This is a genomic window from Streptomyces sp. NPDC096136 (assembly GCF_044763325.1).
In the GTDB taxonomy this organism is placed as follows: Bacteria; Actinomycetota; Actinomycetes; order Streptomycetales; family Streptomycetaceae; genus Streptomyces.
The window spans coordinates 24,494-82,164 of sequence record NZ_JBIWFZ010000028.1; the positions used below are offsets into that span (position 1 = coordinate 24,494).

The 57,671-nt window shown below is 74.8% G+C and carries 31 protein-coding genes and 1 pseudogene (1 of these 32 cut by a window edge); 22 read left to right on the forward strand and 10 right to left on the reverse strand.

The features are described 5' to 3' along the window. Positions 1-770: 770 nt before the first annotated feature. Together ACIRBY_RS35270 and ACIRBY_RS35275 are read right to left on the reverse strand one after the other, a co-directional pair. Entirely contained in the window at positions 771-3,701 is a 2,931-nt protein-coding gene (locus ACIRBY_RS35270; RefSeq protein ID WP_403908481.1) for a BTAD domain-containing putative transcriptional regulator, read from the reverse strand. A 68-nt stretch (positions 3,702-3,769) separates the two neighbouring features. Then, on the reverse strand, positions 3,770-4,534 hold the full coding sequence (locus ACIRBY_RS35275) for an SDR family NAD(P)-dependent oxidoreductase (protein ID WP_403908483.1): 765 nt from the start codon (positions 4,532-4,534) through the stop codon (positions 3,770-3,772). 366 nt (positions 4,535-4,900) lie between these two features. Here ACIRBY_RS35275 and ACIRBY_RS35280 point away from each other — a divergent pair, with 366 nt between their 5' ends. The 3 genes from ACIRBY_RS35280 to ACIRBY_RS35290 all read left to right on the forward strand — a co-directional run bounded on the left by ACIRBY_RS35280 (position 4,901) and on the right by ACIRBY_RS35290 (position 9,043). Continuing rightward, positions 4,901-7,165, forward strand: coding sequence for an MMPL family transporter (locus ACIRBY_RS35280; RefSeq protein WP_403908536.1), 2,265 nt, complete (start codon positions 4,901-4,903; stop codon positions 7,163-7,165). Positions 7,166-7,345: 180 nt separating this feature from the next. Beyond that, positions 7,346-8,236 carry an aminoglycoside phosphotransferase family protein gene (locus ACIRBY_RS35285; RefSeq protein WP_403908538.1) on the forward strand — a complete coding sequence of 297 codons (891 nt, stop codon included), beginning with the start codon at positions 7,346-7,348 and terminating at the stop codon, positions 8,234-8,236. A 48-nt stretch (positions 8,237-8,284) separates the two neighbouring features. Continuing rightward, positions 8,285-9,043: a DJ-1/PfpI family protein gene (locus tag ACIRBY_RS35290; RefSeq protein WP_403908485.1), complete on the forward strand. Its 759-nt coding sequence runs from the start codon at positions 8,285-8,287 to the stop codon at positions 9,041-9,043. Positions 9,044-9,059: 16 nt separating this feature from the next. Here ACIRBY_RS35290 and ACIRBY_RS35295 read toward each other — a convergent pair whose 3' ends face one another. The 3 genes from ACIRBY_RS35295 to ACIRBY_RS35305 form a co-directional block, all read right to left on the reverse strand. After that, positions 9,060-9,905 (reverse strand): tyrosinase family protein, encoded by an 846-nt coding sequence (locus tag ACIRBY_RS35295; protein ID WP_403908487.1) that lies wholly within the window; start codon positions 9,903-9,905, stop codon positions 9,060-9,062. Then, the gene (locus tag ACIRBY_RS35300) at positions 9,902-10,324 is read right to left on the reverse strand and encodes a tyrosinase family oxidase copper chaperone (protein ID WP_403908489.1); all 423 of its coding nucleotides are present in this window, start codon (positions 10,322-10,324) and stop codon (positions 9,902-9,904) included. Before ACIRBY_RS35300 ends, ACIRBY_RS35295 begins: the two co-directional genes overlap by 4 nt. A gap of 182 nt (positions 10,325-10,506) precedes the next feature. Continuing rightward, positions 10,507-12,348 (reverse strand): protein kinase, encoded by a 1,842-nt coding sequence (locus ACIRBY_RS35305; protein WP_403908491.1) that lies wholly within the window; start codon positions 12,346-12,348, stop codon positions 10,507-10,509. A gap of 226 nt (positions 12,349-12,574) precedes the next feature. Between ACIRBY_RS35305 and ACIRBY_RS35310 the strand changes: the two genes are divergently transcribed. Further along, a complete protein-coding gene (locus ACIRBY_RS35310; RefSeq protein ID WP_403908493.1) occupies positions 12,575-13,396 on the forward strand; it encodes an endonuclease/exonuclease/phosphatase family protein in 822 nt (273 codons plus the stop codon). A 105-nt stretch (positions 13,397-13,501) separates the two neighbouring features. Here ACIRBY_RS35310 and ACIRBY_RS35315 read toward each other — a convergent pair whose 3' ends face one another. Beyond that, the gene (locus ACIRBY_RS35315; RefSeq protein WP_403908495.1) at positions 13,502-14,848 is read right to left on the reverse strand and encodes a lysine N(6)-hydroxylase/L-ornithine N(5)-oxygenase family protein; all 1,347 of its coding nucleotides are present in this window, start codon (positions 14,846-14,848) and stop codon (positions 13,502-13,504) included. Between the two features lie 171 nt (positions 14,849-15,019). On the opposite strand from ACIRBY_RS35315, the gene ACIRBY_RS35320 reads away from it, so the two are divergent. Further along, entirely contained in the window at positions 15,020-15,712 is a 693-nt protein-coding gene (locus tag ACIRBY_RS35320) for an FMN-binding negative transcriptional regulator (protein ID WP_403908539.1), read from the forward strand. A 63-nt stretch (positions 15,713-15,775) separates the two neighbouring features. On the opposite strand, the gene ACIRBY_RS35325 is transcribed toward ACIRBY_RS35320, so the two are convergent. After that, a complete protein-coding gene (locus ACIRBY_RS35325) occupies positions 15,776-16,360 on the reverse strand; it encodes an LmbU family transcriptional regulator (RefSeq protein WP_403908497.1) in 585 nt (194 codons plus the stop codon). A gap of 366 nt (positions 16,361-16,726) precedes the next feature. On the opposite strand from ACIRBY_RS35325, the gene ACIRBY_RS35330 reads away from it, so the two are divergent. After that, the gene (locus tag ACIRBY_RS35330; RefSeq protein WP_403908499.1) at positions 16,727-17,881 is read left to right on the forward strand and encodes a serine hydrolase domain-containing protein; all 1,155 of its coding nucleotides are present in this window, start codon (positions 16,727-16,729) and stop codon (positions 17,879-17,881) included. On the opposite strand, the gene ACIRBY_RS35335 is transcribed toward ACIRBY_RS35330, so the two are convergent. Then, complete coding sequence (locus ACIRBY_RS35335; protein ID WP_403908501.1) at positions 17,878-18,897, reverse strand: BTAD domain-containing putative transcriptional regulator; 1,020 nt, start codon at positions 18,895-18,897, stop codon at positions 17,878-17,880. The two genes, ACIRBY_RS35330 and ACIRBY_RS35335, sit on opposite strands and share 4 nt — an antisense overlap. Before the next feature lie 33 nt (positions 18,898-18,930). After that, on the reverse strand, positions 18,931-19,677 hold the full coding sequence (locus ACIRBY_RS35340; RefSeq protein ID WP_403908503.1) for a thioesterase II family protein: 747 nt from the start codon (positions 19,675-19,677) through the stop codon (positions 18,931-18,933). 411 nt (positions 19,678-20,088) lie between these two features. Here ACIRBY_RS35340 and ACIRBY_RS35345 point away from each other — a divergent pair, with 411 nt between their 5' ends. The 11 genes from ACIRBY_RS35345 to ACIRBY_RS35395 all read left to right on the forward strand — a co-directional run bounded on the left by ACIRBY_RS35345 (position 20,089) and on the right by ACIRBY_RS35395 (position 47,283). Next, a complete protein-coding gene (locus ACIRBY_RS35345) occupies positions 20,089-20,304 on the forward strand; it encodes an MbtH family protein (RefSeq protein ID WP_045946089.1) in 216 nt (71 codons plus the stop codon). Between the two features lie 166 nt (positions 20,305-20,470). Further along, positions 20,471-21,187: an LmbU family transcriptional regulator gene (locus ACIRBY_RS35350; RefSeq protein ID WP_403908506.1), complete on the forward strand. Its 717-nt coding sequence runs from the start codon at positions 20,471-20,473 to the stop codon at positions 21,185-21,187. A gap of 130 nt (positions 21,188-21,317) precedes the next feature. After that, positions 21,318-22,886, forward strand: coding sequence for an amino acid adenylation domain-containing protein (locus ACIRBY_RS35355; RefSeq protein ID WP_403908508.1), 1,569 nt, complete (start codon positions 21,318-21,320; stop codon positions 22,884-22,886). Next, positions 22,886-23,104: an acyl carrier protein gene (locus ACIRBY_RS35360; protein ID WP_042812648.1), complete on the forward strand. Its 219-nt coding sequence runs from the start codon at positions 22,886-22,888 to the stop codon at positions 23,102-23,104. The genes ACIRBY_RS35355 and ACIRBY_RS35360 overlap by 1 nt, the downstream gene beginning before the upstream one ends. 11 nt (positions 23,105-23,115) lie before the next feature. Then, positions 23,116-24,309 (forward strand): NAD(P)/FAD-dependent oxidoreductase, encoded by a 1,194-nt coding sequence (locus ACIRBY_RS35365; protein ID WP_403908510.1) that lies wholly within the window; start codon positions 23,116-23,118, stop codon positions 24,307-24,309. Positions 24,310-24,353: 44 nt separating this feature from the next. Then, entirely contained in the window at positions 24,354-32,153 is a 7,800-nt protein-coding gene (locus tag ACIRBY_RS35370) for an amino acid adenylation domain-containing protein (RefSeq protein ID WP_403908512.1), read from the forward strand. Beyond that, positions 32,150-40,945 (forward strand): amino acid adenylation domain-containing protein, encoded by an 8,796-nt coding sequence (locus ACIRBY_RS35375; protein ID WP_403908514.1) that lies wholly within the window; start codon positions 32,150-32,152, stop codon positions 40,943-40,945. Before ACIRBY_RS35370 ends, ACIRBY_RS35375 begins: the two co-directional genes overlap by 4 nt. An 11-nt stretch (positions 40,946-40,956) precedes the next feature. Then, positions 40,957-44,766: an amino acid adenylation domain-containing protein gene (locus tag ACIRBY_RS35380; RefSeq protein ID WP_403908516.1), complete on the forward strand. Its 3,810-nt coding sequence runs from the start codon at positions 40,957-40,959 to the stop codon at positions 44,764-44,766. Positions 44,767-44,800: 34 nt separating this feature from the next. Further along, positions 44,801-45,496 (forward strand): thioesterase II family protein, encoded by a 696-nt coding sequence (locus ACIRBY_RS35385; protein WP_403908518.1) that lies wholly within the window; start codon positions 44,801-44,803, stop codon positions 45,494-45,496. Between the two features lie 75 nt (positions 45,497-45,571). Continuing rightward, on the forward strand, positions 45,572-46,525 hold the full coding sequence (locus ACIRBY_RS35390; protein ID WP_403908520.1) for an ATP-binding cassette domain-containing protein: 954 nt from the start codon (positions 45,572-45,574) through the stop codon (positions 46,523-46,525). Then, complete coding sequence (locus ACIRBY_RS35395) at positions 46,522-47,283, forward strand: ABC transporter permease (protein WP_403908522.1); 762 nt, start codon at positions 46,522-46,524, stop codon at positions 47,281-47,283. Before ACIRBY_RS35390 ends, ACIRBY_RS35395 begins: the two co-directional genes overlap by 4 nt. A 104-nt stretch (positions 47,284-47,387) precedes the next feature. On the opposite strand, the gene ACIRBY_RS35400 is transcribed toward ACIRBY_RS35395, so the two are convergent. Further along, positions 47,388-48,905 carry an FAD-dependent monooxygenase gene (locus ACIRBY_RS35400; RefSeq protein WP_403908524.1) on the reverse strand — a complete coding sequence of 506 codons (1,518 nt, stop codon included), beginning with the start codon at positions 48,903-48,905 and terminating at the stop codon, positions 47,388-47,390. 330 nt (positions 48,906-49,235) lie between these two features. Between ACIRBY_RS35400 and ACIRBY_RS35405 the strand changes: the two genes are divergently transcribed. From ACIRBY_RS35405 to ACIRBY_RS35425, 5 genes and pseudogenes are all read left to right on the forward strand, one after another. After that, a complete protein-coding gene (locus ACIRBY_RS35405) occupies positions 49,236-49,469 on the forward strand; it encodes a phosphopantetheine-binding protein (RefSeq protein WP_403908526.1) in 234 nt (77 codons plus the stop codon). Continuing rightward, entirely contained in the window at positions 49,466-50,716 is a 1,251-nt protein-coding gene (locus tag ACIRBY_RS35410; RefSeq protein ID WP_403908528.1) for a cytochrome P450, read from the forward strand. The genes ACIRBY_RS35405 and ACIRBY_RS35410 overlap by 4 nt, the downstream gene beginning before the upstream one ends. Continuing rightward, on the forward strand, positions 50,713-51,450 hold the full coding sequence (locus ACIRBY_RS35415) for a thioesterase II family protein (protein ID WP_403908530.1): 738 nt from the start codon (positions 50,713-50,715) through the stop codon (positions 51,448-51,450). The genes ACIRBY_RS35410 and ACIRBY_RS35415 overlap by 4 nt, the downstream gene beginning before the upstream one ends. Positions 51,451-51,513: 63 nt before the next feature. After that, complete coding sequence (locus ACIRBY_RS35420) at positions 51,514-54,603, forward strand: type I polyketide synthase (protein ID WP_403908532.1); 3,090 nt, start codon at positions 51,514-51,516, stop codon at positions 54,601-54,603. A gap of 80 nt (positions 54,604-54,683) precedes the next feature. Continuing rightward, positions 54,684-57,671: pseudogene (locus ACIRBY_RS35425) on the forward strand (SDR family NAD(P)-dependent oxidoreductase) (its annotated part continues 2,472 nt past the right edge of the window); the annotation flags it as partial.

The window sequence follows — 57,671 nt, forward strand, 5'->3', positions numbered from 1 at the left end:
CCCGCTGCGCCCGCCGCGCCGCGCCGGGCTGTGCCGCCGTGCCCGTCCCGTGCGTGGCGCCTGCCTCCGCCGGGCTGTGCCGCCGTGCCCGTCCCGTGCGTGGCGCCTGCCTCCGCCGGGCTGTGCCGCCGCGCCTCGCCCGCCCCGCTGCGCCCGCCGCGCCGCGCCGGGCTGTGCCGCCGTGCCCGTCCCGTGCGTGGCGCCTGCCTCCGCCGGGCTGTGCCGCCGTGCCCGTCCCGCGCGTCGTGTCTGCCGCCCCGCCCCTCCGTGCCGGTCGTGCCCGCGTCGCCGCCCCGCCGCGCTCGTCGTGCCGGCCCGGCCCGGTCCCGGCCCGGCTCCCTCCGGATTCCTGTACGCCGCCCATCAGCGCCCCACCCGGCCGCTCCCGCGCACCCGGACCCGTCTCGCCCGACGGGCGCGACGGCGCGGAGGTCGGCCCGGGCTCCGGGTGCACCGGGGAGGGCGGTGCAGATCGTGACCCGGCCGCTGCTCCAGCGCCTCGGGCCGGCTCCGTACGGCCTGCGCCCGCGCCCCCGTCGTCCGGCTGCCGCTCCGGCCCCCGGCGGGCGGTGCCGCCCGGCAGCCGCGGCGTGCCCCGGCCGCGGGAGAGGTGCCCCGGGGCTCGTGGGGGATCGCCCGGCCGCCGACGGGGCGCGGGGTCCGCGGGGGTCGTTCGGGGCGGCCGGCCGGGGCACGCTGGTCGGGCAGGGCTGTCCAGGCGGGGGCCGGTGGCGGCAGAATCGGGGCGGCGCCGTCCGGCCGTCCGGGCGTCAGGGCGCGTGCGCGACCAGCGTGTCGACGACCTCCCGCGGCAGGCCCAGCAGGCGCAGCGCCTCCGGGCCGGTGCCGCCGACCACGGCCGACGCCGCCGCGGCGGCCTCCGCGTAGCGGGCCCGGGCCGCCGCCCGGTCGCCGTGCGCCTGCGCGACCCGGCCCAGTCCGACGAGGGCCCGGACCCGGCTCCCCGCGCTCTTGACCCAGTGCGGGTCGATCCGCTCCAGGGCCTCCCCGTACAGGCGTCCGGCCTCCGTCGGGTCCCCGTCCCGCAGGGCCAGGTCGCCGAGCCCGCGCAGGGCCGCCGCCAGGGCCGCGGAACCCCCGGCGCGGCGGGCGAGGGCCGCCGCCCGGGCGTAGTCGGCGCCGGCCTGCGCCGGGTCCGCGTCCACGACGTGGTCGCCCCGGTTGACCAGCAGGTCGGCGCTGTCCTCCAGGGCGCCGAGCCGCTCGGTCAGCGCCAGCGCCTCGTCGGTCAGCGCCACCGCCCCCTCCCGGTCCCCGCGCGCCGCAGCCATCCCCGCGAGCACGTCCAGGACGAGCGCGCCGCCCCAGCGGTCGCCGGCCGCCCGGAACCCCTCGGCGGCCTCGGCGAAGGCCCGTTCGGCGCCCGCCGGGTCGCCCGCCCCGAGGGGCCCGAACCCGGCCACGTACGCGGCCACCGCCCGGACCCACGGATCGGGGCGGTCGCGCTGCGCCGACACCAGGGCGAACGCCTCCAGCGGATCGGCCTCCGCCGCGTTGCGCATCATCCACAGCAGCAGTACCACCGGGTACCGTCCGCCGGCCCCGCCGTCCTGCGGCCAGGCGGCGGCCAGCAGGCGACCGGCCCGCGCCCGGTGGCGCCGCCACGGCGCGAGCCCGCCGGGACCGGCCGCCGCCAGCAGCACGCACGCCGCGTACTCCTCGCCCAGCCCGGCCGGGGGAGCGTCCCCGACGGCGTCGAGCACCGCGGCGGCCTGCGCCGCGACCGACCCGGACACCCCGCGGATCCACAGGTACGCCGAGGCCGGCGCCAGGAGTTCCAGGGCCGTCTCCCAGCTGCCCTCCCCGACCGCCCGGCGCAGCGCGGCCAGGAGGTCGCCGTGGCCGGCCGCCATCCGGTCCAGCCACTCCGGCTGCCCGGCCCCCCGCAGGTGCGGATCGGCCGCGCGGGCCAGCTCCAGCACGTACCGCGCGTGCGCGGCGTTCGCGGACGCGGTCTCGCCCGCCTCCTCCAGCCGCTCGGCGCCGTACGCGCGGATCGTCTCCAGCATCCGCAGGCGCCCGCCCGCGAACTCCAGCAGGGACTTGTCCACCAGCGACTCCAGCACCTCCGACCCCAGGTCCTCGCCGTCCTCGCCGTCCGCCCGGCACACCGCCAGCGCCGCCCGGGAGGCCGCTCCCGCGGGGAACACGCTGAACCGCCGCGCGGCCCGCTGCTCCGGCCCGGACAGCAGGCCCCAGCTCCAGGCGACCACCGAGCGCAGCGTGCGGTGTCGCTCGTCGGCGCTGCGGTTGGCCCGGGCGGAGGCCACGCCGAGCCGGTCGTCGAGCCGGCCCGCCAGGTCCTCCACGTCCATCGTGCGCAGCCGGGCCGCCGCCAGCTCGATGGCCAGCGGCAGGTTGTCGAGCGCCGCGCAGATCCGCTCCACCCGCCCGGGGGCGGCCGTGAAGCCGCGCCGGACCGCCGAGGCCCGCTCGGTGAACAGGCGTACGGCCGCCCCGTCCTCCAGCGGCCGCACCTGCCACAGGTGCTCCCCGATGACGGAGAGGGGCTCCCGGCTGGTGGCCAGGATCCGCAGCCGGGGGCAGACCGCCAGCAGCCGCCCGGCCAGCGCGGCGGCTTCCTCGGCCAGGTGCTCGCAGTTGTCCAGGACCAGCAGCAGCATCCGGTCCGCCAGGGCCGTCGCCAGCCGCTCGAACGGGCCCTGCCCGCCGCCGGGCAGCAGGCCGCTGCCGCGCAGCCCGAGCGCCGCCAGCACCGCCTGCGGCAGGCCGGCGCCGTCGCGCAGCGGGGCCAGTTCCACGAAGCACACGTCGTCCGAGGCGGCTGCGGCCACTTCCACCGACAGCCGGGTCTTGCCGACCCCGCCCGGCCCCACCAGCGTCACCAGCCGCGCCACCCGCAGCATGCCGGCCACCTCGGCGACCTCGTCGGCGCGGCCCACGAAGGAGGTCAGCTGGGCGGGCGGCCCGACCTGCGCGGGGGAGGGGTCGAAGTCCAGCAGCTCCCGGTGCAGGGAGACCAGTTCGGCCGACGGGTCGCTGCCGAGCTCCTCGGCCAGCCGGCTGCGGGTCTCCTCGTACACGGCCAGCGCCTCGGCCTGCCCGCCCTCGGCGGACAGGGCCCGGATCAGCAGGGCGGCGAGGCGCTCGCGCAGCGGATGGCGGCCGGTCAGCTCCCGCAGCTCCGCCACGGCGTCCCGGTGGCCGCCGAGCCGCAGCTCGGCCTCGATCCGGTCCTCGACGGCCCCGAGCCGGAGCTCCTCCAGCCGTACGCCGGCGGCCCGCGCGGCGTCGGCCTCCGTCAGGTGCGCCAGGTCGGCCAGCGCCGGTCCGCGCCACAACTCCATTGCCCCGCGTAGGAGTTCGACCGAACGAAGGAGGTCGTCCCCGGCCAGCGCGGCGCGGCCCTCGCGGACCAGCCGCTCGAACCGGCCCGCGTCCACGTCCTCGGGGTCCACGGCGGCCCGGTAGCCGGCCCCGGCCCGCTCGATCACGGCCGGCCCCAGGGCCGCGCGCAGCCGGGACACCTGGGACTGCAGCGCGTGCGCCGACATCGCGCCGTCCGGGGCCATCTCGTCCGCCAGCCGGTCGGCCGCCACCACCTCCCGGGGGCGCACCAGCAGCAGGGTCAGCAGGGCGCGCCGGGCGGGCCCGCCCAGGGGGACCTCGGTGCCGTCGTCGCGCAGGGCCAGAGTCTCGCCGAGGATGGAGAACCGCATGGCGGTGATTATCCACGGGAGTCGATCACCGGAGCCGATCGTCCGGCGACCGCCCGGAGGGGCGGTGGTCAGCCGAGCGGGCCGAGCCAGGTGCCCCCGGAGACGTCCACGGTCTGGCCGGTCATCCACCGCCCCTGCGGCCCCGCCAGGAAGCCGACCACGTCGGCGACGTCCTCCGGCTCGCCGAGCCGCCCGAGCGCGGTGATCCCCTCCAGGGCGGCGACCACCTCCGGGACGGCCGTGTAGCCGGCGGTCATGTCGGTGCGGACGGCGCCCGGCGCCACCGTGTTCACCGTGATGCCGCGCCGGCCGAGCTCGTTGGCCAGCGAGGGGGCCATCGCCTCCAGGGCCGCCTTGGTGACGGTGTACCCGATCTGGCTCGTCACCGCGAAGCGGCTGGCCGTCGAGCCCATGTTGACGATGCGCCCGCCGTCGTTCAGCAGCGGCAGCGCGCGCTGGATCACGAAGAACGGGGTGGTGACGTTGACCGCCAGCAGCCGGGCGAACTCCTCCTCGGTGACCTGGCCGATCGAACTGCCCGATCCGATGCCCGCGTTGTTGACGAGGACGTCCAGCCCGCACCCGCCGAGCCCGGCGGTCAGCCCCTCGAACAGCGCGTCCACCGCCCCCTCCTCCCCGAAGCGGGCCCGCACCGCGAAGGCGAGGCCGCCCGCCTCCTCGATCAGCGCCACCGTCTCCAGGGCCGCTTCCTCGTTGCCGCCGTAGTGGACGGCGACCAGGGCCCCCTCGGCCGCCAGCCGCAGCGCGACCGCCCGGCCGATCCCCCGGGAGCCGCCCGTCACCAGTGCCGTCCTGCCGTTCAGCGTGCCCATGACCTGCTCCTCGTACCGGGCCGGACCTCTGTGGTCCGGCGACGGGAACCACGGTCGTCCGGCCCGCTCACCGCGCGCTCACCGACCGCTCACCGCGGCAGCTGGAGCCGTGGTGGTGTCATGGTGGCGCCTGCATGGAGCCTCCTTGTTCCAAGCGTAGTTCGGGGCTACCGCGGGAAACATCTGCCCGGTTTCGAGACTCTTTGGCGCCATGTGGTGCGGTCGTGACATCAGTTCGTGCGTCGATATGGCTCCCTGTAGCGCCATGCGTGTGCCATAGTGGTGCCACCCGACGGCCCCCGCGCCGTACGGGACCGCTCCTCCGACGCCTCCTTCCCCGCCGAACCCCACGGGAGTCTGTTCGCCATGGCCACCTTCCTCTACAAGACGGGCCGGTTCGCCTTCCGGCGGCGGGGCCTGGTGACCCTGCTGTGGCTCGCCGTCCTGGTCGCCGTCGGCCTCGCCGCCTCGACCGCCCCGCCCCCGCCCGCCGACACCTTCTCCATGCCGGGCACGGAGTCGCAGCGGGCCTTCGACGTCCTCAAGGAGAAGTTCCCGGCCGCGAGCGCGGACGGCGCCACCGCCCGCGTGGTCGTCCGCGCCCCCGCCGGCCGCACGCTCTCCGACCCGGCCGAGAAGGCCAAGGTGGAGCGCCTCGTCGCCGCCCTCGCCAAGGCGCCCGACGTGGTCTCGGCCTCGGACCCCTTCACGACCGGCGCCGTCAGCAAGGACGGCACCACGGCCTACGCCGTGGCCGCGTACAAGGTCCCCGCCCTCAAGCTGACCGACGCGGCGCACGACGGACTCGACGCCGTCCTGGAGAAGTCCCGGGCCGACGGCCTGACCGTCGAGTCCGGCGGCGACGCCGTCAAGGTCGAGGCCGCCATGGGCGGCGCCGAGGGCATCGGCATCCTCGTCTCCGCCGTGGTCCTGCTGCTCACCTTCGGCTCCCTGGTCGCCGCCGGCATGCCCCTGCTCACCGCCGTCATCGGCGTGGCCGTCGGCAGCGCGGCCGTCACCGCCCTCGGCAGCACCCTCGGCCTGTCCGCCACCACCTCCACGCTGGCCCTGATGATCGGCCTCGCGGTCGGCATCGACTACGCCCTGTTCATCATCTCCCGCTACCGCGCCGAGATCTCCGAGGGCCGCGACCGCGCCGACGCCGCCGGCCGGGCCGTCGGCACCGCCGGCTCGGCCGTCGTCTTCGCCGGCCTCACCGTCATCATCGCGCTCGCCGGCCTCGCCGTCGTCAACGTCCCGATGCTCACCAAGATGGGCCTCACCGCCGCCGGCACCGTCGCGATCGCCGTGCTCATCGCGGTCACGCTCGTCCCCGCGCTCCTCGGCTTCGCCCCCGTCAAGGTCATGCCCCGCCTGGAGCGGCGGGCCATCCAGGGCAAGCCGCTCAGCGCACGCCTCCAGCGCAGGGCCGACCGGCTCGCCGCGCGGCGCGGGCCCAACCTCGGCACCCGCTGGGCGCAGTTCGTCGTACGCCGCCCCCTGCTGGTCCTCGCGGTCGGCGTCCTCGGCCTCGGCGCCCTCGCGGTGCCCGCCGCGAGCCTCCAGCTCGGCCTGCCCGGCGAGGGCACCATGGCGCTCGACACCACCCAGCGCAAGGCCTACGACATGCTGTCCGAGTCCTTCGGGCCCGGCTTCAACGGCCCGCTGACCGTCACCGTCCAGGCCAAGGACGCGGCCGCCGCGGCCGCCGCGGTCGGCAGGGAACTCGCCCAGGTCGACGGCGTCGCCACGGTGACCCCCGCGACGCCCAACCCCGCCGGCGACACCGCCGTCCTCAACGTGGTCCCTGCCTCCGGCCCCACCGAGCACCGGACCGAGGAGCTGGTCACCACCATCCGCGCCAGGGCGGGCGGCATCGAGGCGGACACCGGCGCCGAGATCCTGGTCACCGGCCAGACCGCCCTGTTCATCGACTTCTCCCGGACCCTCGACGAGGCGATGCTGCCCTACCTGGGGCTGGTCGTCGGCCTCGCCTTCCTCCTCCTGGTCCTGATCTTCCGCTCGCTGCTCGTCCCGCTCAAGGCCGCCCTCGGCTTCCTCCTGTCGGTCTCCGCCGCCCTCGGCGCGGTCGTGGCCGTCTTCCAGTGGGGCTGGCTCGCCGGCGTCCTGGGCATCGAGCAGCCCGGCCCCGTCATGAGCACCCTCCCGATCTTCATGATCGGCGTGGTGTTCGGCCTCGCGATGGACTACGAGGTCTTCCTCGTGACCCGGATGCGGGAGGCGTACGTCCACGGAGCCCCGCCCACCGAGGCCGTCGTCACCGGGTTCCGCTACGGCGGACGGGTCGTCAGCGCCGCGGCGATCATCATGACCAGCGTCTTCTCCGGCTTCATCCTGGAGACGAACGACTTCGTGAAGATGGTCGGCTTCAGCCTCGCCGCCGCCGTCCTCTTCGACGCCTTCGTGGTCCGCATGGCCCTGGTCCCGGCCCTGTTCGCGCTCCTCGGCAACTCCGCCTGGTGGCTGCCGCGCTGGCTCGACCGGCTGCTGCCGAACATGGACGTCGAGGGCGAGAAGCTGAACCGCCGCCCGTCCGTCCCGGTCGCGCACGGCGGCCCGGCCCCGCACCCGGCCCACCTCCGCGAGGCCCAGCACGACCACTCCGCCTGAGCGGCGCCGCAGGCGACCCGCCCGTGCGCCGGGGGATCCGATCCCCCGGCGTACGGGCTCCGGCGTACGGGCCCGTACGCCGCAGAAATCCCTTCGCCCCCGCGCAGCGGCGCCGCGTAGGCTCCAGGCCGCCCGCACCCCCGCACCGACCCGAGGAGCTCCGTGGCAGCCGGCGCCAGGATGCACGAGGACGAGGCCGACACCGACGAGGCGCTCGTCGCCGCGCTGATCCGGGCCCAGTTCCCCCGGTGGGCCCGCCTCCCCGTCAGCAGAGTGGTCTCCGCCGGCACGGACAACGCCATGTACCGCCTGGGCGGCGACCTGGTGGTGCGCCTGCCCCGGATTCCGGGCGCCGCCGCCGACGTGGCCAAGGAGCACCGCTGGCTTCCGCACCTCGCGCCGCACCTGCCGCTGGACGTCCCCGAGCCGCTGGGCCGGGGCGTCGCCGGCGAGGGCTTCCCCCACCCGTGGTCGGTCTACCGCTGGCTCGACGGCGAGGACCTCTTCGACGAACCCGCCGCCGACCTGCACGGGACCGCGGTCGCGCTCGGCCGCTTCGTGGCGGCCCTGCGCGGCGTCGACGCCGCGGGAGCGCCGGTGTCCTTCCGCGGCGGACCGGTCGCCACCCGCGACGAGGGCGTCCGCGCCGCGATCCGCGACCTCGGCGCGGACGGGACGCACGACGCGGACACCGCGACCGCCCTGTGGGAGGAGACCCTCCGGCTGCCGCAGTGGGAGGGCGCCCCCGTCTGGCTCCACGGCGACCTCCTGCCGGGCAACCTGCTGGCCCGGGGCGGACGGCTGCGGGCCGTCATCGACTTCGGCGGGGTGGGCGCCGGGGACCCGGCCTGCGACACCATGGCCGCCTGGACCCTCCTGACGGCCGCGACCCGCGCCCCGTTCCGCGAGGCGGCCGGGGCGGACGACGCCACCTGGGCCCGCGGCCGCGGATGGGCGCTCTGCTTCGGCCTCACCGCCGAGCACTACTACCGCGGGACCAACCCGGTCCTCGCCGCCGTCGCCCACCGCACGGCGGCCGAGGTGCTCGCCGAATACCGCCGCACCGGCTGACGGCGGACGGCCGGGAACCCCCCGGCCCCGCCGTACGACCACCTGCCCATGAGCGACTTCAACCGACGGCACCTGCTCGCGACCACCCTGACCGGCGGCGCGGCCCTCGCGGCCGGCTGGGCCGGCGCGGCCCCCGCGGCGGCGGCCGGGAATCCCGCGCCCGCGGCGGCGCCCGGGGTCCCGGCGCCCGCCGCCAGGCCCCTGCGCGTCCACCTCGTCGCCTTCGACGGCGTCGAGGAACTCGACCTGTTCGGCCCCCTGGAGGTGTTCGCCCTCGCGGCCGCCCTGGGCCGGCCGGTGGAACCCACCCTGGTCACCACCGGCCGCCCGGGCCGCGTCCGGGCCTCCTTCGGCACCGTCGTCGACGTACCGGGCCGCTGGGACCCGTCCTCGGCCGACGCGGTCGTCGTCCTCGGTGGCGGCTACCGCAAGCGCGACGGCGCCGGCGTCTGGGCCGAGATCGGCAAGGGCACCCTCCCGCAGGCGCTGCGCCGGGCCGCACGGCCCGGCCTCACCGTCGTCGGCGTGTGCACCGGCGTCTTCGTCCTGCACGCGGCCGGACTGCTCGACGGCCGCCCCTGCACCACCCACGTCCGGGCCAAGCAGGACCTGCGCGACCTCGGCCACGACGTCCGCGACGCCCGCGTCGTCGACGACGGCGACCTGGTCTGCGCGGGCGGCGTCAGCTCCGGCATCGACGCGGCCCTGTGGCTCCTGGAGCGCGAACTCGGCGCCGAGGCCGCCTCCGGGGTGGAGGCGCTGCTGGAGTTCGAACGCCGCGGCACCGTCCTGCGCACCGCCCGGTAGCCCCTCCGGCCGGCCCCTAGTAGCGCTGCTGCCCGCCGGCCTCGGTGTCGAACGTGTAGAACTTGTGGTGGTCGAGCATGTCGGCCGGGGTCACGTTGTTCCACGGGCTCAGCACGGATCGCAGGTCGACCACGTTCGCCGTCCGGGTGGCGGGCAGGTAGCCCGACCTCGGGTTCTTGGCCTGCCACTCGGCCCACAGCTTGTCGATGAAGGCGTGGTGCAGCCAGAACACCGGGTCGTTGGGGGAGGCGGCCGAGGTCATCTGGCCGCCGACCCAGACGTGCACCCGGTTGTGCAGGTTGACGCCCCGCCAGCCCTCCAGGGCGTTGCGGAACCCGCTGGAGGCGCTGTTCCAGGGGGCGGCGTCGTACACCGGCATGGCGATCACGGAGTCCACATCGGCCCGCGTCGGCAGCTGCGGGGTCCCGGAGCCCAGGCCGCGCCGCAGGTACGTGCGGCGGTCCACCCCCACCGTCAGCACCCACTTGCCGCCCTGGGCGCCGAAGGGGCCGTCGAGCACCTGGCCGTCGCGCCCCCGCCGGGTGCCGCCCATGAAGTCGGAGGCCCACAGGGAGGAGTTGGCCGTGCGGTCGACGGTCCAGTCCCAGTAGGGGAGCGAGACGTTCCGGTCGATCCGCTGGAGGGCCGCCTCGAAGTCCAGCAGGAACCGGCGGTGCCAGGGCAGGAAGGACGGGGAGCGGTGGCCTATCCGGTCGCCGAAGTCCGAGTCGTTCAGCAGGAACCAGTTGTGGGCGTTGACGTACCGGTCGTAGATGCCGGTCCGCTTCAGTTCGAGCACCGCGTTGACGAAGGCGCGCTTCTCGTCCGGCGTGAGGGTGGCCTGGTTCTTGCGGACGGTCACAGCTTGGCTTCCTTAGCGATGAACGGGACGAGGTCGGCGCCCTGGAGTTCGCGGACGGCGGCGCGGGCGGCCGAGATGGGGTCCGGGAACGTCTCGTAGTGGTTGACGACGGTGACCCAGCTGCCGTCGGCGTTGGGCATGAGGTGCAGGTCGTTGCCGTCGATCTTGACGACGGGCATGGCCATGCCGTGGTGGCCGCCGGGGCCCACGGTGATCTGGATGCGGTGGCCCTCGTAGGTCTCGTCGATGGTGCCCGTGGGCAGGGAGAAGGGCGCTCCGGAGGGGCCCGGTGCGCCCGACGCGCCGGAGGCGCCGGCCGCCGGGGCGGGGGTCGACTTGGACGAGCAGGCGGCCAGTCCGATGGCTGCGGCCACACCGGAGCCGAGCCCCAGCGCCTGCCGGCGAGTGATCATGTTCATGGCTTGAATAGGTATCAGAAGCACGGGAACGCTCGATCGGTGCCCCGCGCATCCACTTCCCTCGGGCGGGGCGGAGCGCCGGCGGACCCGCCGGTGCCGGCCGTCATCTTACGTGGTCATGACAGCAAGTTCCGGCCAGGTCCGTACGCCAGGTCCGTACTCCGGTTCCTCCGGCGTGCCGCTCAGGACTGGCGCGTCCAGCGCTGCGAGGCGTCACCGTCGCAGCCGGACGTCACCAGGCCGCCGCCGAAGCCCAGGTCGAGGCAGGCGCCCGCGGAGTCGCGGAGGGTCCCGTTCGCCCCCGTACGCCACAGCCGGCCGATGTCCTGGGCGCAGTCCCCCACGAAGACGGCCTGGTTGGGTCCGTTGGAGTACAGGCACTGGCCGCTCTGCTCGTTGACGAGCTTGAAGCTGCCGTCCGGCCTGCCGCGCACGGCCCACCGGGCGGACCCGCTCCCGCAGTCGCCGGGGGCCGAGGAGCCGAAGACCTGGACGACGCACTCGCCGTTGTTCCCGTTGCGGTAGCGCCCCGCCCCGGAGGCGGGCGGCGGGGGCGCGGCCGTCGTGGACCCGCCTCCACCGGAGGGGTTCGACCCGCCCGCGCCGTTCGCCGTACCGGGGGCCGGGCCGGTGCCCGTACCGGGCGCCGCTCCCGTCCCGGGGGCGCTCCCGGGGCCGCCGCCCTGGGGCGCGCCCGCGGCGCCCTGCCCCGCGCCCCCGGGGTCCTGCCCGCCCGGGACCGTCCCGCCCGGGGCCGGTGAGGCCGCCGGCGGGGCCGTGCCCGATGGGGAGGCGCCCGGCGCCGACGGGGCCCCGGCCGCCGGGGCCGAGGGGCCGCCCGGTGCGGGGGACGAGGCCGGCCCGCCCTCCCGGGGCGCGGCCCCCGCCTCCGCCTTCGCGGGCGGCGAGGAGGCGAACGGCAGGTGCTGTACGGCGAGCGTGGTCCCGCTCGCGACCACGACCACGGGGACGACGGCCAGCAGGATCCGGGCGCGCCGGCCCCGCCCGGCCGGCTCGGCCCGCCCGGTCCCGGCCGCCGCTTCCGGCTCCGGCTCCGGTTCCGCGGGCCCCTTCGCGCCGAGCGGAAGGGTCGGTACGTCGACCTCCTGCACCCGCGCCGCGAAGGCGGCCCGCTCCGACAGCCGCGCCGTGACGGCCTGCGGCCACAGGGGACCCTCGTCCGGGACGTGCCGGGAGGCCAGTTCGAGCAGTTCGGCGGCCCCGGGCCGGTCCCCCGGATCCTTGGCGAGGCAGGCGCCGACCACCTCGGCGAGCTCCGCGTCCAGCTCCCGCAGCGGATCCAGGCCGGGTTCCTCGTGCACGATGCGGTACAGCACCCCGTGCCCGGACTCGTCCCCGAACGGCGGCTCCCCGCAGGCCGCGTACGCGAGGACGGACCCCAGCGCGAACACGTCGGTGGCACCGCTCAGGCCCCGCGCCCCCGACGCCTGCTCGGGCGCCATGTACGCGGGGGTGCCGACGACCATGCCGGTCCGGGTGAGCCGGCTCTGCTCGGCCGCCCGGGCGACGCCGAAGTCGATGAGGGTGAGCCCGTCGAGGGTCAGCATGACGTTGGACGGCTTCAGGTCCCGGTGCACCATGTCCAGCGCGTGCACCGGCTCCAGGCCGGCGGCCGCCTCCCGCAGCAGCCGCCACAGCGAGGCCGCGGGCAGCGGGCCGCCGTGCACCTCGAGGGCCTCGCGCAGGGTGAGCCCGGGTACGTAGGCGGTGGCGAACCACGGGGGCCGCGCGGTCCGGTCGCTCGCGAGCAGAGGCGCGGTGGCCCCGGCGGGCAGCCGGGCGAGGTTGTCCAGCTCGTGCCCGAACCGCCGTACGAAGTCCTCGTCCTCGCCGACGACGGAGGCCAGCAGCTGCTTGACCGCGACGTACCGGCCCTGCGAGACCCCCAGGAACACCCGGCCCATGCCCCCGGCCCCGAGCCGCCCGGCCAGCGCGATCTCCCCGATCCGGCGCGGATCGTCCGCCTCCAGCGGCCCGGCCCCGCTCCCGTCCAGCTCCACCACGTCAGCCCCAATGGGATCGAGATCGGTTACCGGGGAAAGCTACCCGACGCCCCCGCCGCCACGACAGCCGCTCCCGAGCCCGATGCGCGCCCCGCGCACGGCAGTTGGCCCCGCGCCGGGGGCGCGCACCCACTGGTGTGCGTATGCGCGCCGGTGCCGGGGACCTGACCGGTGACAGCCCTGCCCCCCGCCCCCGCCCGCACCCAGCCCGACCGGGAGCCCCGCCATGCGCTGCCGCCTTCCAGGCCCCCTGCACGCCGCCCTCACCGCCTCGGCCGCCCTCCTCCTCGCCACCCCCTGCACGGCGCCGCCCGCCCGCGCCGCCGGGGCACCGCCGCTGCGCGTCGTCACCTACAACATCTGCGGCAACATGTGCGCCGCCGCCCCCTACGACGACGGCCGGCGCATCGACAGCGTCGTGGCCCAGGCGGCCGCCACCGGATGGAACGCCGACCAGCTCTTCCTCCAGGAGGTCTGCGAGCCGCAGTACGACGAGATCCTCGCCCGGCTCGCCCCACAGGGCTTCCAGGGCCACTACGGCCCCACCCTCTCCGGCCTCCCGCAGGTCTGCGGCGGCCGCCCCTACGGCAACGCCGTCCTGGTGCGGGGGCCGGTGAGCGCGACGGCCGACCTCGACCTGACCGTCGGCGGAGAGTCCGAGCCGATCAGGGTGCCCTGCGTGCGCAACACCCTGCACGGCCTCGCCAACTGGGCCTGCTCCGTGCACCTCTACTGGGACGACGGCACCCGCGGCGCCCCCGAGGCGCGCCGGCTCGCCGCCCAGGCCGGAGCCTGGCGGGACCAGGGCCTCCCCGTCCTCCTGGCCGGCGACTTCAACCACTCGCCCGGCACGGCCTCCACCGAGCCCCTCTACTCCGCCGGCTTCGTCGAGGCCGACCCCGACGACACCCCCACCTGGAACGACAAGAAGCTCGACTACGTGTTCTTCGGTCACCCGGACCTCACCCGGGGCGAGGCCGAGGTCCTCCCGCTCGACCCGGCCGTCTCCGACCACCGCATGTTGCGCGCCGTCGGCCTGAGGGGCTGAGGTCCGGCCGACGGGACAGCCGCCCCGGAAGCCGGGGAAAGCAATCCGCGGCCTCCTCGGGATTCCCGGAAGGTGCCGTGATCGGCCGCCCCGCGGCGTCGCGCCTCAGGCCGCCGAGGGCGCCTCCTCCACGCGGCGCCCCAGCTCCTGCTCGGCCCGCCGCAGGACGATCGAGTCGGCGATCTCGCCGCTGCGGATCGCGATGTTCGACAGCAGCGCCGAGGTCAGGCCGTGGCTGTGCTCGGTGCCGCCCTGGAGGTAGACCCCGCAGGTCAGCCCCGAGGTGGGGACGAGCCGGTAGTCGCGCTCCACCCGGTGCCGACCCGCCGCGTCGCGCTGGAAGTGCCGGTCGAAGTCCTCGCCGAGCAGGCGGGCCGGGTCCAGGCCGTCGTAGCCGCTGGCGAACACCAGCGCGTCGACGGCCAGTTCCTCCCGGCTGTCGTCGAGCAGCGAGCGCAGGACCACCCGCGCCCCGCTCTCCGAGCCCTCGACCCCTTCGACCCGGGTCAGGTTGCGGAAGTGCAGCCGCTGGACCCCGCGCACCTGCTCGTCGTACCAGCGCTGGTACAGGGAGCGGATGACGTCGGCGTCGACCACCGAGTAGTTGGTGTTGCGGTGGTAGCGCCAGAACGCGTCCCGCGCCCCCTCGGTGCCGAAGTAGTACTCGTCGACCGTGTCGGGGTCGAACACCTGGTTGGCGAAGGGGGTGTCGTCGGCCACGGAGTAGCCGTACGACGGGATCACCGCGGAGACCTCGGCGTGGGGCAGCGAGTCGTAGAGGAACCGGGTGACCTCGGCCGCGCTCTGCCCGGCGCCGACCACCGCCACGCTCTTGAGCTCCGCCGGGTCCTGCGCGTTGAACCGGGTCAGGAACTCCGAGCTGTGCCAGACCCGTTCGCCCGCCGACACCCCCGCCGGCATGCGCGGCACCAGCCCTGTCGAGACGACCACGTTGCGCGCGGTGACCACGCTGACCCCGTCGCCGGTGCGCACCTCGACCTCCAGCAGGTCCGGCGTGCGCGACCCGGGGCCGGTGACCGGGCGGACCGAGGTGACCTCGGCGCCGTAGGTGACCTGGTCGCGCAGGCCGGCGGCCGCCCATTCGAGGTACTGGTGGAATTCCTGCCGGGTCGGGATGAAACTCTGGTTGTTCACGAACTGCACCAGCCGGTTCGCGGCGTGCAGGTACGAGACGAAGCTGAATCGGGACATCGGGTTCCGGAAGGTCGCCAGGTCCTTCAGGAACGAGATCTGCATGGTCGTCGACGGCAGCAGCATGTTCCGGTGCCAGCCGAACGTGGGCTGCCGCTCGAAGAAGTGGGACCTGACCGGATGCGGCGGGACGCCCGCCCCGTGCTCCTGCAAGGCGATCGCGAGCGACATGTTCGACGGGCCGAACCCGATGCCGACGACGTCGTAGATCTCTTGGTCGCGCCTGCCCGTTATGCCCATAGGAAATTCTCCCCCTTGCGTCTGGAAAACTCGGCCGGTGGCCCGAGAGACCGTTCTGAAGTGTTGCCCGGAGGAGTCCCCGAGGCAACTCGAAAACTGCATGAAGAGCGTTTGAAGGGTTATCTGGACGAGCTGTATCCGGAATCGTTGTCCTGTCGGCGGGACGCCGGTATGGTCGGCGGAGATTTCAGGAGGCAATTGCCGAAAGGGGGAATCCGGGTGTTCGTGCCCAGCTTTTACCGTGAACCGGACAGTTCGTGGATGGTCGACCTCGTCCGCGGAAATCCGATGGCGCTCGCGGTGGCCAACGGCAGCCCCGAGGACGGTCCGTTCGCCACGCACCTCCCGGTCATCTTCGATCCCGTGACCTCCGGCGAATGGACCGGCGAGCTTCCCGGGGCCACGCTGCTCGGCCACATGAACCGCGCGAACCCGCACTGGGCGGCCCTGGAGACGGGCGGCGTCCTGCTGCTGACCTTCACCGGCCCGCACTCCTACGTGTCGCCCACGGTGTACGCGAAGAGCCCGGCCGCTCCCACCTGGAACTTCACCTCGGTGCACGTCCGGGGTGTCGTGGAGAAGATCGACTCGATCGAGGAGACGCTGGAGGTGGTGAAGTCCACCGTGCGCGCCTTCGAAGGGGCGTTCGGCGACGGCTGGGACATGAACGGGTCCCTCGACTACTTCCGGAAGATCGTGCCCGACGTGGGCGCCTTCCGGTTGACGGTGACCGGGGCCGAGGGCATGTTCAAGCTCAGCCAGGAGCAGCCCGACGAGGTGCGCGAGCGGGTGCGCGAGTCGTTCGGACAGAGCGCGTGCACGTACCGGCGCGAGACCGCGGGACTGATGGGGCGGCTGCCCTGACGCGGCGCCGGCCCCGCGCCCGGTCCCGCGCCCGGCCCCGGGCGGTGACCCCGCGCGCGGGCCTCAGGCGCTGACCGCCTCCCGGCGCTCCTCCCGCCCGCCGAGGTCCTCCAGGGCGCTCGCCGCCGCGCTGTCCAGGGTGGTCATCACCCACTGCTCGAAGTCCACGCCCAGCTGCTCCGCGGCCTTGTGCCACCACTGGACGCGGCTGCCGGGGACCTCCAGGCGGCGGCTCGGCTCGATGGGCGCGCGGTCCGGCCGGCCGCCCTGGCGCGTGGCGCGCAGGGCGGCGCGCAGCTGTTTGGTGGTCCACTGGCGCTGCTCGGCCCGGTCCAGCCAGAGGTCCTGCTCCCCGACCGGCATGGACGCCAGCTCGGCGTGGTGCTGGAAGCTGAGGGTGGGCCGGCGCCGGCCGAGGTCGAAGCGTCTGGACACCCACGCGTAGTTGCGCAGGGTCTGGTACGAGAGGCCGGCGGCGCGGATCCCGCGCTGGTACCGGTCGGTGTAGTGGTCCTTGCCGTACTTGAGCCAGTCGCCCAGCCACCAGCAGGACGAGTCGAGCACGCCGACGAGCTGGTGCCCGGCGCGCTCCCACTCGTCGTAGGCCATCCCGGCCGGCATCTGCAGGCCCACCTTGGTCGTCAGCACTTGGCCCCTGCGCGGCGCGGCTCCCGCGGCCTGCGGCTGCCACGACGGGGGTTGTGGGGGAGCGGTCGCCGGGCTGCCCTGCGCCGCCGCGGTGTGACCGGCCTGACGTGCCATCGTGCCTCCAGGAGAAGGGGCGTACACAACCGGCGAGAACTGTGGCGGGGCGGGCTGGAGGTCCGCCGGAGCAGCGTTCGAACGGCCGCGCGCCGTGCGGTGCCCCAGGGCTGTCCCGTCGACGGGACGGCCCTTTCGCCTGTGCGGATCCAATTCGGCCCGCCGTTGCCTGGGAATTCGGCCGCCAAGGCCGAAAAGAACCTGTGGGCAGGTATTTTCCGACCAGATGAATTTCCGGAGAGGGGTATGACGATGCGGAAGAGACCCAGAGCCGGCGTGGTCGCACTCGCGGCGGTCGCACTCATGGCCACCGCCTTCACGGGACCCGCCCGGGCGGCATGGGAGACGCCACCGGCGGCCGGCCACCAGGCGACGGAGCGCGCGATCGAAGCGGCGGTGGCCGCCGGGGTGCCCGGCGTGGCCGCCGAGGGACGGGACGGCGGCGGGGTGTGGAAGACGGCCGCGGGCGTGGCCGACCGGACGACGGGGGCGCCGCGCGGCAAGAACGACCGGTTCCGCATCGGCGGGATGACCAACACCTTCGTCGCGACCGCCCTGCTCCAGATGGAGGCGGAGGGGAAGATCGGCCTCGACGACACGGTGGACCACCACCTGCCCGGCCTGGTGGCGGGCAACGGCAACGACGGCCGCGCGATCACCGTCCGCCAGCTCCTCAACCACACCAGCGGCCTCTTCGACTTCCTCGCCGACCAGCAGTACGCCGAGACCTACCTGGCGGGCGACGGCTACCTCCGGCACCGGTACGACACCCTGACGCCCGAGCAGCGCGTCCAGGTGGCCCTCTCCCACGAGCCGCCGTTCCGGCCCGGCGCCAGGCACTGGTACTCCAACACCAACGACGTCCTGGCCGCCATGGTCCTGGAGAAGGCCGCCGGCCGGCCGTACGCGGAGGAGGTGCGCCGCCGCATCATCGAGCCGCTGGGGCTCAAGGCCACGTCCAACCCCGGCACGAGCGCCCTCCTGCCCCAGCCGAGCGCCCGCGGATACTCCCGGCTCTTCGCCGCCCAGCCCGACCGGATCGACGACGTCACCGAGACCAACCCGTCGCAGAGCTGGGGCAACGGCGACATCATCTCCAGCGCGGGCGACCTGAACCGCTTCTACGAGGCCCTCATGCGCGGGCGCCTGCTGCCGCCGCGGCAGCTGGCCGAGATGAAGACGACCGTCGACAACCCGGACTTCCCGGGCGCCTCCTACGGACTCGGCATCGAACGGCTCACCCTCGGCTGCGGCACCGTCCTCTGGTACCACGACGGCGGCGCCCTGGGCTGGATCTCCCTGTCCGCCTTCACCGAGGACGCCCGCCACCAGCTCACCTTCAACTACAACGCCAACTGGGGAGCGGAGACCATCCTCCCCATCGTCAACGCCGAGTACTGCCCCTAGAACCCGGGTCCCCGGGCCGGTCCTGACCCGGCCGCCACCGCCCGCGCGGCCGCACCGGTCAACTCGTCGAAACGGCACAGGAGCCGGTTCTGCTCCTGCTGGAGCTGCTCGATGCGGCGCTGGAGGCGGGAGATCTCCTCGAAGAGCGGGAGCACGGCGTCCCCGCCCGCCGCGTCCGCCCCGGCGGGCGCCGTCCCCGCCCGGGACGGTCCGGCCGGGAGGGGTCCCGCCGAGGCGGCGAGGGCCGGGTCGTGGTGGAGGATCGCCTGCATCAGGCCGCGCAGGACGGGACCCGGCTCGACACCGAGCTCGTGCACCATGCGGTTGCGCGCCCGTTCGTACACGCCGAGCGCCTCCGCCTGCCGGCCGCAGCGGTAGAAGGCGACCATCAGCAGGTCGTAGAACCTCTCCCGCAAGGGGTTGTCCGTGGTGAGCACCATCAGCTCGCCGGTGATCTCGCCATGGCGCCCGGTGCGCAGGTACGCGTCGTACATCATCTCCAGCGCGGTCAGCCGGTGCTCCTCCAGCTGGGCCGCCCGGCCCGCGCAGATGTCGCCGAGCACGCTGCCCTCCAGGGCCGGCCCGCGCCACAGCGACAGGGCCCGGCGCAGCAGCTCGCCGGCCCGCCCCGGGTCCTCGTGCAGGACCCGCCGGGCGGTGTCGGTGAGCTGCTGGAAGCAGGCGGCGTCCGTCTCTGCGGGGGCGATCCGCAGGGTGTACCCGCACGAGGTGGTCGTGATCCACGGCGGCCGCTCCCGCCGCCGCCCGTCCCGGCCGTCCTGCGGCCCGGACAGCAGCCGGCGCAGCCGGGCCATCTGGACCTGGAGCGCGTTCGCCGCGTTGGCGGGCGGCCGCTCGCCCCACAGTTCGTCGATGAGCTGCTGCACGGAGACGTGGTGCCCGGCCTTCACCACCAGGGCCCCCAGCAGCGCGCGCTGCTTGGCGCCCGTGGGCAGCAGGTGCAGGCCGGCCTGTTCGTCGCGGACCTCCACCAGACCGAGAATGCGGAACTGCATGTCTTCTCCTCGCACGGGCCGGCAACGCACGGGTCAGGAGGAGCGCGCCGCGCCCGCCGCGTCGAGCGCCGCCGTCGCGTCCCGTTCGATCTGCCGCAGCAGCGGCCCGGGATCGTCCTGGAAGTAGAAGTGGCCGCCGTCCAGCACCCGCAGGCCCAGGAAGCGCTCGGTGTACGCCGCCCAGCCGGCCATCCGCGCCGGCGAGGCGTGCGCGTCCCCGGCGCCCGCGTAGGCGGACAGCGCCACCGGCAGCGGCCCGGCCCCGGGAGCCGGGCGCCACTCCTCCACCAGGCGCAGGTCGGCCCGGATGACCGGCTCGAACACGGACCACAGCTCGGGGTCGTCGAAGATCCCGTCGGGGGTGCCGCCGAGCAGGTTCAGACGGGTCCGCAACTCGGCGTCGGGCAGCTCGTGGTACGGCCGGTCCGGCCCGACCGGCTGCGGCGCCGTGCGCGCGGAGACACCGACCCACACGGGCAGCGGCAGCCCCCGGCCGGCGGCCCGCCGGGTCATCTCGTACGCGACGAGGGCGCCCATGCTGTGGCCGAAAAGGGCATAGGGGACGGTGAGTTCGGCCTCGATCCCGCTCAGGAGGAAGTCGGCGAGACGGCCCGCGTCCGTGATCGGCGGCAGGTCGAGGAGGAAGCCGTGGCCCGGGGCGTCGAGCAGCCGCACGTCCCAGGTGTCCGGCAGTCCGGCGGGCCAGTGGCGGTAGGGCAGGTGGGAGCCGCCCGCGTGGTGCAGGACGAACAAGCGCAAGGCAGGACGTGTGCTGTCCATCTCTCTCCCTCGGATCGGGCCGCGCACCCCCGCACCATAGAGCGGAGCCCGGCTGGCGGGGTGCGCGCATCAGGTGACCTGTGCCGCAGGTGTGGCGGCTCTCCAACGATCCTCAGGCGGTCGAGGCCCGGGCGCGCCGCGACCGCCCCGGCCCGGTCTCCCGAGCGGGACTCGACCGTGTCTCAAAAGGGCCGTGTATACAGTGGGCGCCTAGCCGGACCGGCAACGCGGGCAGCCCAGCCCGAACGGTCCCCGCGATCCGGCCCGCAAGGCCGGGACACCGCACCACCGCTCGAACCGGAGCGCCGGACACCCTGTCGCGACGCCGATCGGCGCCCCGCGCCCGCTTCCCCTACCCGGCCCCGCGATTCCCCTTCCCGAGTCATCCCATGACAGTTAAGGAAGTGTCACGTGAGCACGAACCCCTTCGACGACGGGGACGGCCGCTTCCACGTCCTGGTCAACGACGAGGACCAGCACTCCCTGTGGCCGGTGTTCGCCGAGGTACCCGCGGGCTGGCGGGTGGTCTTCGGCGAGGCGGACCGGGCCGCATGCCTGGAGTACGTCGAGCGGAACTGGACCGACCTGCGCCCCAGGAGCCTGCGCGAGGCCATGGCGGCCGACTGACCGGACGGGGACCGCCCGCCCACGGGCCCCGCACACCTGCGTCCCCTCGCCGCCCGCGCACGCGGGCGGGCCGGACGCAGCGCAGCGACAGCGACCGCCGCCCGGACGCCCGGGCGGCCGGCCGGCTGGCGCCCAGGCAGACACTCTGAATTGGGGGACGAAGATTGTGAGCGGCGCTGCGAGAACCGCGGGCGGCTTCCGGGCCGCCCGGCCGGTCGGCAACGGCGGCGGGCCCGCGCACGGAGACGTGGTCCTGTCCTTCGCGGGACCACAGGCCGAGGTGCGCAAGACGGGGATGATCCTCCCGGCGAACCTGCCGGAGCGCTCCTGGGAGCAGATCGGCACCAACCTGCGCGAGCTCGGCAACTCCTCGGCCTGGTGGCTCGCCGACTGGCTCCGCTTCGGCGAGGCCGCCTACGGGTGGCGCCGCTACAAGGAGGCCATCGAGCGCACCGGGCTCGACTACCAGACCCTGCGCAACTACGCCTGGGTGGCGCGGCGGTTCGACCACCACCGCAGGCGCGACGCCCTCAGCTTCGCCCACCACGCCGAGGTGGCCCGTCTGGCCCCGCCGGAGCAGGACTACTGGCTGCGCAAGGCCGAGCGGCAGAAGTGGTCGCGCAACGAACTCCGCCGGGCGGTCCGCGCCGCCCTCGCCGTCCAGAACGACACGGCGGCCCTCCCGGCGGCCGCCGACGGCGAGGAGCCCGGGGTGTCCCGGCTGGCCGACTCCGCGGCCAAGCGCCGCCAGGTCACGACGCTCACGATCGAGCTCTCCGCCGACCAGCTGGAACACCTCTCGCAGACGGCGGCCGCCCACGGCCTGCCCGTGGACCAGTGGGTGACCCGGCTGATCGAGACCGCCGACCGGAAGACCGCCTAGCACCGGAAGACCGCCTAGCGGCGGCGCGCCGCCCGGACGCGCGGGCCGCCGGGACGCGCGGGCCGGTCCCGTTCCCCGTGGTGCGCCGGCGGCCCCTTCCGCCGGACACCTCTCACACCGGAGCCAGTTGATGATCCTTCAGGGAAAGCGGGTCGCCCTGCCCTCGGCACCCGTCGTCCACCGACAGTTCGAGGCGCACGCGCGGGCCACCCCCGACGCCGTCGCCGTCTCCTGCGCCGGCCGGCAGGTGACGTACGCGGAGCTGGACGCGCGGGCCAACCGGTTCGCGCACTTCCTCGCCGCGCGCGGGACCGGCCGCGGCGCGAAGGTCGGCCTCTGCCTCGACTACTCGGCCGACCTGCTCGTCGCGATCCTCGGTACGCTCAAGGCGGGCGCGGCCTACGTGCCGTTCGACCCGGCCTACCCGCCGGCCAGGCTCCGGCTGCTGCTGGACCAGGTCCCCGACCTGGCCCTGATCGTCGCCTCCCCGGCCACCGCCGGGCTGCTCGGGCAGGCGCCGCCCGTCGAGGTCGCCGGCTTCGAGGAGCTGTCGGACCGGCTGGCGGCCCTCCCGGACACCGCGCCCGCCGTCGAGGTCACCGGCGACGACCTGTGCTACGCGGTCTTCACCTCCGGATCGACCGGCACCCCGAAGCTGACCGCCGTGCGCCACGCGGGCTGGTTCAACCTGATGAACTGGCTGAGGCTGGAGTACGGCCTGCACCGGGGCTCGCACAACCTGGTCGTCAGCGCCTTCGGGTTCGACCTCTCCCAGCGCGCCCTGATGACACCGCTGTTCTGCGGCGCCACCCAGCACCTCATGGCCAGCCGGAACTTCGACCCCATGCTGGCGTACCGCACCCTGAACGAGCACGACGTCCGCACCGTGCACTGCGCCTCCAGCACCCTGTACCTGCTGGTCGACTGGGAGACCGCGCGCGGCGGCGACGCGCTGGCCCGGCTCGACTACGTGCTCTTCGGCGGCGAGCCCCTCAAGGCCGAACGGCTGGCGGACTGGGCGCGGCGCGAGGGCAACACCTGCACCCTCCTGCACCAGTACGGCGTCGCCGAGTGCACGGACGTCGCGACCTCCTACGACCTCGCCGGGTACCGGCCCGGCGCCCACGAGGTCGCCCCGGTCGGCAGGCCCGCCCACAACACCGACATCCACCTCCTCGACGAGGAGCTGCGCGGCGTCGCGGCGGGGGAGCAGGGCGAGATCTGCATCTCCGGCACCGGCGTCGGCGCCGGCTACCTGGGCGGCAGCGGGCCCGAGAACGCGAAGTTCACCACGATCGAGGTCGACGGGGTGCCGCGCAGGCTGTACCGCACGGGCGACCGCGGCTACGTGGACGAGGACGGGCAACTGGTCGTCCTCGGCCGGATCGACGCGCAGGTGAAGGTGCGGGGCATGCGCATCGACCCCTCCGACGTCGAACGCGCCCTCGGCCGGCTGGCCGGGGTCAGGGAGGCCGCCGTCGCGGTCACCTACACCGGCTCCGGCGAGGCCGAGCTGTCCGCGTTCGTCGTCCCGGCCGGAGGCGACCTCGCCGAGGAGGACCTGCGCGCCCGCCTCCTGGAGGACCTGCCGCGGAACATGGTGCCGGCCCGGTTCACCAACGTCCCGCGGATCCCGCTCAGCCCGCACGGAAAAGTGGACCGCGCGGCGCTCGTCGATGCCCAAGCGAGAGGACTGTGATGATTGCCGACGGTGTGCGCGCCATCTGGTGCCGCGAGTTCGAACGCGACGACATAGCGGCCGACGACGACTTCTTCGCCCTCGGCGGCCAGTCCCTGATCATGACCAAGATCCAGGGTGCCTACATCGAGGAACTGGGCGTCGAGGTCCCGATGGACCAGATGTTCCTCAACCCGACGATCGCGTCGATCTCCGCCTACATCGAATCCAGCCGGTGAGGGGGGACGCCGTGTCCGACTACGACGTCATCGTCGTCGGCGCCCGCTGCGCCGGCTCGCCGACCGCCATGCTCTTCGCGCAGCGGGGCTACCGCGTCCTGCTCCTGGAGAAGGCCCGCTTCCCGCAGGACACGCTGTCCTCGCACTACATCCACATGCAGGGCGTGGCCCTGCTGAACCGGTGGGGCCTGCTGGGGCGGATCCGCGACACCGGCTGCCAGCCGATCACCCACGAGCGCTACGAGGGCCCCGGCGTCCGCATCGACGGCTTCTCCCTGCCGATGGACGGCCTGACGACCACGTACGCGCCCCGGCGCTACGTGCTCGACCCGATCCTCGCGGAGGGCGCCGTGGCGGCCGGCGTGGAGTTCCGCGAGGGCTGCGCCGTCAACGACCTGCTCTGGGAGGACGACCGGGTCGTCGGCGTGCGGTACACCACGCCCGGCGGCGCCGAGGCCACCGACCGGGCTCGCCTGGTCGTCGGCGCGGACGGCATGCGGTCGCTGGTGGCCCGCAAGGCCGGCGCGCCCCACGTCATCGAGCACCCCCGGGCCACCTGCGTCTACTACAGCTACTGGTCCGGGGTCCCCTCCAGCTTCGAGCTGTACGAGCGGCCGGGGCGCTGGGTCGCCGCCGTCCCCACCAACGACGACCTCAAGCTGATCATGACCTACTTCCCGCAGGCCGACTACAACACGGTCCGCAGGGACGTCGAGCCCGCCTACCTCGAAGCCGTCCGCACCACCGCACCCGACCTGTACGGGCGGATGCGGGAGGGCAGCCGCGTCGAGCAGATGTACGGCACGGGCCACCAGGAGAACTTCTTCCGCAAGGCCTACGGGCCCGGATGGGTCCTGGTCGGCGACGCGGTCAACCACAAGGACTCCATCACCGCCCGCGGCATCACCGAGGCCTTCGTCCAGGCCCAGTCGCTCACCGACCTCGTCGGGGAGCGGCTGCACGAGGACACCGCGCTCCGGTCCGCGCTGCGCCGCTACGAGAACGCCCTGGGCAACGAGGCGCACAGCCAGTACCAGGGCGCCCTCAACGTGGCCGAGCTCAAGCCCGAGGGGCGCACGGAGATGCTGCGCAAGCTCGTCGGCCACCAGGAGCACATCGACCGGTACTTCTCCACGCTGTCCGGGGCGATCTCCATCGACGACTTCTACAACGAAGAACTCTTGACCTTGCTCGACCAGAGCTGAGCGACGACCGACCTGCTCCCTGGTTCGCCGAATTTGGAGACACAATGATCCCGTTGTCGTTCGCGCAGCGCCGGCTGTGGTTCGTGGACCGGTTCGATGGCCCCTCGCCGACCTACAACGGCGCCTTCGCCCTGCGGCTGACCGGTGAGCTGGACGCGGGCGCGCTCGAGGCGGCGCTCCGCGACGTCGTCGACCGGCACGAGGTCCTCCGCACGGTGATCGTCGAGGGCGACGACGGGATCCCGCACCAGCGGGTCCTGGCGTCCGGGGAGAAGCCGTTCGGCCTGCCGGTCCTCGCCGTCGCGCCGCAGGAGCGGGCGGCGGCGGTCGACCGGGCGGCCAAGGAGACCTTCGACCTGGCCGCCGACGCGCCGATCCGCGCCACGCTCCTGCGGACCGGGCCGGGCGAGCACACCCTCGTGCTCGTGGTGCACCACATCGCCCTGGACGGGGAGTCCCTCGGGCCGCTGCTGCGCGACCTCGCCGAGGCCTACGCGGCCCGCCGGGAGGGAGCGGCCCCCGCGTGGGAGCCGCTTCCCGTCCAGTACGCGGACTACACGCTGTGGCAGCAGGACGTGCTCGGCGACGAGAGCGACCCGGACAGCCTGGCCGCCGGACAGCTGGCGTACTGGCGCGAGGCCCTGGCCGACATGGCGCAGCCGCTGGCCCTGCCGACGGACCGCCCGCGCCCCAAGCGCACGGGCCCCGACGGCGGTCTGGTCCGCTTCCCGGTCGAACCCGGGCTGCTCGCCGCCGTGGAGAAGCTGGCCGCGGAGCAGGACATCACCGTCTCCATGGTCATGCACTCGGCGCTGGCGGTGCTCCTGCACCACCTCGGCTGCGGCGACGACATCCCCATCGGCGCGCCCATCGCCGGCCGCACCGACGAGGAACTGCGCGACCTCGTCGGCTTCTTCGTCAACACCTGGGTGCTGCGCGTCGACCTCTCCGGGAACCCGACCTTCCGCGAACTGCTCCTGCGGGTGCGGGACCGGGCGCTGGCCGCCTACGACAACCAGGACATCCCCTTCGAGCGGCTGGTGGAGCTGCTCAACCCGGACCGGTCCACCGCCTACCACCCCTTCTTCCAGGTGATGCTGGCCTGGCAGGAGCCCCTGGGCAGGCTGGAGTTCGCCGGGCTCACGGCCGAGTCCGAGACGCTGGAGACCGGCACGGCCAAGTTCGACCTGTTCTTCAACATGATCCCGGACTCGTCGGGCGGGGCGGAGGTCCGCCTGGAGTACGCCACCGACCTGTTCGACGGGGGCACGGTCGAGACCCTCGCGGCCCGGTTCGTGCGCGTGCTCGGCGCCCTCGCCGCCGACTCGGAGCGCGCCGTCGGCGCCGTCGACGTCCTCGACGACACCGAGCGCGGCCTGCTGCTCGACCGGTTCAACGACACCGCCGCCGAACTGCCCGCACTGACCGTCCCGCAGCTCTTCGAGGAGCAGGCGGCCAGGACGCCGGACGCCCCCGCGCTCGTGTGCGACGGCCGGACGCTGACCTACCGCGAGCTCGACGAGCGGGCCAACGGCGTCGCGTGGGAGCTGATCCGGCGCGGCGCCGGGCCGGAGGACCTCGTGGTGCTGGCGCTGCCGCGCACCGAGGACCTGGTCGCCGGCCTGCTCGGCATCCTCAAGTCCGGTGCCGGCTACGTGCCGCTGGACCCGCAGTACCTCGCCGGACGGGCGCGGACCGTGCTGTCCGAGGCCCGCCCGCGGCTCGTGCTCACGGACACCGCGACCGCCCGGGAGCTGCCGGAGCACGAGGTCCCGACCGTCAACCTCGACGACCGCGCCTCCTGGGAGGCCGCGCCGGAGGGGGCGCCGGACGACGCCGCCCGCACCGCGCCGCTGTCCCCGGACAACCTGGCGTACGTGATGTACACCTCCGGCTCCACCGGCAAGCCGAAGGGCGCGGCGATCACCCACCGCAGCGTGGTCAACGGCGTACGGGAACTGGTGCGCGTCCTCGACGCGCCGCCCGGCTGGAAGATGCTCTCGGGCACCTCCGTCAACTTCGACGTCTCGGTCTTCGAGCTGCTGACCACCCTCTCCACCGGCGGCACCGCCGAGGTCGTGGCGAACGCCCTGGCCCTCGCCGAACGGGACGGCTGGGACGGCCACGTCCTCAGCGGCGTCCCCTCGGTCCTCGGCGAGCTGGCGGGCCACCTGGAGAAGGCGCACGACGTGCGCTCGGTCGTCTTCGCGGGCGACGTCCTCCCGGCCCGGCTGGTGCGGCAGGTGCGCGAGGCCCTGCCCGGCGCGCAGATCGTTAACTCCTACGGGCAGAGCGAGAGCTTCTACGCCACGGCGTTCTCCGTCGCGGCGTCCGAGGAGTGGGAGCGCGGCGAGGTCGCGCCGATCGGCACCCCGCTGGGGAACATGCGCGCCTACGTGCTGGGCCCCGGCCTCGCCCCGGTCCCGCAGGGCGTGATCGGCGAGCTGTACGTGGTCGGGACCTGCCTCGGCCGCGGCTACCACGACCGCCCCGGCCTGACCGCGGAGCGCTTCGTGGCCAACCCGTTCGGCCCCGCGGGCGAGCGCATGTACCGCACGGGCGACCTGGCCCGCTGGAACGCCGACGGCCGGCTGGAGTGCGTCGGCCGCGGCGACGGCCAGGTCAAGGTGCGCGGCTTCCGCATCGAGACCGCCGAGGTCGAGGCCGCGCTCACCGCGCACCCCGGCATCAGCGAGGCCGTGGTCATCGGCCGCGAGGCGCCCTCGGGCGGCAAGCGGCTCGTCGCCTACGTGGTCCACACCGGCGAGGGGGCCGTCGGCGACGACGGCGCCGGCGGCATCGGCGACGTGGACGTCCAGGCCGGCGCCTCGGCCGCCGAGCTGCGCCGGTTCACGGCGGCCCGGCTGCCCGACTACATGGTGCCCTCGGCCTTCGTGGCCGTCGGACGGCTGCCGCTCGGCCCGACCGGCAAGCTGGACCGCTCGGCGCTGCCCGAACCGGAGTTCCTGGGCGAGGCCTACCGGGAGCCGCGCACCGAGGCCGAGAAGATCATCACCGCGGCGTACGCGGACGTGCTCGGCGTCGACCGGGTCGGCGTCGACGACGACTTCTTCGCCGTGGGCGGGGACAGCCTGCGGTCGATCCAGGTCGTGGCCCGGGCCCGGGCCCGGGGCCTGGACCTCACCACGCGGGAGATCTTCGAGTGCCGTACGGCGGCCCGGCTGGCGGAGGCCGCCGCCGACCGCGGCGACCGGGTGCCCGTCCTCGCGGAGCTCGACGGAGGCGGCGTCGGCCCGATGCCGCTCCAGCCGGTGGCCCGGCACGTGTTCGAGCACGGCGGCGGGCTGAACCGCTTCGCCATGTCGATCGTGCTGGACCTGCCCCGGGGCATCGACGCGGCCGGGCTGGCCGCGACGCTCGACGCCGTGCTCGACCGCCACGACCTGCTGCGCGCGCGGCTCGTGCGCGACGGCGGCGAGCCCTCCCTCGTCGTCCGCCCGCAGGGCTCCGTACGGGCCGCGGACCTGGTCCGCCGCGTCCCCGTCGCCGGCGGGTGGGACGACCCCGCGGAGCTGGAGGCGGCCAGGGCGGAACTGGACGCCTCGGCCGGCCGGCTCGACCCCGCGGCCGGCACCGTGGCGGACTTCGTCTGGTTCGCCGCGGACTCCGGCGAGGGCCGGCTCCTCGTGGTCCTGCACCACCTGGTCGTGGACGGGGTCTCCTGGCGCATCCTCATGTCCGACCTCGCCGAAGCCTGGCAGGAGGTCCGCTCCGGCCGCACCCCCGACCTGCCCGCCGTCGGCACCTCCGCCCGCCGCTGGGCGGCCGCCCTGGAGTCCGAGGCGCTCTCCCCGGAGCGGGAGGAGGAGTTGGACCACTGGCGCGACGTGCTGGAGTCCGCCAACCTCCCGCTCGGCGAGCGCGCCTTCGACCCGGCCGTGGACGTGATGTCCACCCTCGACACCGTACGGGTGCAGCTGCCCGCCGAGGTCACCGAGGCCGTGCTGACCCGCCTCCCCGCGGCGTTCAAGGGCACCGGCACCGACGTGCTGCTCGCCGCCCTCGCCCTCGCGGTGAACCGCTGGCGCGGCGACGACCGCTCGACCCTGGTCCGGCTGGAGGGCCACGGCCGCGAGGAGGACGCCGTCCCCGGCGCCGACCTCTCCCGGACCGTCGGCTGGTTCACCAGCATGTACCCCGCCAAGGTCGACGTGCGGGGCGTGGACCTGGACGGCGTCCTGGCCGGCGGCCCCGCGGCCGGACAGGCGCTCAAGCGGGTCAAGGAGCAGCTGCGCGGCGTCCCGGACAAGGGCCTCGGCTACGGCCTGCTGCGCTGGCTGAACGAGGAGACCGCGGCCCAGCTGGAGGAGTACGCGGCCCCGCAGATCGGCTTCAACTACCTCGGCCGGATCTCCGACGCCGACGTGCCCGAGCACCTGCGCGGCCAGGGCTGGGCCCCGTCCGGCTGGTCCTCCGAGCTGATCCCGACGCCCGACCCGGACCTGCCCGCGCTGTCCGCGCTGGAGGTCAACTCGGTCGTCACCGACACCGCGGAGGGCGCCCGCCTCCAGACCGTGTTCATGTTCCCCACCGGCGTGCTCTCCCGCGAGCGGGTCTCCGCGCTGGCCGACCTGTGGGTCGAGGTGCTGCACGGCATGGCCGCGTACGCCGCCCGCCCGCGGATCGGCGGGCTCACCCCCTCCGACGCCCCGCTGGTGCCGGTCGGCCAGGACGAGATCGACGGCTGGGAGGAGCGCTACGGCCGGCTGGTCCAGGTCTGGCCGCAGGCCCCCGGCCAGTCCGGCATCCAGTTCCAGGCGGCCCTCGCCGACGGCACCTTCGACGTCTACCACATGCAGTTCGTGCTGCACCTGTCCGGACCCGTGGACCCGGCGCGGATGCGGGCGGCCGGGCAGGCGCTCCTCGACCGCTACCCGAACCTGCGCTCCGCGTTCCTCGCCACCGCCGGCGGCGACCCCGTCCAGATCGTGGCCGAGCAGGTCGCCGTGCCCTGGCGGCACCTCGACCTGACCGGCCGCGACGAGGCCGCGCAGGACGCCGCGCTCGACGCGGCCCTCGCCGCCGACCGGGCCGACCAGCTCGACCCCGCGCGGCCGCCGCTGATCCGCCTGGCCCTGCTCACCTGCGGGCCGCAGCGCTCCAAGCTCATCGTCACCGCCCACCACACCCTCTTCGACGGCTGGTCGTCGCCGCTGGTCATCAAGGACCTGGTCCGCCTGTACGCGGGCGACGAGGAGCTCCCCCCGGTCCGCGGCTACGGCGACTACCTCGCCTGGCTGTCCCGGCAGGACCGGGAGGCCTCCGCCGCCCGGTGGAAGGAGGAGCTCGACGGCTTCGAGCAGCCCACCCTGGTGGCCGCCGACCGCACCGCCCGGGGGGAGGCCGAGGCCCTCGGCCGCGTCGAGGTCCCGCTCTCCATCGACAAGGGCCGCGAGCTCGCCCGCCGCGCCGCCGAACTCGGCGTCACGCTGAACACCCTCCTCCAGGGCGCGTGGGCGGTCCTGCTCTCGAAGCTCACCGGGCAGCACGACGTGGTGTTCGGCGCCGCCGTCAACGGCCGCCCGGCCGACCTGGCCGGCTCGGACGAGATGGTCGGCCTGTTCATCAACACCCTGCCGACCCGCGTCCGCTGCCGGCCGGGCGACACCCTGGCCGAGGTCGTCACCGACCTCCAGGACCGGCAGGTGTCCCTGCTCGACCACCACTACTACGGCCTGGCCGACATCCAGCGCGGCGTCGGGCTGCCCTCGCTGTTCGACACCATCGTCGTCTTCGAGAACTACCCGATCGACCGCGAGGGCATCGTCGAGGCCAACGAGTCGGCGGGTTTCACGATCGACGCCATCCGGCCCTTCGCCGGCTCGCACTACCCGCTCACCCTCAACTCCTCCGACCCCTACCTGCGGCTCTCCCTCGACTACCAGACCACCCTCTTCGACCGCGCCGCCGCCGAGGTCCTCGCCGCCCGGCTCGTGCGGGTGCTGGACCGGGTGCTGGAGGACCCCCGGACCCCCGTCGGCGCCGTCGACGTCCTGTCGGACGAGGAGCGGCACCGGCTGGTCGCCGGGGTCAACGACACGGCGCACCCCGTCACGGCGGACACCCTGCCGGGGGCCTTCGAGGCCCAGGTCCGGCGCGAGCCCGACCGGGTGGCGCTGATCGGCGAGCACGAGACCCTGACCTACGCCGAGTTCAACCGCCGCGCCAACCGCCTGGCGCACTGGCTCGTGGAGCGGGGCGCGGGCCCCGAGCGGCTGGTCGCCGTGAAGGTCCCCCGCTCCGTGGACCTGATGGTCGCCGTCTACGCCGTGGTGAAGGCCGGCGCCGCCTACGTGCCGGTCGACACCGAGCTCCCCGAGGACCGGGTCCGGCTCGTGCTGGAGGGCGCGGACCCGCTGCTCGTGCTCGACGCGGACCTCCCGGACGTCTCCGGGTACCCGGACACGGACCCCGTGCGCGCCCTGACCCCGGACCACGCCGCGTACGTCATCTTCACCTCCGGCTCCACCGGCCGCCCCAAGGGCGTCCAGGTGGCCCACGGGGCGATCATGAACCGGCTGGAGTGGGGCCTGTCCCACTTCGACGTCGGCCCGCAGGACCGGGTCCTGCTCAGCACGACGGCGAGCTTCGACGTCTCGGTGCCGGAGATCTTCGCACCGCTCCAGGTGGGCGCCGCCGTGGTCATCGCGCGCCCCGACGGCCGCCGCGACCCCGCCTACCTCGCCGACCTGATCCGACGCGAGCGGGTCACCGGCGCGGACTTCGTGCCCTCCCTGCTGGAGGCCTTCGCGGGCGAGCCCTCGGCCAAGGACTGCGACAGCCTGCGCTGGATCGAGGTCGCCGGCGAGGCGTTCCCGCCCGCCCTGGCCAACAAGGTCTCCGGCCTCCTGCCGGACCTCGGCGTGTACAACCTCTACGGTCCCACCGAGGCCTCCGTCGAGGTCACCGCCCACCGGCACCTGCCGGGCGCGGACCGGGTGCCGATCGGCGCACCCGTGTGGAACACGCAGGTGTACGTGCTCGACGCGGCGCTGCGCCCCGTCGCCCCCGGTGTCGCCGGCGAGCTCTACCTGGCCGGCACCGGGCTCGCCCGGGGCTACCTCGGCCAGACCGGCCTCACCTCGGAGCGCTTCGTCGCCTGCCCGTTCGGCGCGCCGGGCAGCCGGATGTACCGCACCGGCGACGTCGTGCGCTGGAACGGGGACGGCCGGGTCGAGTACATCGGCCGGTCCGACTTCCAGGTCAAGCTCCGCGGCTTCCGCATCGAACTCGGAGAGATCGAGCAGGCGGTCGCCGCGCACCCGGACGTCGACAGCGCCGTCGCCCTGGTCCGCGAGGACCGCCCCGGCGACCAGCGCCTGGTCGTGTACGTGGTCCCGGCGGCCGGCCGGACCCCCGACCGGCTCGACCCCCAGGCCTTGACGGACCTGGCCCGCGAGCACCTGCCGGAGTACATGGTCCCCTCCGCCGTCGTACCGCTGGCCGCGCTCCCCTCCACGCCGAGCGGGAAGCTCGACCGCAAGGCCCTGCCCGCACCGGACCTCCCCGCCCGGGCCGAGGCCGGACGGGGCCCGCGCAACCCCACCGAGGAAACCCTGTGCCGGCTGTTCGCCGAGCTGCTGGGCGTGGAGGAGATCGGCATCGACGTCGACTTCTTCGACCACGGCGGGCACTCGCTGCTGGCCACCCGGCTCACCGGCCGCATCCGCAACGCCCTCGACGTCGACGTGAAGGTCACGACGGTGTTCCGCAATCCGACCGTCGCCGGGCTGGCGGAGCAGATCGCGGAACTCGCCGAGTCGAACCGCCCGCAGCTGCGCCCCCGACTGGGCCAGATGACCGTATCGGAGAACCGTCGATGATCCCGCTGTCCTTCGCGCAACGCCGGATGTGGTTCCTCCACCGCCTGGAGGGCCCGACCGCGACCTACAACATCCCGTTCGTCCTGCGCCTGGACGGACCGCTGGACACGCGGGCCCTGGCCGCGGCGGTGCGCGACGTCGTCACCCGGCACGAGAGCCTGCGCACCCTGATCGCGGAGGACGCGGACGGCACGCCCGAGCAGCTGATCCTGCCGCCGCAGGAGGCGGACCCGCAGTTCCGGGTGGCCGACGCGGCCGCCGACGCCGTGGACGCCGCGCTGCGCGCCGCCGTGGCCGAGCCCTTCGACCTGGACACCGAACCGCCCCTGCGGGCGACCGTCTTCCGCGTCGCCCCGCAGGAGCACGTCCTGGCGTTCGTCTTCCACCACATCGCGGCGGACGGCGCCTCGATGGGCCCGTTCCTGCGGGACCTGATGCGGGCGTACGCAGCCCGCCACGCGGGGAGCGCGCCCGACTGGGCGCCGCTGGAGGTGCAGTACAAGGACTACACGCTGTGGCAGCAGCAGCTGCTGGGCGACGAGGCCGACCCGCGGAGCATCGCGGCGGGGCAGCTGGACTACTGGCGCCGGGAGCTGGCGGACGTGCCGCAGCCGGTGAACCTGCCGCTGGACCGGCCCCGGCCGGCGGTGGCGAGCCACCGCGGCGGCCACGTCTCCTTCGAGCTGGAACCCGGACTCGTCGCCCGGCTCGGGAAACTGGCCGCCGAGCACGGCGCCACGGCCCCGATGGCCGCCCAGGCCGCGCTGGCCGTGCTGCTCCAGAAGCTGGGCGGCGGCGACGACGTGACGATCGGCAGCCCCATCGAGGGGCGCACCGAGGAGGCCCTGGCCGATCTGATCGGCTTCTTCGTCAACACCTGGGTGCTGCGCGCCGACCTGTCGCACAACCCCTCCTTCGGCGAGCTGCTGGAGCAGGCGCGGGACAAGGCCCTCGCCGCCTACGACAACCAGGACGTCCCCTTCGAGCGGCTGGTCGAACTGATCGGACTGGACCGCTCCACCTCCTACCAGCCGCTGTTCCAGACCATGCTGGCCTGGCAGTTCGTCTGGCCGGAGATCGAGATGCCGGGCCTGCGGGTCACCCCGGTCGCCCTGGGCACGGACACCGCCAAGTTCGACCTGTTCTTCAACATCGTCCCGGACGCCACCGGCCGCGCGCACGGCCGCCTGGAGTACGCGGCCGAGCTCTTCGACCACCCCACCGCCGTCGCCGTCGTCGACCGGTTCGTGCGCATCCTGGAACAGGCGGTCGCCGATCCCGCCGTGCGCGTCGCGGACCTCGACGTCCTCGACGCGGACGAGCGCGCCTGGCTGCTGCGCACGGCCAACGACACCGCCGAGCCCACCCTGGAGCCGGGCCTGGCCGAGGCCGTCGCCCGGCGGGCCCGCACCGCACCGGACGCCCCCGCCGTCATCGGCGAGGAGGAGACCCTGACCTACGCGGAGCTGGACGCCCGGGCCAACCGGCTGGCGCACTGGCTGATCGCCCGCAGGGTGCGCCCCGAGTCCCCGGTGGCCGTCCGCCTGCCCCGCTCGCCGGAACTCGTGGTCGCCCTGCTCGCCGTCCTCAAGGCGGGCGCGGCCTACGTCCCGATCGACCCGGACCACCCCGAGTCCCGCATCGCCTACATCCTCGCCGACTCCCGCCCCGCCCTCGTGCTCGACGCCCAGACGCTGGCCGGCGCGCACGGCGGCGCCGGACACCCCGACACGGCCCCCGCCCCGCGCGTCATGCCCGACCACACCGCCTACGTCATCTACACCTCGGGCTCCACCGGCAACCCCAAGGGCGTCTGCGTGCCGCGCGGCGCACTGGACAACTTCCTCGCCACGATGGGCCGACGGGTCCCGCTGTCGCCCGCCGACCGCTGGCTCGCGGTCACGACCGTCTCCTTCGACATCGCCGCACTGGAGCTCTACCTGCCGCTGGTGTCCGGCGCGGCCGTCGTACTGGCCGGCAAGGACACCCTCGCCGACCCCTCGCAGGTCGTGGCCCTGCTGCGCCGCCACCGGGTCGGCGTGGTGCAGGCGACCCCGGCGTTCTGGCAGATGCTGCTCACGCACGAGCCGGACGCCGTGAAGGGCCTGCGCGTCCTGACCGGCGGCGAGGCCCTGCCGGCCCGGCTGGCCGGGACGCTCGCCGCCGGGGCCGACGAGGTGTTCAACGTCTACGGCCCCACCGAGACCACCATCTGGTCGACCATGGCGCCCGTCGAGCCGGACGCCGGCGTGGCCATCGGCACGCCGATCGGCAACACGCGCGTGTACGTGCTCGACGCGCGGCTGCGCCCGGTCCCGCGCGGGGTGCAGGGCGAGCTGTACATCGCCGGGGACGGTCTGGCGCGCGGGTACCAGGGCCGGCCCGGCCTGACCGCCGAGCGGTTCACGGCCTGCCCCTTCGGCCCCGCCGGCACCCGCATGTACCGCACCGGAGACCTCGTCCGATGGTCCGCGGACGGCCGCCTGGAGTACGTCGGACGCACCGACTTCCAGGTGAAGGTGCGGGGCTTCCGCATCGAGCTGGGCGAGATCGAGAACGTGCTGGCCGGCCACCCCGGCGTGGCCCAGGCCGTGGTCGTGGTGCGCGAGGACCGGGAGGACGACAAGCGCCTCGTGGGCTACGTGGTGCCCGGCCCGCACGGCGCGGCGGCCGACGCCGACGCCGAGGCCGCCGCCCGGGTGGACGAGTGGCGCCAGGTCTACGACGACACCTACGCCGGCTCCGGCGACGAGGCCCTCGGCGAGGACTTCGAGCTGTGGACCTCCTCCTACGACGGCGAGCCGATCCCGCGCGGGCAGATGCGGGAGTGGCAGGACGCGGCGGTGGCGCAGGTGCTGCGCTACGCGCCGCGCCGGGTGCTGGAGATCGGTGTCGGTTCCGGCCTGCTGCTGGCGAAGATCGTCGGCGAGGTCGAGGAGTACTGGGGCACCGACATCTCGGCCACCGTCGTCGACCGCGTCCGCCGACAGGCCGAACAGGCCGGCCACGGCGACCGGGTCCGGCTCAGCGCCCAGGCGGCGGACGACGTGTCCGGGCTGCCCCGCGGCGCCTTCGACACGGTCGTGCTGAACTCGGTGGTCCAGTACTTCCCGAGCGCCGACTACCTGGACCGGGTGCTGCGCGAGGCCGTGGAACTGCTCGCCCCCGGCGGCCGGGTGATCGTCGGCGACGTCCGCAACGCCGCCACGCTGCGGATGCTGCTCACCGCCGCGCAGCGCGCGGCGCACCCCTACGCGGCGACCGAGGAGCTGCGCGGCCTGGTGGAGAAGGCGGTGTTCGCCGAGCGGGAGCTGGTCGTCGCCCCCGAGTGGTTCACCGACTGGGCGCAGGGCCGCCCCGTCGGCGTCGACATCCGGCTGAAGGCGGCGTCGGCGCACAACGAACTGACCCGGCACCGCTACGAGGTCGTCCTGCACAAGGAGCCGGCCGACGCGCTCGACCTCGCCGGCGTACCGGCCGTGCCGTGGACCGGACCCGACGACCTCGGCGAACTGGCCCTCCGGGTGGACCGTTCGGGCCCGGTGCGCGTGACCGGGATCCCCAACGCACGGCTGGCCGAGGAGTCCGCCGCGGCCGTCGCGGCCGGCGTCCTCGACCCGGCGCCCGGCCCGGGCGCCGGGCCCGCCGACCCGGAGGAACTGCGCCGCGCGGCGCGCGACCACGGCCGGGACGCGGTCGTCACCTGGTCCGGCGCGGACGCGCGCCGCTTCGACCTGGTCCTGCTGCCCGCGCCGCAGGCCGGCCGGCGGCCCGTCACGGGCGCCTTCGCCGCCGGCGCGGGCGGCCGGATCCGGTCCAACGACCCCTCGCTCGCCACGTCGATCGGCCCGCTGCTCGCCCGGCTGCCCGAGTACCTGCGCGAACGCCTCCCCGAGTACATGGTCCCCACCGCGATCGTGCCGCTCTCGCAGATCCCGCTGACCCCGAACGGGAAACTGAACCGCAAGGCGCTGCCGGTACCGGACTACGCGCAGGCCTCCACCGGCCGGGCGCCGCGCGACGCGCGCGAGGAGACCCTCTGCGCGCTCTTCGCCGAAGTCCTCGGCCTGGAGCGGGTCGGCATCGACGACGACTACTTCGCCCTCGGCGGGGACAGCATCCGCTCCATCCAGGTCGTCGCCCGGGCCAAGGCCCGCGGCACGGTCATCACCGTGCGGGAGATCTTCGAACACCGCACGGTCGCCCGGCTCGCGGAACTGGTGGACGGGCGGGCCGAGGAGCCCCCGGCCCTGGCCGAGCTGCCCGGCGGCGCCGTCGGCCGGGCCCCGCTGCCCCCGGCGGCACGCGACCTCCTCGCGCGCGGCGGCGGCATCGGCCGGCTGTGCACCTCCAGGGTGCTGACCCTGCCCGAGGGCGTCGCCCGCCCGGAGCTGGCCGCGGCGGTCCAGGCCGTCCTGGACCGGCACGACGTGCTGCGCGCCCGGCTCGACCGGGACGGGACCGCCCTGTTCGTGGAGCCGTCCGGCAGCGTGGACGCCGGCGCGCTGCTGCGGGAGGCCCGGGGCGACGCCGTGCGGGCCGAGCTCGACGCCGCCGCCGGCCGGCTCGACCCCGACGCGGGCGTCATGGCGCAGTTCGTCCGGCTCACCCCCGATTCGGGCCCCGACCGGCTGCTGGTCGTCGCGCACCGCCTGGCCGTGGACTCCGTGTCCTGGCCGATCCTGGTCGCGGACCTGGTCCGCGCCTGGCAGCAGGCCCGCGACGGCCGCACCCCCGAACTCCCCCGGACCGGCACCTCGTACCGGCGCTGGGCCCACGCCCTGGCCGACGGGCCGGCCGCCCCCCGGTCCGCCGAGCCGCGGCCGGCCCCGTACGCGGACGAGCCCCTGCTCGGGACGCGCCGGCCCGACCCGGCGCGGGACCTCGCCGCCACCGCGGAAACGGTACGGGTCCGGGTGCCGGCGGACGTCACGGCGGCCCTGCTCGACCTGCTGCCCTCCGCCTACCGCACCGGCGCCGAGGACGGGCTGGTCACCGCGCTGGCGCTGGCCCTGGCCCGCCACCGCGAGACGCGCGCCCTGCCGGGGGCGCCGGTGTCGGTCCGGCTGGAGGGGCGGGAACGGGACGGGCACGCGGTGCCCGGCGCCGACCTGTCCCGCACGGTCGGCTGGCTCACCGCGGTCTTCCCGGCCCGCCTCGACCTGGCCGGCGTCGACCTCGCGGACGCCTTCGCTGGCGGCCCGGCCGCCGGGCGGGCGCTGAAGGCCGTCAAGGAGCAGGTGCGCGCGGCGGCCGGCCACGACCTCCCCGAGGACTCCGCCGCACCGCAGATCGGGTTCGGCTACCTCGGCAGGAGCTCCGGCGAGGAGCTGCCCGGCGAGCTGGGCGGCCTCGGCTGGGCGGCCGACCCCGCGTACCGGGACCTGACCGCCGCGCCGGACGCCGACATGCCGCTTCCCTCCGCCCTGGAGGTCGGCGTCGTGGCCGTCCCCGCCCCCGGCGGTGACGAGCTGACCGCCACCTTCGCCTTCCCCGCCGGGGTGCTCCCCCGCGAGGAGGTGGCCGAGCTGGCCGGGCTGTGGGTCCGGGCGCTGACCGCCCTGGCCCGGCACGCCGCGGCCCCCGGCGCCGGCGGACTGACCCCGTCCGACGCGCCCCTCGTCGGCGCGGGCCAGGAGGAGATCGACACCTGGGAGGCCCGCTACGGCAGGCTGGCCGAGATCTGGCCGGCGACCCCGACCCAGTCCGGGATGCTCTTCCACACGATGCTCGCCGGGAGCGCGTTCGACCCCTACCACAACCAGCTGGTGTTCCACCTCTCCGGCGAGGTCGACCCGGAGCGCATGCGCCGGGCCGGGCAGGCCCTGCTGGAGCGCCACCCCAACCTCCGCGCCGCGTACGTCGACCGGGCCGACGGCGACGTCGTCCAGGTGGTGCCGGCCGAGGGCGTCGCCCTGCCCTGGCAGTACCTCGACCTGACCGGCGCCGACGCGGCCGGGCGCACCGAGGCGTTCGAGCGGTTCCTCGTCGAGGACCGGGCCGCCCACTTCGCCCTGGACGCCCCGCCGCTCATCCGGCTGTCCCTCGTCGTCACCGAGCCCGGCCGCGCCGACCTCGTGATGACCTCCCACCACGTGCTCTTCGACGGCTGGTCCACGCCCCTGCTGATGCGGGACCTGCTGCTGCTCTACGGCTCCCGCGGCGACCCGGCCGCCCTGCCCGCGGCCCCCGACTTCGGCGCGTTCCTGGCCTGGCGCGCCCGGCAGGACGAGGAGGAGTCCGCCCGGGCGTGGACGGCCGAGCTCGACGGGGTCGAGGAACCGACCCTGCTCGCCCCCGGCTCCGAGGGCATCGGGGAGGAGGGCGTCGAACAGCTCGACGTGCCGCTCCCGGCCGAGGAGGCGCGGGCCCTGGCGGTGCGCGCCGCCGAGCTGGGCGTCACCGTCAACACCCTGGTCCAGGGCGCCTGGGGGCTGCTGCTCGGCCGGCTCACCGGCCGCCGGGACGTGGTGTTCGGCGCGACCGTCTCCGGGCGCCCGCCCGCCGTGACGGACGTGGACGCCATGGTCGGGATGTTCATCAACACCCTCCCCGTACGCCTCGCCCACGCCCCCGGCGACACCCTCGCCGAGATCCTCACCCGGCTCCAGGACCGGCAGGCCGGCCTGCTGGACCACCACCACCGCGGCCTCACCGAGGTCCAGCGGGCCGTCGGCCGGCAGACCCTCTTCGACACGCTGTTCGTCTTCGAGTCCTACCCCGTCGACCGGGAGGGCCTCGCCGCCGCGAGCACCGCGGCGGACGGCATCGCCTTCACGGGCCTGCGCCCGGCCACGGCTACCAACTACCCGCTGGCCCTGATGGCGGCGGCCGACCCGCACCTCCAGCTGATCTTCCAGTACGCGCCCGGCGTCTTCGGCCGGGACGCGGTGGAGGCGATCGCCGACCGCCTCGTGCGCGTCCTGCGGCAGGTGGCGGCCTCCCCGGAGCTGAAGGCCGCACAGTTGGAGGTCCTGGAGCCGGCCGAACGCGACCGGCTGCTCGCCGCCTTCAACGACACGGCCGTGCCCACCCCGGACACCACCGTGGGCGGCCTCGTCGAGGCGCAGGCCGCCCGGACCCCGGACGAGCCCGCCGTGGTCGCGGGGGACGAGACCCTCACCTACCGCGAGCTGAACGCCCGGGCCGACCGCCTGGCGGGCGAACTGGCCCGCCGCGGCGTGGGACCGGAGTCGCTGGTCGCGCTGGCCCTGCCGAGGACGGCGGAGCTCGTCGTCGCACTGCTCGCGGTCCTGAAGGCGGGCGGCGCCTACCTGCCGGTCGACCCCAGGTACCCGAGCCACCGCCTGGCGGCCATCCTCGCCGAGGCGCGCCCGCGCCTGGTCCTGACGGACTCCGCGACGGCCGCGGGGCTGCCCGGGCACGAGGCACCGGACCTCCTCCTCGACACGCTCGGCCCGGCCGGGGACGCCACCGGGCCCGCCCGGCCGCCCCACGCGGACCAGCTGGCCTACGTGATGTACACCTCCGGCTCCTCGGGCACGCCCAAGGGCGTCGCCATCACCCACGCGAACATCGTCAACGGCGTGCTGGAACTCGCCTCCCGCGTGGGGATGGCACCCGGCAAGCGGCTCCTCGCGGGCACGTCCGTCAACTTCGACGTCTCGGTGTTCGAGATCTTCACGACCCTCGCCGCCGGCGGGGTCGTCGAACTGGTCCGCGACGTCCTGGTGCTGGGCGAGCGGAAGGAGGGCTGGAGCGGCAGCGTCATCTCCACCGTCCCCTCCGCCTTCGCCGAACTCGTCGACGGCATCGCCGGCCGCACCGCCGTGGAGACGGTCGTCTTCGCCGGCGAGGCCCTGCCCTCCTCGCTCGTCGAGAAGGTGCGCGGCGCCTTCCCGGGCGTACGGGTCGTCAACGCCTACGGGCAGAGCGAGTCGTTCTACGCCACCGCCCACACCGTCTCCGGCGGGGCCGCGGACCGGGCCGGCAGCGCGCCCGTCGGCACCCCGCTCGGCAACATGCGGACCTACGTCCTGGGCCCCGACCTGGCACCGGTGCCCCAGGGCGCGGTCGGCGAGCTGTACGTCGGCGGCAACGTGGGCCGCGGCTACCAGGGCCGCGCCGACCTGACGGCCGACCGCTTCGTGGCCGACCCGTTCGGCCCGGCCGGCTCGCGCATGTACCGCACCGGCGACCTGGCCCGCTGGAACGGCGGCGACCTGCTGGAGTACGTGGGCCGTGCGGACGCGCAGGTCAAGGTGCGCGGCTTCCGCGTCGAACCCGGCGAGGTCGAGGCCGCGCTCACCGCGCACCCCGCCGTCGCCCAGGCGGCCGTCATCGCCCGGCCGGCGGCGGCCGGCTCCGGCAGGCAGCTCGTCGCGTACGCCGTCCCCTCGGGCGCGACGGACGCCGAGGAGCTCCGCCGGTTCACCGCCGGGCGGCTGCCCGAGTTCATGGTGCCCTCCGCCTTCGTCCTGCTGGACCGGCTGCCGCTGATGCCCAACGGCAAGCTGGACCGGGCCGCCCTGCCCGAGCCGGAGTTCACCGGCGCCCCCTACCGCGCGCCCCGCACCGCCCGCGAGGAAGCGCTGGTCGCGCTGTTCGCCGAGGTGCTCGGCCTGGAGCGGGTCGGCATCGACGACGGCTTCTTCGAGCTCGGCGGGCATTCCCTGCTCGCCACCCGGCTGATCAGCCGCGCCCGGACCGAGCTGGGGCTGGAGATACCCATCCGCAAGATCTTCGACCTGCCGACGGTGGCCGCGCTCGCACCGTGGCTGGAGGAATCGGCCGTCCCGCGTCGCCCCAGTCTGCGCCAGATGTTCGTATGAGGAGTGAAGCAATGATTCCGCTGTCCTTCGTGCAACGCCGCACATGGTTCCTGCACCAGCTGGAGGGTGCGGAGACCTGGAACATCTCCTCGGCGTTCCGGCTGACCGGGCGACTGGACGAGGACGCCCTCCTCGCCGCGCTCCGCGACCTCGTCGACCGGCACGAGATCCTGCGCACCACCTACCTGACGGACGACGACGGCGAGCCCCACCAGCTGATCCTGCCCCTGGAGCGGGCGCTGGAGCAGGTCCGGGTGCCGGTGGCCGAGGTGGCCGCCGAGGACGTGTCCGCCGCCGTCGACGAGACCGTCGCGCACTGGTTCGACCTGGAGACGGAGATCCCCCTGCGGGCACGCCTGCTGCGCTCCGGACCCGAGGACCACGTCCTGGTCCTGGTCGTCCACCACATCGCCTCGGACGGCAGCTCCGGCGCGCCCCTGGCCCGCGACCTGGCTGCCGCCTACAACGCGCGCCGGGCCGGCCGGGCCCCGGACTGGGAGCCGCTGCCCGTCCAGTACAAGGACTTCACGATGTGGCAGCGCGAGGTCCTCGGCGACCTGGCCGACCCGGGCAGCCTCGGCGCGCAGCAGATCGCCTACTGGCGGCGGGAGCTGGAGGGCGTCCCGCAGCCGCTGAACCTCCCGCTCGACCGCCCCCGCTCCGTCGAGGCGGGCACGGACGGAGACGCGGTCCCCATCCCCGTCGCCGCCGAGGTGATGGCCGGACTGCAGAAGCTCGCCGACGGGCGCGGGCTGACCATGTCGATGGTCATGCAGGCCGCGCTCGGCGTGCTGCTGGGCAAGCTCGGCGGCGGCGAGGACATCCCGGTCGGCACCCCGATCGCCGGCCGCACCGACGAGGCGCTGAACGACCTGATCGGATGCTTCGTCAACAACCTGGTCATCCGCATGGACCTCTCCGGCGACCCGACCTTCGCCGAGCTGCTCGCCCAGGTGCGCGACAAGGCGCTGGCCGCCTACGAGCACCAGGACGTGCCCTTCGAGGTCCTGGTCGAACAGCTCAACCCCGACCGCTCCGCCGCCTACCGGCCGTTCTTCCAGGTGATGTGCGGCTGGCAGAACACCGAGAAGTGGTCCCTCGAACTCGACGGCCTGGAGGTCGAGTACCGGCAGGCCCTCCTCGCGACCACCCAGGTCGACGTGTTCTTCAGCATGACCACGGACGAGAACGGCGCCCTGCGCGGCGACATCTCCTACGCCACCCACCTCTTCGACCGGGACACCGTCGAGGACATGGCCGCCCGCTACGCCCGCGTCCTGGAGCAGCTCGCCGCCGACCCGCAGGCCCGCATCGGCGACGTCGACGTCCTCGTCGACGGCGAGCGGGAGCGGCTGCTCGCCGAGGTCAACGACACCGCCGAGCCCACCCTCGAAGGCGGCCTGGTGGAGGCCCTGCGCCGGCGGGCCGAGGCCGCCCCGGACGCCCCCGCCCTCGTCTGCGAGGAGGAGACGCTCACCTACCGCGAGCTCGACGCCCGCTCGAACCGCCTCGCACACTGGCTCGTCGACCAGGGGGTGCGCCCCGAGTCCCTGGTCGCCGTGTGCCTGCCGCGGACCGCGGACCTGCCGGTGGCCCTGCTCGCCGTGGTGAAGGCCGGCGGCGCCTACGTGCCGATCGACCCGGACCACCCGCGCTCGCGCATCGACTTCGTCCTCGACCAGGCGAAGCCGGCGCTCGTGCTCGACGCCGACGCCCTGGCCGCCGCCGACCACGGGCGGTACCCGGACTCCGCCCCCGAGGTCACCGTCCGCCCGGACAACACCCAGTACGTCATCTACACGTCCGGGTCGACCGGCACCCCCAAGGGCGTGGCGGTCCCGCGCGGCGCGGTGGCCAACTTCCTGGCCGCGGCCGGGCGCCGGTTCCCGCTGACCGCCGCCGACCGGATGCTGTTCAGCACGACCGTCTCCTTCGACATGGCCAACACGGAGCTGTACCTCCCGTTCGTCTCCGGCGCCGCCATGGTCCTGGCGAAGAAGGAGACCGTCACCGACCCGTCGGCCATGGTGGCCCTGCTGCGCCGCCACGACGTCACCGTGGTCCAGGCGACCCCGGGCTTCTGGCAGATGCTGCTCACCCACGAGCCGGACGCCGCCCGGGGCCTGCGGATCATCACCGGCGCGGAGGCCGTCCCGGTCCGCCTCGCCGAGACCCTGGCCGAACAGGCCGCCGAGGCCGGCAACTGGTACGGCCCGTCGGAGACCACCACCTGGTCCACCACGGCCCCCCTCAAGGCGGGCGCCGGCGTCGCCATCGGCACGCCGATCGGCAACACGCAGGTCTACGTGCTCGACGCCCGGCTGCGCCCGGTCCCGCGCGGGGTGCAGGGCGAGCTGTACATCGCCGGCGACGGACTCGCGCGCGGCTACCAGGACCGTCCGGAGCTCACCGCCGAGCGGTTCGTGCCCTCCCCGTTCGGCCCCGCCGGCGCCCGCATGTACCGCACCGGCGACCTCGTGCGCTGGAACAAGGCGGGCCAGCTGGAGTACATCGCCCGCACCGACCACCAGGTCAAGGTCCGCGGCTTCCGGATCGAACTCGGCGAGATCGAGCACGTGCTGGCCGGACACCCCGCCGTGTCCCAGGCGGCCGTCGTGGTGCGCGAGAGCCGGCAGGGCGACAAGAGCATCGTCGGCTACGTGGTGCCCGAGGCGGACGCCGGCCCGGCCGCCGCGCTGCTCCCGGAGCTCACCGCCCACCTGCGCGGACGCCTTCCGGACTACATGGTGCCGTCCGCGCTGGTCCCGCTCACCGCGATCCCGCTGACCCCCAACGGCAAACTCGACCGGCAGGCCCTGCCCGCGGAGCACGCCACCGCCCCGTCCGGCGGGGCGCCGCGCAACTCCCACGAGGAGAGGCTGGCCGCCGTCTTCCGCGAACTGCTCGACCGGGAGGACGTCGGCGTCGACGACGACTTCTTCGCCCTCGGCGGCCACTCGCTGCTCGCCACCCGCCTCAGCGTCCGCATCCGCAAGGACTTCGACGTCGAGCTGCCGCTGCGGACGATCATCAAGTTCCCGACGGTGGCCGCGCTCGCCGCGCTGCTGCTCGCCGGCGCCGTCCCCGACGAGGTCGCCGACCCGTTCGGCGTCGTCCTTCCGCTCAACAGCGACCCCGGCACCGGCAGGAAGCCCCTGTGGTTCTTCCACGGCGGAGGCGGCCTGGGCTGGGCGTACTTCAGCTTCGTGACGCACGTGCAGGGCCGGCAGGCCTACGCCCTCCAGTCGCGCGGCGCCGACGGCCGGGCCCCGCTGGTGGAGTCCATCGACGAGATGGTCGACCACTTCATCGGGGAGATGCTGGAGATCCAGCCGGAAGGCCCCTTCAACCTGGTCGGCTGGTCCTACGGCGGCACCCTCGTCCAGGCCGTCGCGGCGGGCCTCGCCCGGCGCGGCCACGAGATCGCCCTCACGGCGATCCTGGACTCCCAGCCGGGCGGCCAGGGCTGGTCGGAGATCCACCGCGACAAGACGGTGGACGACTACCGCGACGAGCTCGAGGACTTCTTCGGCCAGTACATCGGCACCGGGAACCAGCAGGAGTTCCTGGACAACATGTCCCGGGTCCTGGCCAACAACACGAACCTGATGATGGATTGGGAGTCCCCGGTCTACGACGGCGACGTCGTCTTCTTCCACGCCACCCTCAAGGACGAGATGTACGCCCACCTGTGGCGCCCCTACGTCCTCGGCACCATCGAGGAGCACGACGTGGCGGCCACCCACCACGAGATGAACCTCCCCGGACCCGTGTCCGAGGTCTTCGAGGTCCTCAACCGGAAGCTGGAGGACCTGGCATGACGAACCGTCGGACGGATGATCGGAGCTGCTCGCGATGACGGAAACCACACTGCTCTGCGTGCCCTTCGCCGGAGCGGGCCCCTCGTTCTTCCACCCCTGGCGGGAGCTGGCCGCCGGCCGGTGGCGCGTGACCTCGGTCGAGCTGCCGGGGCGGGAGCGGCGGATCATGGAGGAGCCGTACCGCAACGTCTTCGAGGCGGCCAAGGGCTCGATCGACGACGTGGTGGCGGACCTCGGCGAGGGGGCGCGGACCGTCCTGTTCGGGCACAGCCTGGGTGCCGTGCTCGCCTACGAGCTGGCCCACCTGCTGGGCGAGCGCGGCGTCCGCGTCGAACGGCTGGTCGTCAGCGGCTCGCCGGGTCCCTGGACCCAGCGCGAGCGGCGGGCGGCGGGGCTCCCGGACGAGGAGTTCCTCGCCCGGGTCGAGGAGTTCGCCGGGTTCCGGCACGAGGCCCTGGACCACCCGGAGATGCGCGAGCTGATCCTCCCCGTGCTCCAGGCCGACTGCGAGATGCACGAGAGCTACGTACCGAGCACCGACGTACCGCTGGCGGTGCCGATCTGCTCGCTGCGCGGGGCCGCCGACGGTCTGGTCACCGAGGAGGAGGCCCGGCAGTGGCAGGCGGCGACCACGGCCGGCTTCACCTATGCGGAGTTCCCGGGTGACCACATGTACCTGGTCGACGCCGGCCGGGAGGTCCTCGAAGTGATCGCGGAACAGTCCCTCTGATCAGCGGAGACGGACTCCAGCGCCGTGTCAGGGGCGTGACAGGTGGATGACAGGCCCGGAGAGGAAAGTGGAGGCATGAGAAGTTCAGCGATCGCAGTTTCAGGGCTGCGTAAGGCATACGGTGACAAGGTCGTGCTCGACGGCATCGACTTCGACGTCGCCGCGGGATCGGTCTTCTCCCTGCTCGGCCCGAACGGGGCGGGCAAGACGACGACGGTCAACGTCCTGACGACGTTGATGAAGGCCGACGCCGGCACGGTGCGCGTCGCCGGGCACGACGTGGCGACCGAGACGAAGCGCGTGCGCGGGGCCATCGGCGTCACCGGCCAGTTCGCCGCGGTCGACGAGCTGCTGTCGGGCCGGGAGAACCTCCAGCTGATGGCGGACCTGAAGCGCGTGCGCGACGGCGGCCGGGTGGTCACCGGGCTGCTGGAGCGGTTCGACCTGGCGGAGTCGGCGGACAAGCAGGCCTCGACCTACTCCGGCGGCATGCGCCGGAAGCTGGACCTGGCGATGACCCTGGTCGGCAACCCGCAGGTGATCTTCCTGGACGAGCCGACGACGGGCCTCGACCCGCGCAGCCGGCGCACCATGTGGGGGATCGTCCGCGAGCTGGTGGCCGAGGGCACCACCATCTTCCTCACCACCCAGTACCTGGAGGAGGCCGACCAGCTCGCCGACCGGATCGCGGTCCTCAACCAGGGCCGGCTCGTCGCCCAGGGCACCCCCGAGGATCTCAAGCGCCAGATCCCCGGCACCCACGTCCGGTTCCGCTTCGCCGACGCCGTCGAACTCGACGCCGCGGCCCGGGTCCTGACCGAGGCCCTCCGGGACGAGGAGGAGCTGACCCTGCGCGTCCCCGGCGACGGCGAGACGCGCTCGGTGCGGGCCCTGCTCGACCGGCTCGACGCGCACGGACTCGACGCCCTGGAGTTCTCCGTGCAGCGCCCGGACCTCGACGACGTCTTCCTCGCCCTGACCGACCAGACGGGCACCCAGCACACCAGCAAGGAGGCGATCGCACAGTGAGCACGGTCTCGACGCCGTTGGCCGATTCGGCGATCATGCTGCGCCGCAACCTGAAGCACACCGTGCGCAACCCCGTCACGGTCTTCAACGCGGTCCTGTTCCCCATCGTCATCATGCTCATGTTCGTCGGGGTGTTCGGCGGCGCCTTCAGCGTCGGCGAGGACTACGTCGACTACGCCACCCCCGGCCTGCTCGTGATGGCCATCAGCTACGGTCTGGGCGCCACCGCCACGGCCGTGAACGACGACATGACCAAGGGCATCATCAACCGCTTCAAGGTCATGGACGTCTCCCGCGGGGCGATGCTGACCGGACACGTCGTCATCACCTCGGTGCGCTGCCTGGTGGCCTGCGCCGCCATCATCGGCGTGGCCTTCGCGATGGGCTTCGACCCGGCGGCCAGTGCCCTGGACTGGCTCGGCGTCGTCGGCGTCATCGTGCTGCTGAGCTTCGCGGCCGGCTGGCTCACCGTCGCCACGGGCCTGGCCGCCAAGACGGTGGAGTCGGCCGGCCTGGCCACCGTCCCGCTGATCATGCTGCCGTTCCTGAGCACCGCGTTCGTCCCCGCGGAGACCATGGGTACGGGCATCCGGCAGTTCGCCGAGTACCAGCCCTTCACCCCGATCATCGAGACCCTGCGCGGGCTTCTCACCGGCCACCCCTCGGGCGGCGACGCGCTCGCGGCCGTCGCCTGGTGCGTCGGGCTCGCCCTCCTCGGGTACGTGTGGGCGGTCTCCGCGTTCAAGAAGCGGGCGTGACCCGGGCCTGAGAGCGCAGGACGCGAGACGGCGGCCGCCGGACCCCCGGCCGGGGGTCCGGCGGCCGCCGTCTTCCGTGTGCCACCGCGCCGGCGGGAGCGCCCTCACCCCCGCAGGGCCGGCCCGAACCAGGTGGTGAGGGCCGTCCGCAGTGCGGCGGCCTCGGGCGCGCCCACGGCGTCCGCCGCCCAGGCCACATGGCCGTCGGGCCGGATCAGCAGGGCCGCCGGGGCGGGGACCTCGCCGACGGGCGGCACGGGCCACAGGGCGTCCTCGGCACGCGCCACGACGAGGTCGACGCGATCGGCCCAGCCCTCCGCGGCCGACGCCACCGCGGCGCTCCCGCCCAGGTCGAGCAGGACGGGGCGGGCGGCGTGCAGCAGCCCGTAGACGCCGATGACGCCCCCGTCCGTCTTGAGGTCGGCGTCGAAGACCCGGCGGCCCTCCATCGGGTGGTCCCCGCCGACCGGGTAGCGCACGTCCAGCGCGGTCAGCATGTGCCGCAGGACCCGGTTGACGTCGTCGAAGACCATGAGCGAGCCGAACACCTCGCGCAGCGCGTCCGTCGCCGCGCCGGGGCGGGCCAGCGCCGCCTGCGCCCGGGTGTTGTGCAGCACGCGCTCCCCGACGGGGTGGCGTTCGTCGTGGTAGCTGTCCAGGAGGCTCTCCGGGGCCCGGCCCCGTACCACCGAGGCGAGCTTCCAGCCCAGGTTGACCGCGTCCTGCACCCCCATGTTCAGCCCCTGCCCGCCGGCCGGGAAATGGATGTGCGCCGCGTCGCCCGCGAGCAGCACCCGGCCCTTGCGGTACTGCGCGGCCTGCCGCGCCGCGTCGTTGAACCGGGAGACCCACCGGGGGGAGTGCATGCCGAAATCCGTGCCGGCGACCCTGACCAGGGACTCCCGGAGCTGCTCGAACGTCGCCGGCTCGTCGCGGTCCGCGACCCGGTCGTACTCGGAGGTGATCACCCGGTACCAGCCGGGCTCGAACGCGATCGCCGAGTAGTCGCCGCCGGGGGTGCGCCGCACCCAGACGTAGTCCTCGGGCAGGCCGGGGAGTTCCACGTCGCCGATCAGCGCGGTCATCGTCGCCGGGGTGCCGGGGAAGTCGACGTCCGCCAGCTTGCGCACCGTGCTGCGCCCGCCGTCGCAGCCCACGAGGTACCGGGCGCGCAGCTCCGCGGGCGCCGCGTCCCCCGTGTCCAGCTCGACCGTCACCCCGTCCCCGTCCTGGCGGATCCCGCTCACCCCCGCGGACCGGCGCACCCGCACGCCGAGTTCCACGGCCCACTCCTCCAGGATCCGCTCGACGGCGGACTGCAGGATCATCAGCGGATAGGGGTGCCTGGACTCGGACTCGTCGAAGTCCAGGTAGAGGCCGGAGAAGTGGCCCACCGGCTGCGGTTCGCCCTCGGCCAGGAAGCGGTCCAGCACCCCGCGCTGGTCCAGCACCTCCAAGGTGCGCGAGTGGATCCCGCCGGCCCGGGACTCGCCCGTCCGCTCCGCGAGCCGCTCGACCACCACCACGTCGGCGCCGGCCAGCCGCAGCTCGCAGGCGAGCATCAGGCCCGTCGGCCCGGCACCCGCGACGACCACGTCCGCGTCCGTACCCGTATGCCCCACGTCGTTCCCCCTCGTTCGACTGCGCCTCTAACGTCGTTAAATCCCCTTCACGTTCACTGAACGCGAATCGGCCGGTCAAGGAACGCCACGGCCGGGGCGGGGCGGGCCGCGCGCGGACTTCCCCCTGTCCCGCCGGCGGGACGGTCCCGGGAAGCAGGCCCGCCGGCGCACTCTCAACCCCACCGGCCGGCGGGCACCGGAGCACCGCCGAAGCGGTGTGAGCGGACGCGCATCCACGCGACACTCGATCCGGCCATTCGAGGAATGTGTCCCGCCGGCGGGACGGCGCGGCCGGGGACTCCCGGCCGGCGGAGGAAGGACGGACGGGCAATGGGATCGTTGGGGCAGGAAATCGCCGCGCTCTGGGGAGAACACCTGGGCGGCCGCGAAGTCGGGGTGGACGACGACTTCTTCGCCATCGGCGGCAACTCGCTGAGCGGCATCAAGATCATCGAGCAGGTGTCCGAGGCGTACGGCGTGCAGCTGTCCGTGCGCGACTTCTACCTGGCGCAGACCCCGGCCCGGGTCGCCGAGCTGATCGAGCAGGGGAGGACGGGGGCGTGAGGCTGACGCCCGGCCCCGCGCGCGACGTCGACCTCGACGGCGTCGACCTGTTCGACCTGGACCTCTACGCCTCCGGCGACCCGCACCCCATCTGGGACGTGATGCGGGAGCGGGCGCCCCTGCACCACCAGGTCCTGCCGGACGGCCGCGCGTTCTGGTCGGTCACCCGCTACGAGGACGTCCGCCGCGTCCTGTCCGACCACCGCGCGTTCACCTCCGAACGCGGCACGGTCCCCACCCACCTCGGCACGGACGACCCCGCCGCCGGCGTGCTGATGACCTCCACCGACCCGCCGCGGCACACCGAGGTCCGCCGGCCGCTCGGCTCCAAGCTCACCGCCCGCGCGGTGCAGGTCTGGGAGGACCGGATCCGCGCCACGGTCGTCCGCTTCCTCGAACCCGCGCTGGACGGCGAGGTCTTCGACCTGGCCGAACAGGCGCTGCTGCTCCCCGCGCTGGTCACGGGCCCGCTGCTCGGCATCCCGGAGAAGGACTGGGAGGAGCTCGTCCGGCTGACCGCCATGGTGACGGCCCCCTCGGACCCGCACTTCCGCCTGGGCAGCGAGGCCGCGACCCTGGCCATCTCCCACCACGAGCTCCTCACCTACGTCCGCGACTGGGCCCGGACCCACCGGGCCGCCGGCGTGGAGGACGAGAGCCTGCTCCACCACCTCACGAGCGTCCGTCCAGGGGGCGAGCCCCTGTCCGACGAGGAGATCGCCCTCGACGGCTACAGCATCCTGCTGGGCGCCAACGTGACGACCCCGCACACCGTCTCCGGCACGGTCGGGGCGCTCATCGAGCGCCCCGAGCAGTACCGGAAGGCGGCGGCCGACCCCGCGCTGGTCCCCGACCTCGTCGAGGAGGGCCTGCGCTGGACCTCGGCCGCCTGCAACTTCATGCGGTACGCGGTGGACGACGTCGAGATCGCCGGGGGCACCGTCCCGGCCGGCGGCGCGGTCGTGGCGTGGATCGGCTCGGGCAACCGGGACGCGTCCGTCTTCCCCGACCCGCACGTCTTCGACATCACCCGGGCCGGCGCCAAGCGCCACGGCGCGTTCGGGTTCGGCCCGCACTTCTGCATCGGCGCCCCGCTGGCCCGGATGACGCTGCGCGTCTTCTTCGAGGAACTGCTCGCGCGCTTCGAGTCGCTCGAACTGGCCGGCGAACCGCAGCACCTGCGGTCGTACTTCATCGCCGGCATGACCCACCTGCCCCTCGTCGGCGAGAAACGGCGGACCCCATGACCACCGGCACCCCCACCGCCACCTCGCCCTGGTTCGTCCGCCCGCCGTCCGAGGACGCCCCCGCCCGGCTCTTCTGCTTCCCCTTCTCCGGGTCCGGGGCCTCGGCCTTCAGCGCCTGGCCGGCCGCGATCGGCGGCGCCGAGGTCTGCCCGGTGCAGTTCCCCGGCCGCGAGAACCGGCTGGCGCACCCGCACTACGGCACCTACGAGGACCTGGCCGACAGCCTCGTCGAACAGCTGGCGCCGCTGCTCGACCGGCCGTACGCGATCTTCGCGCACTGCGCCGGGGCGATGCCCGCGTACGAGACGGTGCTCCGGATCGCCGAGCGCGGCCTGCCCGCGCCGGAACGCCTCTTCGTGTCGGGCCAGCCGGCCCCGCACGACGCCGCGCGCGACCGGATGCTCACCCTGACCGAACCGGAACTGCGCGCCGAACTGGAGTCGTTCGTCCGCGGCCGCGGCATCGACCCCCGGCCGGACATGATCGACCTGGGCATGTTCGTCCTGCTGCGCGACCACGCCGCCGCGGGCGCGTACCGCCGGACCGAGCCGGCCCGCGTGGACTGCCCCGTCGTCGTCCTGCACTGGAGCGACGACGCCGACGCGGGCCCCGAGGACCTCGAAGGGTGGAGCCGCTACGCGGACCCGGTCGAGTTCCGGACGGTCGAGGGCGGCCACTACGCCTTCATGGACGCGCCCGACGGGCTGCTGGGGCCGCTGTCCTCCTGGCGGTGACACCGCCGCCGTCCCCCCCCCCCCCCCCGAGCGAGAAGCCGAGAGAACCGGAAGGGAACGCGTATGAACGGCGCCGCCGCCGACATCGCCGTCATCGGGATGTCGTGCCGGTTCCCCGGTGTGGACGACCCGCGCGCGTTCTGGCGCCTCCTGCTCGACGGGGAGTCGACCGTCGGGACCTTCCCCGCCTCCCGCGCGGCCGGCCGGGACCGTACGTCCCATCCGGACGCGGCCACCCTGGAGCAGGGCTCCTTCCTCGACGCCATCGACGGGTTCGACGCGGAGTTCTTCGGCACGGGACCGGCGGAGGCCGCCGCCATGGACCCCGTCCAGCGGCTGGGCCTGGAGCTCGCCTGGGAGGCCGTCGAGGACGCCGGCGTCCCGGCGGAGGCGCTCGCAGGCCGCGAGGTCGACGTCGTGGTCGGCACCGCCCCCTCCGGCTACGACCTGCTGCGCAGGCTGTCGGGAACCGACCGGGACGACCACTACGCCGCGCTCGGCTCCAACGGGGCGATGATCGCGAACCGGATCTCCGCCCTCTTCGACGTCCGCGGCATGAGCTTCTGCGCCGACTCCGGCCAGTCCTCCTCGCTGGTGGCCCTGGCACTGGCCTGCGAACGGATCCGCGCCGGCGCGGTCGACACGGCGCTCGCGGGCGGCGTCCACCTGATCGCCGACCCGGAGGCGGGAGCGGCCCTCGCCAACCTGGGCGCCCTCTCGCCCGACGGCCGCTGCTTCACCTTCGACGAGCGGGCCAACGGCTTCGCCCGAGGGGAGGGCGGGGCGTTCGTCCTGCTGAAGCGGCTCGACCTCGCCCTCGCCGACGGCGACCACGTCTACGCGGTGGTGCGCGGCTGGGGCGTCGGCAGCGGCGGGTCGTCCACCCGGATGCCGGACCCCAGCCCGAGCGGGCAGGCGGCCGCCGTCCTGGCCGCCCTCGCCCGCGCGGACGTCCCCTTCGACAGCGTCGACTACGTCGAGGCCCACGGCACCGGCACCCGCATGGGCGACCCGGCCGAGGCGGCCGGCCTGCGCGAGGTGTTCCGGCGGACCGGCCGCGAACGCCCCCTGGTGATCGGCTCGGTGAAGACGAACGTCGGACACCTGGAGCCCGCCGCCGGAATCGTCGGCTTCGTCAAGGCGGCGCTCTGCCTGGACCGCGCCCGGCTGGTCCCGAGCCTGAACTTCCGCTCCCCGAACCCCGCCATCGCCGGCTTCCACGAGCACTTCGAGGTCCTGCGGGACGCGCGCCCCTGGCCGCGGCGGCCCGGCCGTCCGCGCCGGGCGGGCGTGTCGGCGTTCGGCATGGGCGGCACCAACGCGCACGTGGTCCTGGAGGAGGCCCCCGCGGCGCCGGCGCACCCCCAGCCGTCCGCCGCCGCGGCCCCGGCGCCCGCCGTGCTGCCGTGGGTGCTCTCCGCGCGCTCGGAGCCGGCCCTGCGCGAGCAGGCGGCGCGGCTGCGGGACCTGCTGGTCGCGGACGCCTCGCCGTCGGCGGCCGACGTCGGCCACTCCCTGGCCACGACGCGCTCCCGGTTCGCGCACCGGGCCGTCCTGCTGGGCGGCGGCCGTGAGCGGGCCCTGGCCGACCTCGGCCTGTTCGCGGCGGGCGGCGACCCGGCGCGGATGGTCCGCGGGGCGGCCACGGAGCCGGCCGGCCCGGTCGTCTTCGTCTTCCCCGGCCAGGGGGCGCAGTGGCCGGCCATGGGGAAGCGGCTGTACGAGGAGTCGGAGGTCTTCGCCCGCTCGGTCGACGCGTGCGCACGGGCGCTCGCGCCGCACGCGGACTGGTCGCTGGTGGACGTGCTGACCGGTGCCGAGCAGGCCGCGTCGCTGGAGCGCGTCGAGGTCGTCCAGCCGGCGCTGTTCGCGATGATGGTGTCCCTGGCGCGGGTGTGGGCTTCGCTGGGCGTGACCCCCGACGCGGTCATCGGCCACTCCCAGGGCGAGATCGCCGCGGCCCACGTCGCGGGCGCCCTGACGCTGGAGGACGCGGCCCGGATCGTCGCCCTGCGCTCCCGGCTGCTCGCCACGGTCGCCGGACAGGGCGCCATGGCCGGCGTCCTGCTGCCCGAACGCCGGGTGCGGGAGCTGCTCGGGCGGTGGGGCGACCGCATCGGGATCGCCGCCGTCAACGGCCCCAACTCCACCACCGTCTCGGGCGAGACCGCGGCGGTCCGGGAACTGGTCGCGGCCTGCGAGGCCTCGGGCGCCCGCGCCCGCCTGATCAGGTCCACCGTTCCCGGCCACTCGCCGCTGCTGGACCGGTTCGAGGAGCGGCTGACGGACGGACTGGGCCGGATCACCCCCCTGCCCGCGACCGCGGCGATCCACTCGACCGTGACCGGCGGCCCCCTCGACCCGGCGGAGCTGGACACCGCCTACTGGTTCCGCAACCTGCGGCGGACGGTCCGCTTCGAGGCCGCCACGAGGCACCTCGTCGAACAGGGGCACACCACCTTCGTCGAAGTCAGCCCGCATCCGGTGCTCCAGGTGGCGGTCGAGGAGACGGCCGACGCGCTCGGGGTCGCGCCGGCGGTGGTGGGCACGCTCAGCAAGCACGACGGCAGCACGGGCGAGGTCCTGGCCTCACTGGCCGAACTGCACGTGCGCGGCGTGCCCGCGGACTGGGAGGCGGTGTTCGCCGCCGGGCGGCCGCGCCGGGTCGCCCTGCCGACCCACCCCTTCCGGCGCCGCCCGTACTGGCTGACCCCGCCCGTGGACGGCGCCGCGCCCTCCACGGGGGCGGGCGGACCGGACGCGGGCACCGGGAAGGCCGCGGGCCTGGGCTCGGAGGCGGCCGTCCTCGCCCTCGTGTGCGCCGAGACGGCGGCGCTGCTGAGCGCCGCCGACCCGGCCGTGACGGCCGCCGGGCTCGCGGCGAGGGCGGGCGAGACCTTCAAGGTCCTGGGCTTCGACTCCGCCCTGGCGGTGGGGCTGCGCAACCGGCTCGCGGCCGCCGCCGGAGTGCGGCTCCCGGCCACCGTCGCCTTCATCCACCCCACTCCGCAGCGGCTCGCCCGGCACCTCTTCGACCTCCTCGCACCGCGGGTCCAGGAGGCCCCGCCGGACCCGGAGCCGCAGGAGGGGAGCGGACCGGAAGGCCACAGCGACGACGACCTGTACGAGCTGATCGACCGCGGATACGTGTAGCCGCACCTGTACTGCTGAGCAACGGTTTGGGGGAGGCCCTGGTGGAGGATGTCGACAAGCTCCGGTCCTACTTGCGACGCGCCGTCGGCGACGCGCAGGAGCTCCGCGAGCGGGTGCGCGAGCTGGAGGAGTCCGCGCGCGAGCCCATCGCGGTCGTGGGAGTGGGATGCCGCTTCCCGGGCGGGGTGACCTCCCCCGAAGGACTGTGGGACGTCGTGTCCGGGGGCGTGGACGCGATGGGCGGGTTCCCGGCCGACCGCGGCTGGGACCTGGAGGCGCTCTACGGCGGGGACCCCGAGGCGCCGGGAACGACGTACGCCCGCGCGGGCGGCTTCCTGTCCGGCCTGGCCGAGTTCGACGCGCCGTTCTTCGGCATCAGCCCGCGCGAGGCCCTCGCGATGGACCCGCAGCAGCGGCTGATGCTGGAGACCTCCTGGGAGGCGCTGGAGCGCGCCGGCATCGATCCGGCCGGGCTGCGCGGCTCGGCGACCGGGGTCTTCACCGGCATCTACGCCGTCGACTACGGCCCGCGGATGGGCGGCGCGGCGGCCGGCGAGGTGGAGGGCCACGTGCTCGCCGGGACCTACACGAGCGTGGCCTCCGGGCGCGTGGCGTACGTCCTGGGCCTGGAGGGCCCGGCGGTGTCCACCGACACCGCCTGCTCGTCCTCGCTCGTCGCCGTCCACCAGGCCGTGCGGTCCCTGCGCTCGGGGGAGTGCGCGCTGGCGCTGGCCGGCGGGGTGTCGACGATGCCCACCCCGGGCGTGCTCGTGGAACTCGGGCGGCAGCGGGGCCTGTCGGCCGACGGGCGGTGCAAGGCGTTCGCCGACGCGGCCGACGGCACCGGCTTCTCCGAGGGCGCGGGCGTGCTCGTCCTCGAACGGCTCTCGGACGCGCGGCGCAACGGCCGCCGCGTCCTGGCGGTGATCCGCGGCTCGGCCGTCAACCAGGACGGGGCCTCCAACGGGCTGACCGCGCCGAGCGCGCTGGCGCAGGAGAAGGTCATCCGGGCGGCCCTGGCCGACGCCGGACTCGCGGCCGGCGACGTGGACGCCGTGGAGGCGCACGGCACCGGCACGACCTTGGGCGACCCCCTGGAGGCGGAGGCGCTGCTCGCCGCCTACGGGCAGGACCGGGAGCCGGGCAGCCCCCTGTGGCTGGGCTCGCTGAAGTCGAACATCGGCCACACCCAGGCCGCCGCGGGCGTCGGCGGGATGATCAAGATGGTCATGGCGATGCGGCACGGGGTGCTGCCCCGGACCCTGCACGTGGACCGTCCCTCGCGGCACGTGGACTGGTCGGCCGGCGCGGTGGAGCTGCTGACCGAGCACCGCGCGTGGACGCCCGGGCGCCCCCGGCGGGCCGGCGTGTCCGCCTTCGGGATCAGCGGCACCAACGCCCACCTGATCCTCGAACAGGCCCCCGAGGAGGAGACCGCGCCCCGGCCCTCCGGGCGGGCGCCCGCCGCACTCCCCGCACCGGTGCCGTGGGTGCTGTCGGCGCGCTCGTCGGAGGCCCTGCGGGACCAGGCGCTGCGGCTGCGGGACCACGTGGCCGCCCACCCGGACCTGCCGCTGGCCGGCGTGGGCCACGCGCTGGTGTCCACGCGCGCGCTGTTCGACCACCGCCAGGTGGTCGCCGGAGCCGACCGCGACGCCCTGCTCGCCGCCCTCACGGCCGCCGCCGACGGCAGCGGCGGCGCCGGCGTGGTGTCCGGCGTCGCCGGGCCGGGCGGCAGGACGGTGTTCGTCTTCCCCGGGCAGGGATCGCAGTGGGCCGGGATGGGCCGGGAGCTGTGGGCGTCCTCCCCGGTGTTCGCTCGCCGGATGCGCGAGTGCGCCGACGCGCTGGCACCGTACGTCGACTGGTCCCTGGAGGAGGTGCTCGGCGACGCCGACGCGCTGGAGCGGGTGGACGTCGTCCAGCCCGCGCTGTGGGCCGTGATGGTCTCCCTCGCCGAGCTGTGGCGCTCGTACGGGGTGCTGCCCGAGGCCGTGGTGGGCCACTCCCAGGGGGAGATCGCCGCCGCGTGCGTCGCGGGGGCCCTCACCGTCGAGGACGCCGCGAAGGTGGTGGCGCTCCGCTCGAAGGCGATCCTGGCGCTGTCCGGACTCGGCGGCATGGTCTCGGTCGAGCTCCCGGTGGAGGCCGTGCGCGCACGGCTGACGGACGGGCTGTCGGTCGCCGCGGTCAACGGACCCTCGTCCGCGGTGGTCTCGGGCGACGTGGCGGCGCTGGACGCGCTGCTCGCCGGCTGCGAGGCGGACGGGGTCCGGGCCCGCCGCGTCCCGGTGGACTACGCCTCCCACTCGGCGCACGTGGAGGCGATCCGCGAAGAGCTCGGGCGCCTGCTGGAGGGCCTGCGCCCGCGCCCGGCCCGGGTGCCGTTCTTCTCGACGGTGACCGCCGGATGGCTGGACACCAGCGGGCTCGACGCCGAGTACTGGTACACCAACCTGCGCCGGACCGTCCGCTTCGAGGAGGCGACCCGGGCCCTGGCCGCGGAGGGCTTCCGGTTCTTCGTCGAGGCGTCCGCCCACCCGGTCCTGGCGGTCGGCGTGGAGCAGACCCTCGACGACGCCGGCGCCGACGCCGTCGCCGTCGCCGTGGGCACCCTGCGCCGGGGCGAGGGCGGCCTCGCCCGCTTCCACCGCTCGGCGGCCGAGGCCTTCGTGGCCGGCGCCGGGGTGACCTGGCGGACCGCCCTCCCGGACCCGGACGGCCCGTTCACCGAGCTGCCCACCTACGCCTTCCAGCGGCAGCGCTACTGGCTGGACACCCCCGCCGAGACCGACGCCGCGAGCACCTCCGACCACCCCCTGCTCGACGCCGTCGTCGACCTGCCCGCCGGCGCGGGCACCGGCGGCCTGGCGGGCAGCGGGCGCCTGTCCCTCGAACGCCACCCGTGGCTCGCCGGGCACGTGGTCCACGGCGCGGTCCTGGTGCCCGCCGCCGTCCTGCTGGAGCTGGCCCTGTGGGCGGCGCACCGGACGGGCGGCGACCGCGTCGGCGAACTCACCCTGGAGGCACCGCTGGTGCTGCCCCGCACCGGCGAGCGCGAGATCCGC

What these genes read in the sequence shown, in the direction of transcription:
- ACIRBY_RS35270 (WP_403908481.1), bottom strand. Translation starts at nt 3,701, where the DNA reads ATGCGGTTCTCCATCCTCGGCGAGACTCTGGCCCTGCGCGACGACGGC.
- ACIRBY_RS35275 (WP_403908483.1), bottom strand. Translation starts at nt 4,534, where the DNA reads ATGGGCACGCTGAACGGCAGGACGGCACTGGTGACGGGCGGCTCCCGG.
- ACIRBY_RS35280 (WP_403908536.1), top strand. Translation starts at nt 4,901, where the DNA reads ATGGCCACCTTCCTCTACAAGACGGGCCGGTTCGCCTTCCGGCGGCGG.
- ACIRBY_RS35285 (WP_403908538.1), top strand. Translation starts at nt 7,346, where the DNA reads ATGCACGAGGACGAGGCCGACACCGACGAGGCGCTCGTCGCCGCGCTG.
- ACIRBY_RS35290 (WP_403908485.1), top strand. Translation starts at nt 8,285, where the DNA reads ATGAGCGACTTCAACCGACGGCACCTGCTCGCGACCACCCTGACCGGC.
- ACIRBY_RS35300 (WP_403908489.1), bottom strand. Translation starts at nt 10,324, where the DNA reads ATGAACATGATCACTCGCCGGCAGGCGCTGGGGCTCGGCTCCGGTGTG.
- ACIRBY_RS35310 (WP_403908493.1), top strand. Translation starts at nt 12,575, where the DNA reads ATGCGCTGCCGCCTTCCAGGCCCCCTGCACGCCGCCCTCACCGCCTCG.
- ACIRBY_RS35315 (WP_403908495.1), bottom strand. Translation starts at nt 14,848, where the DNA reads ATGGGCATAACGGGCAGGCGCGACCAAGAGATCTACGACGTCGTCGGC.
- ACIRBY_RS35320 (WP_403908539.1), top strand. Translation starts at nt 15,020, where the DNA reads ATGGTCGGCGGAGATTTCAGGAGGCAATTGCCGAAAGGGGGAATCCGG.
- ACIRBY_RS35330 (WP_403908499.1), top strand. Translation starts at nt 16,727, where the DNA reads ATGCGGAAGAGACCCAGAGCCGGCGTGGTCGCACTCGCGGCGGTCGCA.
- ACIRBY_RS35335 (WP_403908501.1), bottom strand. Translation starts at nt 18,897, where the DNA reads ATGCAGTTCCGCATTCTCGGTCTGGTGGAGGTCCGCGACGAACAGGCC.
- ACIRBY_RS35340 (WP_403908503.1), bottom strand. Translation starts at nt 19,677, where the DNA reads ATGGACAGCACACGTCCTGCCTTGCGCTTGTTCGTCCTGCACCACGCG.
- ACIRBY_RS35355 (WP_403908508.1), top strand. Translation starts at nt 21,318, where the DNA reads ATGATCCTTCAGGGAAAGCGGGTCGCCCTGCCCTCGGCACCCGTCGTC.
- ACIRBY_RS35360 (WP_042812648.1), top strand. Translation starts at nt 22,886, where the DNA reads ATGATTGCCGACGGTGTGCGCGCCATCTGGTGCCGCGAGTTCGAACGC.
- ACIRBY_RS35370 (WP_403908512.1), top strand. Translation starts at nt 24,354, where the DNA reads ATGATCCCGTTGTCGTTCGCGCAGCGCCGGCTGTGGTTCGTGGACCGG.
- ACIRBY_RS35375 (WP_403908514.1), top strand. Translation starts at nt 32,150, where the DNA reads ATGATCCCGCTGTCCTTCGCGCAACGCCGGATGTGGTTCCTCCACCGC.
- ACIRBY_RS35380 (WP_403908516.1), top strand. Translation starts at nt 40,957, where the DNA reads ATGATTCCGCTGTCCTTCGTGCAACGCCGCACATGGTTCCTGCACCAG.
- ACIRBY_RS35385 (WP_403908518.1), top strand. Translation starts at nt 44,801, where the DNA reads ATGACGGAAACCACACTGCTCTGCGTGCCCTTCGCCGGAGCGGGCCCC.
- ACIRBY_RS35390 (WP_403908520.1), top strand. Translation starts at nt 45,572, where the DNA reads ATGAGAAGTTCAGCGATCGCAGTTTCAGGGCTGCGTAAGGCATACGGT.
- ACIRBY_RS35405 (WP_403908526.1), top strand. Translation starts at nt 49,236, where the DNA reads ATGGGATCGTTGGGGCAGGAAATCGCCGCGCTCTGGGGAGAACACCTG.
- ACIRBY_RS35415 (WP_403908530.1), top strand. Translation starts at nt 50,713, where the DNA reads ATGACCACCGGCACCCCCACCGCCACCTCGCCCTGGTTCGTCCGCCCG.
- ACIRBY_RS35420 (WP_403908532.1), top strand. Translation starts at nt 51,514, where the DNA reads ATGAACGGCGCCGCCGCCGACATCGCCGTCATCGGGATGTCGTGCCGG.